The following is a 43,583-nucleotide window of genomic DNA, read 5'->3' on the forward strand; positions in this document are numbered from 1 at the left end:
GGGGAGGAGGGGCCCGGAGACGATCGCTGCGAGCGCGCCGCCGACGAGGGGGCCGACGACCGGGACCCAGGCGTAGGACCAGTCGCTGGTGCCCTTGCCCTTGATCGGCAGCAGGGCGTGCGCGATGCGGGGGCCGAGGTCACGGGCCGGGTTGATGGCGTAGCCGGTGGGGCCACCGAGCGAGACACCGATCGCGATCACGAGGAAGGCGACGGGGACCGCGCCGAGCTCGGCGGGGGCCTTGCCGTTGGTCATCGCGAGGATGACGAACACGAGGACGAAGGTGCCGATGATCTCGGTGACGAGGTTCCAGCCGTACGAGCGGATCGCGGGGCCGGTCGAGAACACGCCGAGCTTCGCTGCTGCGTCGGGCTCCTCGTCGAAGTGCTGCTTGTAGGCGAGCCAGACGATGACCGCACCGATGATCGCGCCGATGAGCTGCGCGAGCCAGTACAGGAACATCTCGCCGATGGTGATGTTGCCGAGGATCGCCTGCGCGAGGCTGACCGCGGGGTTGAGCTGGCCGCCGGACTTGTACGACACGAGCACACCGGCGAAGACCGCGAAGCCCCAGCCGATCGTGACCATGAGGAAGCCCGCGCCGAAGCCCTTGGACTTCGTGAGCGACACGGCGGCGACGACACCGCCACCGAGGATGATGAGCATCGCCGTACCGACGAGCTCGCTGAGGAAATTGACGCCGATGCCGTCCATCGGTGACCTCCAGTGCATGAGGGTCGGGGGTCCGGTGGTGCTGCGTCCGGCACTCCCCGTTGAGTGATTGGGGCCGAGCATAGTGACGCCGTTCCGCGCTGCGCGACGCATCACTGAGCGAAGTCCACCAAAGTGCACGAACGTGCAGGACGCGTGTGCGCCGGGGGATCGCGGGAGGCTCCCGGACCGGGTGCGGAGTGCACGAACGTGCACCTGTGCGGAACGGGTGGTCGCTGTAGGGTGGACGCACTCCGGTCGACGACGGCGGTGTCGCACCTCCGCGGACGGCCCCGCACCCGTGGAGGGCACCAGTGAAGAAGCTCATCAACGACCCGCAGGCCGTCGTCACCGAGACCGTCCGAGGCTTCGCGCAGGCGCACGCCGACCACGTCGTCCTGGTCGAGGACCCGATCCACATCCGCCGCGTTGACGCTCCCGTGGCCGGCAAGGTCGGGATCGTCAGCGGTGGTGGCAGCGGCCACGAACCGCTGCACGCCGGGTTCGTCGGGTACGGCATGCTCGACGCGGCCGTTCCCGGACCGGTGTTCACGAGCCCGACCCCGGACCCGATCGTCGCCGCGACGAAGGCCGTCGACGGGGGAGCGGGCGTGCTCCACATCGTCAAGAACTACACCGGCGACGTCCTGAACTTCGAGACCGCCGCCGAGCTCGCGGCGATGGAGGACGTGCGCGTCGAGGCCGTCGTGGTGGACGACGACGTCGCCGTGCAGGACTCGCTCTACACGGCCGGCCGCCGCGGGGTCGCCGGGACCGTGGTCGTGGAGAAGTGCGCGGGCGCCGCCGCCGAGCGCGGCGACGACCTGGACGCGGTGGCCGCGATCGCCCGCCGGGTGAACGCCGCGACCCGGTCGATGGGGCTCGCCCTGTCCTCGGGGACCGTGCCGCACGCCGGCGAACCGTCGTTCACGCTCGCCGACGACGAGGTCGAGCTCGGCATCGGCATCCACGGCGAGCCCGGTCGGGAGCGCATCCCGATGGCGCCGGCCGACCGACTCGTGGACCGGGTGCTCGAGCCGGTGCTCACCGATCTCGACGCCCCCGCGGGCTCTGACCTGCTGCTCCTGGTGAACGGCATGGGCGGCACGCCGCTCTCCGAGCTGTACATCGTCTACCGACGCGCCGCCGAGGTGCTCGCGGAGCGTGGCCACCGGGTCGCGCGTAGCGTGGTCGGCGACTACGTCACGTCCCTCGAGATGCAGGGGTTCTCGCTCACCGTCACGGTGCTGGACGAGGAACTCACCGCCCTCTGGGACGCCCCGGTGGAGACCCCGGCCATGCGCTGGGGTCGCTGACCCGGCCCGACGCGGCCCGGGACCACCGTTCACCATCCAGGAAGGGACACGAATTGGCGCTCGACACCGCATGGGCCACCGACTGGGTGCACCGCACCCTCGCCACGATCGACGAACACCGGGCCGAGCTCGTCACGCTCGACCGTGAGATCGGCGACGGCGACCACGGCGAGAACCTCGACCGCGGCTTCCGCGCCGTCGTCGAGGCCGTCGACGCCGGGTCCTTCGACACCCCCGGCGCGGTGCTCAAGGTCGTCGCGACGAAGCTCATCTCGACCGTCGGAGGCGCTGCCGGGCCGCTGTTCGGGACGGCGTACCTGAAGGCCGCGCAGGCCGCGGGTGACGCGACCGAGCTCGACGCCGACGCCCTCGTGGCCGTGCTCACGGCGGCCCGCGACGGCGTGGTGTCCCGTGGCAAGGCCGAGGTCGGCGACAAGACGATGGTGGACGCCTGGTCGGCAGCGGTCGACGCCGCAGCGACGGCCGCCGCTGCGGGGGAGTCGCCCGAGCGCGTGCTCGAGGCCGCCGCGGACGCCGCACGCACCGGTGCCGAGTCGACCGAACCGCTGGTCGCCCGCAAGGGTCGTGCGAGCTACCTCGGCGAGCGGGCCGTCGGGCACCGCGACCCGGGCGCACAGTCGACGGCGTACATCCTGCGCGCCGCGGCGGACGCGGCGTGACCGTCGGGATCCTCGTCGTCTCGCACAGCGCGGCGATCGCCGAGGGGACCGTGGCCCTGGCCCGGCAGATGGCCGCGGACGTGCCGCTCGTCGCCGCCGGCGGGACCGACGACGGCGGGATCGGCACCTCGTTCGAGGCGATCACCGAGGGGATCGGGGAACTCGCCGGTGCCGACGCGGTCGTGGTGCTGTGCGACCTCGGCTCGGCCTACCTGACGGTGGACACCGCGCTCGACTTCCTCGACGACGACGCCCGGGGTCGCGTGCACGTGTCCTCGGCACCCGTCGTCGAGGGCACGATCGCCGCGGCCGTGGCCGCGCAGACCGGAGGCGACGCCGACGCCGTGCTCGCCGCGGCGGCGACCGCCGCGACCAGCGGGGCGGACGCGGGCAGCGCCTCCAGTCCGGTGCTCGGCGACCAGACCGCCGAGGCCGCGTCCGACGCGCCGGCGGGTGACCGGCCTGGAGGCGCGGTGCCGGTGGACGGCACAGCCGACGGTGACGACGCGGTCGCGTCCGCGACCGTCGAACTGGTGAACGAGAGCGGGCTGCACGCCCGCCCCGCGGCCGAGTTCGTCAAGGCCGCGGCGAAGCACGAGGCCCGGGTGTCGGTGAACGGCGTGGACGCCAAGAGCCTGCTCGCGATCATGGCGCTCGCCCTGCCGAAGGGCGCGTCCGTGACCATCGACGCGACCGGGCCGGACGCCCGGGACGCCGTGGACACCCTGGTCAGCCTGGTGCGCTCGGGCTTCGGGGAGTGATCCGCCGCCCTGCCCGTGCCGGTCGGTGCGGGCAGGGCGATGGCGCGCTGCGGACGCGTCCGGTGCCGTGCCGGTCGGTGCGGGCAGGGCGATGGCGCGCTGCGGACGCGTCCTGCCGTGCCTCAGCCCGGCGTGAGCTCCTGCAGGCCGGTGACCCGGAGCAGGTCGAGCGTCGCGGCGTCGGGGCTGCCCGGGACCGCGGTGTAGACGACGATGCGCAGGTCGCTGCCGGGCACGCCGAGGACGTCGCAGTCGATCTCGACCGGCCCGACCGGGGTGCGCACGACCTTGCGGCTGGTCCGGTGTGCGGCGATGCGGCCGCTGTCCCACCGACGTTCGAACTCGGGCGACTCCCGTCGGAGGCGTGCGACGAGGTCGGCCAGCCGTGCGTCGGCGGGGTAGCGCCCGACCGCGGCCCGGAGGTCGGCGACGAGGTCGCTCGAGAAGTCCTCCTGGTGGGTTTCGTCCCACTCCACGCCCTCGTGGCCGTGCACGAAGTGCCGCCACACCAGGTTCCGGTCCAGGCCGGTCCAGCGTCCCGGGTCGTCCCCGAGGGCGGCCCAGAGCTCGTTCCAGAGGACGATGTCGTGCGCCGCGGTGAACACGGCGAGGGGGACGTCGCCGAGTCGGTCGACGATGCGCTGCACGCCCGGGGGGACGTGCGTCGGCACCGTGAGGCGGGACGGCGCGGCCGCGCCGGCGACCCGGAACAGGTGGTCGCGTTCCGCGGTGCTCAGTCGCAGCGCGGTCGCGAGTGCGCCGAGCAGCTGCGGCGACGGGTTCGTCGCCCGCCCCTGCTCGAGCCGGACGACGTAGTCCACGCTGACCCCGGCGAGTGCGGCGAGTTCCTCGCGGCGGAGCCCGGCCGTGCGGCGCCCGGGCCCCGCGGGCAGGCCGACCTGCTCGGGTCGGACCCGGTCGCGCCACGCGCGCAGCACCTCGGCGAACTCGCTCATGCGTCCATCCTGGCCCCGGACGACCCGGGCTCCCTGGTACTGCCGGTCCCATGGTCGACCCGTGCCTGGGGGAGTGCAGCCGCGGGGGCCAGGCTGGACCCATGCCCACCACACTCATCACCGGGGCCAACCGCAGCCTCGGACTCGAGACCACCCGCCGCCTCCTCGAGGCCGGCCACACGGTCGTCGCCGGGGTCCGGGACCCTGCCTCGGCCGACGCCGTCCGCGAGCTCGGCGCCGAGGTCGTGCAGCTCGACGTCACCGACCAGACGAGCGTCGACCGCGCGATCGCCGCCCTGCCCGCACTCGACGTGCTCGTGAACAACGCCGGCGTGCTCGGGACGGCCTTCGGCGTCGACGACCTCGACCCGGCCGCGATGGACGCCGTGCTCGCGACGAACGTCACCGGTGTCGTGCGCGTGACGCAGGCCGCGCTGCCGCTGCTCCGGCGCTCGGCGAACCCGGTCGTCGTCAACGTCGCCTCGGGCGTCGGCTTCACCCGGTGGCTGACCACCCCTGGTCACGACGAGTACCCGGTCGCCGCGGTGCCGTACGCCGCGTCGAAGGCCGCCCTCATCGCGATGACCGTGCAGTACGCCAAGAACCTGCCCGGGTTCCGCGTCAACGCGAGCGACCCCGGCTACACGGCGACCGAGTTCAACGGGTTCGGCGGCCACCAGACCGTGACCGAGGGCACCGACGCCACCGTGCGGCTCGCGCTGCTCGACCAGGACGGGCCGACGGGGGAGTTCCACGGCCGGAACGGCCGGATCGCGTACTGAGGCGCGGGTCCCCGCCGGTACGCGCGCGGCTCGGCCGGTACGCGCGGGTCCCGCGCCGGTACGCGCGGGGCCCGGCCGGGAGGCGCGGGGCCCGGCCGGGAGGCGCGGGGCCCGGCCGGAAGGCGCGGGGCCCGGCCGGGAGGCGCGGGGCCCGGTTCCTCCACAGGCGGCGGCGGGTCGGGCGGTCGCCCACAGGGCTCCACCCGGCTCGGTCGGGCGGCGACCGGTCTGCCAGGATGACGGCATGCGCGCAGTCCAGTACGACCGGTTCGGAGCCGCCCCCGCCATCGTCGACCTGCCCGAACCCGTCGCACCGGCCGACGGGGTCGTCGTCCGGGTCGCCGCCACCGGCGTGTGCCGGAGCGACTGGCACGCGTGGAAGGGCCACGACGACTCGGTCGTGCTGCCGCACGTGCCCGGACACGAGTTCGCGGGTGTCGTCAGCGCCGTCGGGGCCGGCGTGTCCGGCTTCGCGGTCGGCGACCGCGTCACCGCACCGTTCGTCTTCGCGTGCGGGACGTGCGAGCAGTGCCAGCAGGGCGCGACGCAGGTCTGCACGCGACAGCAGCAACCCGGCTTCACACTGCCGGGCTCCTACGCCGAGTCGGTCGTGGTGCCGCACGCCGACGTCAACCTGGTGGCACTGCCGGACGCCGTCGGGTTCGCCGAGGCGGCCGGCCTCGGCTGCCGCTTCGGGACGGCGTACCACGCCGTGCACGCCCGGGGTCGCGTGGCCGCGGGTGAGTGGGTCGTCGTGTACGGCTGTGGGGGAGTCGGCCTCTCGACGGTGATCGTCGCGGTCGCGGCCGGTGCCCGGGTCGTGGCGGTCGACGTCTCCGCGGCGGCACTCGACCGGGCGGCGGCGCTCGGCGCAGAGACCCTGTCGATGGACGACGACGTCGTCGACGCTGTGCACGACCTCACCGGCGGGGGAGCGCACGTCTCGGTGGACGCCTTCGGCAGCCGAGCGACCTCGGTCGCCGCGGTGGCCTCGCTCCGCCCGCGCGGACGACACGTGCAGGTCGGCCTGTTGCTCGGCGACGAGGCCGTCCCGGCGATCCCGATGGGTCGCGTCGTCGGTGACGAACTCGAACTGCTCGGCAGTCACGGCATCTCGGTCGGGGAGTACGCCGCGATGCTCGACGACGTCGTCGCCGGGCGGCTGCGTCCGTCGGAGTCGATCGGCCGGACCATCGGGTTCGACGAGCTGCCGGACGCGATCCTCGCGATGGACGGGCCGCCGACCGCTGCGGGCATGACGGTGGCAGTGGTGACGAGGTGACCGAGGCCGTTCGGGACGACCGGTCGGTGCTCGGCGCGGCAGCCTGATCGGACGCTGCTCCGGATGCCGACCTGATCGACGTCGTGATGGTGGAGGGCTCCGGAAATCGAACCAGACAAGGCACCCCGACTGGTGCGCCCCCCGTACGAGACCATCATGGCACCGGGGAACCGACACCGACATCAGTCCTCCGGATGAAGTCCCGCAGCCGATCGGCTGGCCGCCCGGCTGCGGACGCCGCCCGCGTCATCGGCCGCGACATCGGCCCCGACGTCGGACGGCATGTGCCGGACGGCGGTGTCGATCAGCTGTCTGGACGCCGGTCCGGCTGATCGGGTGCGGGTGGCCCGGTCGTCGTCCGCGGTGCGGGGAGGGTCATCCGGAGCGTGTGGGTCCCGTCGTCGCCGAGGTGCCGTTCGAGTGAGCCGCCGAGGAGTTCCGCCCGTTCCCGCAGCCCGACGAGACCGTGGTGCGCGCTCGGCAGGTCGAGCGGGGGACCCTGTGGCGGCTCGGCGACCAGCTCCACGGAGACCCGGGTCCCGGACGTGCTGATCGTCAGGTGCACCGCTGCTCCCGGTGCGTGCTTCCGAGCGTTCGTCAGGCCTTCCTGCACGAGTCGGAAGACGGCACGCTGCACCGCGGAGGGGAGTGGTCGGTCGAGCTCGACGTGCGTGTCGACGGCGATGCCGCTCTGCTCGAGGAGTCCCGGCAGGTCCGCGAGGGTGGGCTGCGGAGCGGGCCCGCGGTCGGCGCCACCGGCGGCACGGAGGACCTCGATCATCGCGCGGAGCTCGTCGAGCGTCGTCACGCTGAGCCCGCGGATCGTGGCGGCGACCCGTCGAGCGGTGGCGTCAGGGGAGGCCACCTGCAGCGCGCCTGCCTGCACCGCGATGAGGCTCACCTGGTTCGAGACGACGTCGTGCATCTCGCGCGCGAGCACCGCACGTTCGCGTTCGAGGGCGTGCTCGGCTGCGAGACGGGCGCGCTGCTGCTGCAGGGCGGCACGCTCGCGGATCTCCTGGCGGAGCTCGGCGCCCACGCGGATCGCCACACCCAGTGCCGTCGGCGCTGCCACGTACAGCGCCGAGAAGAGCGCGGCGGTCACCAGCGACTGCAGGGTCGACAGGTCGAGCCGCATCCCCGTCGTCATCCCGCGCCAGGAGGGGGAGCAGCAGAACGCGACCACCGCGGCGCCCACGATCCAGGCGGTGCGGCGCTCGCTGCGCGCGACGCTGTACAGCGCGAACATGACCGCGAACACCGCGAAGCCCCACTCGAAACCCGGCAGCGCCAGCACCAGGCTGACGTACGGCCAGCGACGACGCAGCAGCAAGCCCGCGGCGGCGATCATCGTCAGCACCCACTTCGACGGCGCGTCTGCGTCGCTGTACACGCTCAGCGCGGAGTACGACGCGGAGACGAGCACGAGCACGACGTCGATCAGGAACGGCGACCACCGGGTACCGCGGTGCGTCCGCCCGGTGTCGCGGCGGTCCTCGTCGGCGGTCACCGGTCGACCAGTCCGGCGCGGGCTGCGGTCAGCGCGGCGAGCACCCGGCTCCGGACGCCGAGCTTGACGAGTACCGTCCCGACGTCGTCCTTGACGGTGCCGAGGCTGACCCCGACGGCGTCGGCGATCTCACCGTTCGTGGCACCTTCCGCGACCAGCCGCAGGACGTCCCGTTCCCGGTCGGGCATCCGGATGTCGAGCAGCACGACGTCGGGTCGGGCGGTCTCGACCGCCTCGAGGGCGTCCGCACCGGAGACGGCGCCGACGACGTCGATCCGAGGGTCGGCGTCGAGGATCATCGACAGGCCGGATCGGACCAGGGTCTCGTCGTCGACGATGAGCACGGAGGACACGGACCCATGATCGTCGCACCTCGCCGCCGCGGCATCCGCCGACACGATCACCGGCGGTGTCCGCCCGGTGGTCAGCGGCAGCCGACCGGCTGCGGGGAGGTGCCGAGGAGCCTGACGGGACCGGCCGGCTGCACCTGAGTTGACATAATATGCATTATCGGCGCTCGGCTCGAACCGGCGCACCGAAGCCTCCGTGGCGATCCGCGAGCAGGACACGCCGACTCCGACGACGGACGCCCGGACCGTCGTGGTCCGGGCGTCCGTGGTGGACACGACGGGCCGCGCCCGCCGGTCACGAGCTCAGTGCTCGGGCGTCTCGTCCCCGGTGGGCACGTCGTCCGCGTCGATCTCGAGCGCGGCCTGCTCCTCGCCGTGCTCCTCGAGGTCGGGGCGGTCCGTGTCGGGCTGCTCGGGTGCCTCTGCCTGCGTGGTCTCTTCTGCCGGGTCCGGCTGGCTGTACGTCATGCCGCGGACGCTACTCCCGACCACCCTGGGTGGTCGGGCGGTGCGCGACCCGGCCACCTGCGGCGCCGGCAGCCACCGCGTTGTCGCGACCCGCGCCTCCAGACCGGCCCGACCACGCGCCCGACGGGAGGCGCGGCGCGGCCCCGGCACGCGTCTCCCGTCGGACGCGGGTGGTGGACGGACGGGAGGCGCGTGGCGATGCCGCCACGCGCCTCCCGTCCGCCCGCGGTCGCGTCAGTTCGTGCCGAGCTGCGTCAGCGCGACGGCAGCCAGGATGTAGCCGATGATGCCGAGCACGATGGCGATCGCCGACAGGATGATGCCGGCGAGCGTCATGCCGCGCGACAGCCCACGGCGACGCGCGATGATGCCGAGCACGAGGCCGACGACGCCGGCGACGATGCCGACGAGCGCGATGATCAACCCGAAGACGACGCCGACGATGCCGAGGACGAGCGAGCCGACGGCGAGCCCGTTGCCGCCGCTCTTCGCGGGTGCGCCGCCCGGAGCGTTCGGTGCCGGCGGGTATCCGTTGGTGGACATGGTCACTCCTCGTGTCGTGGCCCGCCGTGCGGGTGCACGCGACCGTCGGCGCTCACGGTAGGCGCTTCCCGCCGCGCCCGTTCGCCGCGGCGCCGGCCGGTCAGCCGACGTACGCGGCGAGGTGCTCCCCCGTGAGCGTCGACCGTGCGGCGACCAGGTCGGCGGGCGTCCCCGCGAAGACGACCTGGCCACCGTCGTGCCCGGCGCCCGGGCCGAGGTCGATGATCCAGTCGGCGTGCGCCATCACGGCCTGGTGGTGCTCGACCACCACGACCGTGCGCCCGTCGTCGACGAGCCGGTCGAGCAGGCCGAGCAGCTGCGCGACGTCGGCCAGGTGCAGGCCCGCGGTCGGTTCGTCGAGCACGATCACCCCGCCGGGCGTGCCGAGGTGCGTGGCGAGCTTGAGGCGCTGCCGTTCGCCTCCGGACAGGGTGGTCAACGGCTGCCCGATCGTCAGGTAGCCGAGGCCGACGTCGACGAGCCGGGTGGTCACCGCGTGCGCTGCCGGGACACGCGACTCCCCCGCGGCGAAGAAGCGCTCGGCCTCGGCGACCGACATCGCGAGGACCTCGCTGATGTCCTTCCCGCCGAGTCGGTAGGCGAGCACGGACTGGTCGAAGCGCTTGCCCTCGCACTCCGCGCACGGGGTCGACACGCCCGCCATCATGCCGAGGTCGACGTACAGCACCCCGGCGCCGTTGCACGCGGGGCAGGCGCCCTCGGAGTTCGCGCTGAACAGCGCCGGCTTGACACTGTTCGCCTTCGCGAAGGCCTTGCGGACGGGTTCGAGCAGCCCCGTGTACGTCGCCGGGTTGCTGCGCCGCGAGCCGCGGATACCGCTCTGGTCGATCGCGACGACGTCGTCGCGACCGGCGAGGTACCCGTGCACGAGGCTGCTCTTGCCGGACCCGGCGACCCCGGTGACGACCGTGAGCACGCCCGTCGGGACGTCCACGTCGACGCCCCGCAGGTTGTGCCGGTCGGCTCCCCTGACCTCGATCGCACCCGTGGGTGTGCGGACCTCGTCCTTGACCGAGACGCGGTCGTCGAGGTGGCGCCCGGTGACGGTGTCGCTCGCGCGGAGCCCCGCGACGGTGCCCTCGAAGCACAGCGTGCCGCCCTCGACCCCCGCCCCGGGACCGAGGTCCACCACGTGGTCGGCGACGGCGATCACCTCGGGCTTGTGCTCGACGACGAGGACCGTGTTGCCCTTGTCGCGGAGCCGCAGCAGCAGGGCGTTCATGCGCTGCACGTCGTGCGGGTGCAGCCCGGTGCTCGGCTCGTCGAAGACGTACGTGACGTCGCTCAGGCTCGAGCCGAGGTGCTTCACCATCTTCACGCGCTGGCCCTCGCCACCCGAGAGCGTCCCCGTGGGCCGGTCGAGGGACAGGTACCCGAGGCCGATCTCGACGAACGAGTCCACCGCGTCCCGCAGACCGTCGAGCAGCGGGCCCACCGACGGCGCGTCGAGTCCGTGCAGCCACGCCGCGAGGTCGGACACCTGCATCGCGCAGACGTCCGCGATGCTCCTGCCGTCGACGAGGGACGACCGGGCGGTGTCGTTGAGCCGGGTGCCGTCGCACGCCGGACAGGTCGTGAAGGTCACCGCGCGGTCGACGAAGGCACGGACGTGGGGCTGCATCGCCTCGCGGTCCTTCTGCAGGAACGACCGGCGAACGCGGGGCACGAGTCCCTCGTAGGTCATGTTGATGCCGGCGATCTTCAGCTTGGTCGGCTCGCGGTACAGCAGGTCGGCACGCTCCTGCTCGGTGAGGTCGCGCACCGGTTTGTCCTTGTCGACGAAGCCGGACTCGGCGTACATCCGCACCATCCAGCCGTCCGTGCCCCACCCCGGGACGGTGATCGCCCCGTCCGCCAGCGACCGGTCGGTGTCCAGGAGCTGCGTCAGGTCGATGTCCGTGACGGTGCCGCGGCCCTCGCAGTCGGCGCACATGCCGCCGAGCCGCGAGAACGAGACCTTCTCGGCCTTCGCGTCCTTGCCCTTCTGCACCGTGATCGCCCCGCCGGCGGTCACGGTCGCGAGGTTGAACGAGAACGCGTTCGGTCCCCCGATGTGCGGCGTCCCGAGTCGACTGAACAGCAACCGGAGCATCGCGTTCGCGTCGGTGACCGTCCCCACCGTGGACCGGGGGTCGGCACCGATGCGTTCCTGGTCGACGACGATCGCGGTCGTGAGGCCGTCGAGCACGTCGACGTCGGGTCGCGCCGTCGACGGCATGAAGCCCTGCAGGAAGGCGCTGTAGGTCTCGTTGATCATCCGCTGCGACTCGGCCGCGATCGTCGCGAAGACGAGCGAGCTCTTGCCGGACCCGGAGACACCGGTGAAGACCGTCAGCCGGCGCTTCGGCAGGTCGACGTCGAGGTCGCGGAGGTTGTTCTCGCGCGCACCGCGGACGCGGATACGGTCGTGTCGGTCCGCCGCGTGGTCGGTGGCGTGCTGCATGTCAGGACGCTACTGCTCCGCACCCCGCCCCCGCCACCCCCGGTCGGTGCCGGGGTCGGGCTTCAGACCGTGCCCGACCGCGCGGCGTGACGGCGCACGAGCTCCGGGAGCTCGGCGGGTTCGAACGGCTCGTCGGTGGCGTCGAGCTCGTCGGCGGTCCACCAGCGGGACGCGAGGATGTCGACGCGCTCGTCGTCGGTCCAGCCCGCCTCGGACAGCACGAAGCCCGGCGTGCGGACGACGTAGAACTCGCTGTGCCCGCGGTCGTGGTCGGCGAGGTCCCACTCGACGGTGAAGTCCCACGTCCACACCGGCTCGCCCGGGTCGTCGACGACGATGCCGGTCTCCTCGCGGAGCTCGCGCACCGCCGCGACCCGGTGCGACTCCCCCGGGTCGACGCCGCCGCCGGGCGTGATCCAGCGGTGGGACCCGTCGGACGACGGCGACCGCGTGTCCATCAGGAACACACGGTCGTCGGGGTCGAGGAGGATGATCCTGGAGGAACGGCGCAGGCCGGGCTTGGCGGTCACGTCCACGACGCTAGCCGGTCGGACGGTGGTCGCGCTGGCAGATCGACTCGCCGTCTCGTGCGGGTCGCGACCGGCGCTGCCGCGCCGTCGGGCTGCCGCGCCGTCGGGCTGCCGCGCCGTCAGGCGGTGAACCCGCTGACGTCGCCGACGAGCTTGGTGTGGTCGGCCGGGATCGGCTCGACCGCGGCGAGGGCGATCTCGGCCGCGAACTCGGACACGCTGTAGAGCTTGCCGACCTCCTGGCGTCGGCCCTCGATCGCGCCGGGGTTCAGCCGGTTGAGGAGCGTCGCGGTGATCGTGCCCTCGATCATGTCGCCGGAGACGACCACGAACTCGATGCCGACGGCTTCGAGCTGCGGGATGAGCTCGCGCAGGGCGAGCTCGCCCGCGCGCTTGCTCTTCGCGACCGGGACGTACTCGTCCATCGTCTCGGCGGTCTCGACGAAGTGGGCCTGGTGGCTCGTGACGAAGACGACGCGGGAGCCGGCCGGCATGTGCGGCACGGCGGTCTGGAGCATGTCGACCTGGGCGTCGCGGTTCAGGCGGAGGGCGTAGTCCTCGCCGAGGCCGCTCTCCATGCCGCCGGAGGCGTTGAGGACGAGCAGGTCGATGCCGCCCCACTCGGCCACGACCGCGTCGACCATCGCCTGCACCGACTCGTGGTCGGTGAGGTCGGCGCCGATCGCCAGGGCAGCGCCGCCGTCCGCGACGATCTTCTCGGCGATCTGCTCTGCGCGACGCGCCTTGTTGCGGTAGTTGACGACGACCTTCGCGCCGGCCTCGGCCAGGTACCCGACCGTGTCGGCGCCGATCCCGCGCGACGAACCCGTGACGAGTGCGCGCGTGTCGGCGAGGGATCCGGGGGCGAGGGGGTTCGTCACAGTCGTGTTCTCCAGGTCGCGGTACCGGCCGGTCGGCCGCCGACGAGCCTACCGCCCGGACCGACCACCACCGAGTCGACCGGCACCGAGCCGTCCCCTGCCGTGCGGTGCCGTCCGGTCCGGGACCGCGCCGAGCGGTGCCGAACGGTGCCGGGCGGTCCGTAACCGCGCCGTAGGTGGTCAGCCGACCCGGCGGGTGGACCGGTACCGTGGAGGGAAGAACACCGGCCGTCGCGACGCTGCACGCCGGAGCGCGCGACCGAGGGAGGGAGATCGCGTGAACATCGACTGGATCCAGACGGTCGTCTGGATCGGACTGACGCTGCTGCTGGGGGTCGTCGAGGTCTTCACCCTCGACTTCGTCTTCCTCATGCTCGCGGCGGGCGCGGCCGGCGGACTGATCGCCGGCCTGGTCGGCGCACCGTGGTGGCTGTCGGCCATCGTGGCCGCCGGGGTCGCGCTGCTCCTGCTCGCCGTCGTCCGCCCGCGCCTCCTCGTCGCCCTCGGCCGCAACGCCGATCCGCACCGCACCAACGTCGAGGGGCTCATCGGCCTCCCCGGGACCGTGGCCGTGGCCTTCACCACGTCCGCCCCCGGACAGGTCCGGCTCGCGAACGGCGAGACCTGGAGCGCCCGGCTCGCCGCCGACTCCCCCGACCGCACACCGCCGCTCGGCACCCCCGTGGTCGTCGAGTCCATCGAGGGGTCGACAGCCGTCGTCCGCCTCGGAGAAAGGGCCACCAAGTGACCATCTCAGCCGGGACGATCGCACTGCTCGTCCTCGTCCTCGTCGTCGTGATCTTCGTGATCGTCGTCCTGTCCCGCGCCATCCGGATCGTCCCCCAGGCGACCGCGGGCATCGTGGAACGCCTCGGGAAGTACCACAAGACCCTCAACCCCGGGTTGAACCTCCTGGTCCCGTTCATCGACCGTCTGCGCCCGCTGCTCGACATGCGCGAGCAGGTCGTGTCCTTCCCGCCCCAGCCGGTGATCACCGAGGACAACCTCGTCGTGTCGATCGACACCGTCGTCTACTTCCAGGTCACCGACGCGCGCGCCGCGACCTACGAGATCGCGAACTACCTCGGCGCCGTCGAGCAGCTCACGACGACCACGCTCCGCAACGTCGTCGGCGGGCTGAACCTCGAGGAGGCGCTGACGAGCCGCGACAACATCAACGGCCAGCTCCGTGTCGTCCTCGACGAGGCGACCGGCAAGTGGGGCATCCGCGTCGGCCGGGTCGAGCTGAAGGCGATCGAGCCGCCCGTGTCCATCCAGGACGCCATGGAGCAGCAGCTCCGCGCCGAGCGCAGCCGCCGTGCGGCGATCCTGCAGGCCGAGGGCACGAAGCAGTCGCAGATCCTCGAGGCGGAGGGCCAGCGGCAGGCCGCGATCCTCGCCGCCGAGGGTGACGCCAAGGCGCAGGTCCTCCGTGCCGAGGGCGAGGCCCAGGCCATCGCGACCGTCTTCGAGGCGATCCACACGGGCGACCCGGACGAGAAGCTGCTCTCGTACCAGTACCTGCAGACCCTGCCGAAGATCGCCGAGGGCACCGCGAACAAGCTCTGGATGATCCCGAGCGAGTTCACCGAGGCGCTGTCGGGCATCGCGAAGGGCTTCACCGCGGGACGCTCGGGCTCCGGCCCGGTCACCGGTGGTGCCGGCGGGACGGACTTCCTGTCCCGGATCTCCGCACTCGCGAACGAGAGCCTCGCCAACACCGCGGCCGCCGGTGCCGCCGGGTCGGACCCCCGACCGGACGCGACCGCCGCGGACATCGTGCCCGACGCCGCGATCGACGAACGGCTCGCGGAGTCGAACCGCAGTGTCGACGAGAAGATCGCCGCGGCCGACGAGGCCGCACGGGGCGCGGCCGGTTCGACGACCGACCCGAGCACAGGGCAGGGCACGCCCGCCTGAGCACACCCGCACGCACGACGACGCCCGTCCCGGATCGATCCGGGACGGGCGTCGTCGTGTGTGGTGCGGTCAGGCGCCGCGTCGGGCCCGGAGGACCTGCAGGCGTTCCTGCAGGAGTTCCTCGAGCTCTTCGCGGGACCGCCGCTCGAGCAGCATGTCCCAGTGGGTCCTCGGCGCCTTGACTTCCTCGGCCGCGACCTCGACGGGGATCCCGTCGTCGCCGAGGAGCCGACCCTCACGTCCGGAACGGGGCTCGGACCAGTTCGCGGGGACGTCCGCGTCGGCCGAGAACACGATGTCGAACGTCTCGCCCGACTCGGTCTGGTAGACCGCACGCTTGCGGTCCGAGAGCTCGACGCCCTCTTCGCTCTGGAGACTCTGGCTCCCGAGCCGCATGCCGCGGAGACTCCGATCAGCCATGTGTGTGCTCCTCTCGCTCGTCTGCCCTCCCCAACACTGTCCCACGCAGCATCAATCCCGGTGGGGCGCATTCACAGACCGTTCCCAGTGGGTGGTCACGGCGGGCCTCCGGGCCCGCGCAGCGTCGACCCGACGGCGCGTGCGGACGTCGTCAGGGCCGGGCGGCGGTCGAGGTGGTCAGGGCCGGACGGAGGTCGACCGGCGGCGTCGCGACCACGGCGCGCACGCGAGCAGCGCGAGCAGCGCGCCGAGCGAGACCACCAGGGTGACCGAGCCGGACGCGACGGTCGCCGGCGTCGTCCCGGTGCCGAGCGGCACGTCGGTCACCATCGACGTCGCGGTGTACGCGGGGACCCGGTCGATCGTGCGTCCGGTCGGGTCGATCACCTGCGACGCCCCGACCGTGGAGATGTTCACGAGCGAGCGACCGGTCTCGACGGCACGCAACCTGGCGATCTCGAGCTGCTGCAGGTTCTCGTCGGTGCCGGAGAAGTCGGCGTTGTTCGTCTGCGCGAGGATCACCTGCGCTCCCCCGCGCGCCATGTCGTTCGTCAGACCGTCGTCGACGATGTCGAAGCAGACCGCGATGCCGGCCCGCACCCCGGCGACGTCGAGGACGTTCGGCTTCGTGCCCGGCGTGTAGTCGCGTTGGAGCAGCCCGATGAGCGACGGTGCGAGCTTCGAGAAGAACCAGCGGTCCGGGACGTACTCGCCGAACGGCACCGGGCGCTTCTTGTCGTAGGACGACTGCCATCCGTCGGCGGTCCACACGAACGACGTGTTGTGCAGCACGCCCGTCGACGTCCGGGTGATCGCCCCCGCCACGATGGGCGCTCCGACGCTCGACACGACGCTGTCGAGCGCCTGCGCGACGACCGGCTGGACGCGCGGGTCGGCCTCCGCCGCCGCCTCGGGCCAGACGACCAGGTCCACACCCTTCGCGTCGACGTCGGTCGCGGCGACCTGGTCGGCGAGCACCTCGCCCGGCTGCGCCCGGTCGAAGTAGCCCGCGGGTCCGTTGCCCTGCACGGCCTCCACGCGGATGCTCCCGTCGACGCGGGTGGGCCACGCCGGGACCGCCAGGACGACCGCGACGAGCAGTCCGGCGGTGGCGATGCGGACCGGCAACCGCAGCACGGCACCCGGTGCCCGCGGGACGACCAGGGCGAGCGACAGCACGACGGCCACGCAGTAGACGACGACGAACGTCACCCCGAGCACCCCGACGTAGGCGGCTAGGTGCGTGAACGGCCCCTGCGACTGCGACAGCCCGACCCGCCCCCACGCGAAGCCCTCGTACGGCCAACTGCCGGAGAACCACTCACGCCCGGTCCACAGTCCCGCGACGACGGCCGGCAGCCCCCACACCCGCCAGGCGGTCGACGGGAACACGCGCGCGACCCAGCGGTACGCGAGCGCGATCGCGACGCTGCCCAGGGCGAAGTACGCGGCCTCGAACAGCGCCAGCGCGAGCCAGGGCACCGGGCCGAGGTACCGGCCGGCCCACGAGATCGCCGGCAACCAGAACGCGGCCCCGGCGACGTAGCCGAGCCACGCGGCTCGGCGGGCCCGCTGTCCCATCGCCGCGAGCAGCATGCACGCCATCGCCGGGTACGCGAGGAACCACCAGCCGGGCGACGGGAAGGACAGGGCGAAGAGCAGCCCGCCGACGACGGCGAGCGGGAAGGCGGTCCGGAGCGGCAGCGCCGTGAACTCGGACGCACCGGTGCCGACCGGACGCGACGCGGTCCAGCGCGACGACGGCCGTCGGCCCACCCCCGAGCGGACCGACGACGGGATGCCACCACGCGACGGGACGCCGCCGCGCGACGGACGCACCGCGATCTCGGGAGCCGGCACCGTGCCTCCCGTCAGACCGTCGCGTACGCGACGATGCCGCGGCGCACCGCGTCCGTCGCGCGCCGCGCGGTCTGGGCGAGTTCCTCGTCGCCGGCGTTCCGGACCTGGTCGAGGAGGTCGATGACCTGCTTCGACCAGCGGACGAAGTCACCGGCGGGCATGTCGAGCGTGCGCAGGACGTCGTCGAGCGAGGTGCCCGACGCCCAGCGGAACATCCCGACCGACATCGCCGGGGTGGGCGGCTGCGAGCCGGCCAGGCGGGCGTCGCGCTCGACGTCGTCGAGCCGCGCCCAGATCGTCAGGGTCTCGTCGAGCGCCGGGCGGAACGCGCCGCGGGGCAGGGCGTGCTCGGTGCCGGGGGCGTCCTCCCTCCGGGGCTGGTAGACGATCGTCGACGCCATCGCCGCGAGCTGCGCGGGCGTGAGGTCCTTCCAGACCCCGGCCTCGAGGCACTCGGCGACGAGCAGGTCCCGCTCGCCGTAGATCCGCTGCAGGCGTCGCCCGCCCGCGGCGACCGTGGCCTCCCCGTTCCCGGTGTCGACCAGGTAGCCGAGCTGGAGCAGGACGTCGGTGACGCGGTCGAACGTCGTCGCGACGGCACCCGTGCGCGACCGGATCTGCTGCACGAGCTTGTCGTGCGAGCGCTTGAGCTTGTACCAGCGCTCGGCCCAGCGGGCGTGCGCCTCGCGGTCCGGGCAGGCGTGGCAGGGGTGGCGCTGCATCTGGCGACGCACCTCGGTGATCGCGGCCTGGCGCTCCTGCTTCGCGCCGTGCGACGCCTCGCGGCCGCCCGGCACGTTGGTGCGTTCGAGGTCCGACAGGCGTCGGCGCAGGGCGGCGTACTCGGTGAAGTCGCCGAGGTGGCACTGCATGGCCTGCTGGTAGCCGTCGAGCGACTCCTGCTGCGACCGGACCTTGCGCGCGAGGTCGACGACCGAACGGTCGGCCTGGAACTGCGCGAACGACGTCTCGAGGACCTCGCGCGTGCGCTGCCGGCCGAACTGGTCGATGAGGTTGACGGCCATGTTGTACGTCGGCCTGAACGACGAGTTCAGCGGGTAGGTGCGACGGCTCGCGAGCGACGCCACGGCCTGCGGGTCGAGGCCGTCCGACCACTGGATGACCGAGTGCCCCTCGACGTCGATCCCGCGGCGCCCGGCACGACCGGTGAGCTGCGTGTACTCCCCCGGCGTGATCGGCACGCGGGCCTCGCCGTTGAACTTCTCGAGCTTCTCGAGGACGACGGTGCGCGCGGGCATGTTCACGCCGAGCGCCAGGGTCTCGGTCGCGAACACGACCTTGAGGAGCTTGCGGCGGAACAGGTCCTCGACGACCTCCTTGAACGCCGGCAGGAGCCCGGCGTGGTGGGCGGCGACGCCCCGCTCGAGGCCCTCGAGCCACTCCCAGTACCCGAGGACGGCGAGGTCCTCGTCGAGCAGCGTGCGGCAGTGGTACTCCGCGGTCTCGCGGATCTCGTTGCGCTCCTGCGCCGTCGTGAACGACACCCCGGACCGCAGGACCTGGCGGACGCCCTGGTCGCAGCCGTTCCGGCTGAACACGAAGAAGATCGCGGGCAGCAGCATCCGCTCGTCGAGCACGCGGGCGATCTGCTCGCGGAACATCTTCTCGGTGCGTGGACCCCGGCGCTCCGGGTACCCGCCGCGGCCGCGTCGCCCGCGCTGACCGCCTCCGTGCCGCTCGCTGCGCGTCGCTCCCCCGACCATGCGGAGCAGCTCGGGGTTGACGCGGTTCGTCGCCGCCGCACCGCTCGAGTCGAACAGGTCGACCATCTTCGACCCGACGAGCACGTGCTGCTCGAGCGGGACCGGACGCTCCTCGGACACGATGACGTCGGTGTCGCCGCGGACGGTCTGCAGCCAGTCGCCGAACTCCTCGGCGTTCGAGACGGTCGCGCTGAGCGAGACGAGTCGGACCTCGGTCGGCAGGTGCAGGATCACCTCTTCCCACACCGCGCCGCGGAACCTGTCGGCGAGGTAGTGGACCTCGTCGAGCACGACCCACGCGAGGTCGTCGAGGAGGTCGGACCCGGCGTAGATCATGTTCCGGAGCACCTCGGTCGTCATCACGACGACACGCGCCCGCGGGTTCACGTTGGTGTCACCGGTGAGGAGCCCGACCTCGGACTCGCCGTAGGCCTGCACGAGCTCGGCGTACTTCTGGTTGCTCAGCGCCTTCATCGGCGTCGTGTAGAAGACCTTCGCGGTGGGCTGCCGCATCGCCAGCCAGATGGCGAACTCGGCGACGATGGTCTTGCCCGCGCCGGTGGGCGCCGCCACCAGCACGCTCCGGCCCTGGTCGAGGGCGTCGCACGCGGCGGTCTGGAACGGGTCGAGGTCGAACCGCAGGTCGGTGCGGAACAACTCGAGGTTGCGTGAGCGGCTGCGGGACTTCGCGGCGGCGAACCGTTCGGCGGGACTCAGCTGGATGGACATCAGGCTCCGTACTCCGCGTCGAGCTTCGCCTGGCGCTTCGCGACGCGGCGGTCGTGCAGCCAGGTGATCGCACACGCGGCCACGTACAGCACGACCATCGGCACCGCGAGCAGGAACATCGAGACGACGTCGGCCGACGGGGTCACGATCGCGCAGAACACGAGGATGCAGAGGATCGCCACGCGCCAGGACTTGATGATCGACGCGGCGGACAGCACGCCGACGAAGTTGAGCAGGACGAGGAAGACCGGCAGCACGAACGCGATGCCGACCGCGACGATCAGCTTGATGACGAAGTCGTAGTACGCCTTGGCGTCGACGATCGACGTGTCCGACGACGACACGAAGCTGCCGAGGATGCCGACCACGTGCGGCAGGATGTACCACCCGAACCAGCAGCCGGCGAAGAACAGCGGGATCGCGGTGCCGAGGAACCCGAACACGTACTGCTTCTCGCGTCGCACGAGTGCGGGGACGATGAACGCCCACAGCTGGTACAGCCAGACCGGGCTCGAGATCACGATGCCGATCGTGATCGCGATCTGCAGCTTGAGGTCGAACGCACCCGTGATCATCGGGAAGTTCAGCTCGGCGGTGTGGCCGCCGACCTTCGCCAGCTGCGTGACCGGGGCGCGGAGCGCGTCGAGCACGAACGGGGTGAGGAACCAGCCGCCGATCGCGCACACGGCGACCGCGACGACGGCCTTGAACAGGCGGTTGCGCAGCTCGATGAGGTGCTGCCCGAGCGACATGCGACCCTCGGTGTCCTTCTTCGGACGCCCGGGCCGCTTCGCCTGCCCGCTCGCGGTCGTCGAAGCCATGGACCGATCCTACGGGACGGGGACCGACACCACGGCCGCGGCCGGGCGGACGCCCAGGGGGCGTCGAGGCGGACGGGAGGCGCGGTGCGGGGCCGCCACGGRCCTCCCGTCCAGGACGCGCGGACGGGAGGCGCGTGGCGGGCCCGGCACGCGCCTCCCGTCCGGCTGCGGGTCCGGTCCGGAGCGCGGGCCGCGGGCCGTCGCCCCGCGGCGCCGACAGGGTCGGCCGCTACTCGGCGGCGAGGGCCGCCTCGGCGAACGCGCGCACCGCCGCGCGCGCGGCGGGCGGGTGGATGACGACCGCGCGACCCGGCAAACCGGCCACGAGCCGGACCACGCCGTCGAAGCCGTTCGAGGCCGCGAGCCGGATGCGCACCCGGCCGTCGGCGTCCTCGTCGTCCGCGGTGTCGGCGAGGAAGTCGGCGACCAGGGGCAGGGACGAGCAGTCGAGCTCGACCGTGACGATGACGTCCTGGCTCGACTGCTGGAACAGCGTGTCGGGCAGCGTGACGTCGGCGAGCGACTTCTCGGCCGCGCGCTCGTCGACCCGGACGTCGGACATGCGGTCGAAGCGGAACGTGCGGATCGCCTGGCGGTCGAGGTCCCAGGCGCGGAGGTACCAGTCGGTGTCGATCGACTCGACGCGCAGCGGGTCCACGTGGCGGGTGCCGCCGCGGGTGCGCGGGCCGGCGTACTCGAACGTCAGGCCGCGGCAGTCCGACATCGCGCGGCGCACGGTCGCGAGGGTCGCGTCGTGCAGGTCCTGCCCGACGGCGACGTTGGACGCCGCTCCGCCGGCACCGCGGGAGAGCTTGGCCATCAGGGCGTGGATCGCGTCGCGGTCGGCCGCCTCGGGCAGGGCGGACAGGTACTGCAGACCGGCGATGAGCGCCGACGCCTCGCGTGCCGAGAGCCGGGGCGCGTCGTCGATCGCGACGAGGTTCGTCAGGACGATCATGTCGTTCTGCTCGAAGTCGTCCCACGCGATGTCGAACAGGTCGCCGTGCTGGTACTGCATCGTCTCGCCGGGGACGCCCGAGACCGCGATGAGCTCGACCGCGCGGCGGATGCGCTGCTCGGGGACACCGAAGTGCCGCGCGGCCTCGCGCACCGAGACGCGTTCGTGGTCGATGAGGTACGGGACGAGGACGAGCAGGAACGCGAGCTTGTCCTGCGCCTGCAGCGGGTGCTGGTCAGCCACGGTCGTCTCCCCCGGTGGTGTCGGCGGTGCCGGCTGCGTCGGTGTGGTCGGCGACCAGTGCCCGGAGCCGGGCGACCACGCGCTCGCGCAGGGCGGCGGGTTCGAGGACGCGGACCTCGGGGCCGAAGGCGGCGAGTTCCTCGGCGAGGATGTGCGGGTCGACGTGGTGCACGAGCAGGACGCCCTCGCCGTCGACCTCGGTCCCGCGGCGCCGTCGGAGTCGCCGTTCGGCGTCCGAGCCGGGCGCGACGGCGATGCGGGCCGTGCGCTCCGACCAGATGCGGTCGAGTTCCGCGAGGGCGCGCTCCCCCGCCCCGGCCGGCGCGGGGTGCTGACCGGCGTGGTGGGCGGTGACCGGTCCGACGATGCGCGAGAGCAGGTAGTTCTTGACGCTGTCGGTCGCGAACTCGTGGGCCGCGAGCATCCAGCGGCCGCCGTGCTGCACGAGCGCGAGCGGTGCGACGTCGCGCTGCCGGGGCTCGTGCTCGCCCGGGGTGATGTAGTCGAAGCGGACCGCAGCGGCCCGGTCGAGCGCCGATCGCAGCGGCTCGAAGGCCGTGTCACGCGTGCGGAGGCGCGGGGCGTACGCGGCGGTGCCGAGCGGACCGGCCGGGTTCTCGTCGGCGCCGGCGGAGCGGACCTTGAGCAGGGCACGGCGGGAGTCGGCGGACAGCGCGCCCTCACGCCACGCCATCGCGGCCAGGGAGAGCAGCGCGGACTCGTCGGGCGTGAACCGGACGTCGAGCGGCAGATCGTACTCGCCCTTGGGGATCCGGTAGCGCAGCGTCTGGTTGTTGCCGGCTGCACCGGGGGTCTCGATCGTCTCGAGCGGGATGCCGAGTTCGCGGACGTCGTCCTTGTCGCGCTCGAACTGCCGCTCGAGCGAGGCGTTGTCGCCGCCGGGGGTGAACCGCTGCCGGTAGCCCTGGACGTTGGCCAAGATCTCGGCCTTCGTCAGCCCCGACTCGGTCGAGAGCAGTGCCAGCACGAGGCTGAAGAGCCGCTCCTCGGCGGGCACGCGGGGAGCTCGGGTCGCTGGCACGAGCCCGATCCTACGGCAGCGCGGGTGCACCGGAGTGCACCCGCGCTGCCGTCGGTGGAGGGCTGTCGGTCAGCCGGCGATCCGGCCGACGATGTCGATCACGTAGACCGCGGGACCACTCTGCTGGTGCACGACCGCGAGCACCTGGTCGCCCACGTGGTGGTCGACGATGGCATCCCGGACGCCGTCCGCGAGCTGGCCCTTCGCGAGCGGCAGGGTGAGCGGGCCGTCGCCGTCGGACCAGTTGGAGCTGAGGACCGTCGAGGTCCCGCCGCCCTGCGGCCACGACACCGCGGTGTACTTCAGCACCACGGTGTCGCGCTCGGTGAGCTCGGCGCCGGACCCCTTGCGGAGCAGGTGCTGCTGGTCGTTCGCGGGCGCGCTCCAGGACGGGATCGTGATGCCGGGCTGGCCGGACGGCGCGAGCACGACCGCGGGCATCCCGTCGCCCGCGAGCTGCGGGGTCCCGGTGGCACGCGAGTCGAAGGCGCGCTCGACGTCGATCACGAGGACGACGGCGTCGTCGCTGCGACGCGACTCGCTGCCGGTGGCCCCGCCCTGCGTGAGGGAGCTCTTCGGGATCGCGACCGCGAGCCGGTCACCCACGTGCGCGCACTCGACGGCCTTGCCGAGTGGGCCGGACTTCGCGGCGCCGGCGACGATCGGCTCCGAGGGGCCGGTGTAGCCGCTCGACTGCACGGCCTTGCCGGTGGCGCCGTCGACGAGCGTGTAGTCGAGGACGACCGGGGTGCCCGCCTCGACCTGGCGTCCCTCGCCCGAGCGGAGCACCGAGACCTGCGTGCCGGTCGTCGTGAGGCCGGCGGGAACCGAGACCTTCGGCTCCTTGCCGAACGCGCCGGATGCGCTCACGGCGCGCGATGCGGCACCCGGCGTCGCGCAGTCGGAGGCGGCGGTGCCGGCTCCGCTCGCGGCGCAGCCGGTGAGGGAGGCTGCGAGGCCGATGGTGACCAGGAGTGCGGGGATGGTGCGCACGGACCCTCTTTCCGTTCGATGCAGGACGGGCACGGTGCGTAGCCTACCGGTCGCCCTCGTCGGTCCCGGCTCCGTCCGAGGCCTCGGCGGCGGCGACCTTGCGGGCCTGCGCGGCGGCCTGGCGGGCGACCTTGCGCAGCTTCTTGTCGCTCGCGGAGCGCTCCCCCACGGCGCCGGGGGTCCAGGCCTCGACGTCCTCGTCCGAGAACTCCGTCTTGCCTGCGCGACGCTTCAGGTTGGGCAGCACGACGCCGTCGGCGAGTCGTCGGGCGGTGACGAGGAAGCCGGTGTGGCCGACCATCCGGTGGTCGGGGCGGACGGCGAGGCCCTCGACGTGCCAGGTGCGCACGAGGGTCTCGCTCGACTGCGGATCGGTGAAGCGTCCGGTGTCACGGAGCGCCTCGGCCGTGCGGGACAGCTGCGTGACGGTCGCGACGTAGCAGACGATGAGCCCACCGGGAACGAGGGCGTCGGCTGCGGCGTCGACGCACTCCCACGGCGCGAGCATGTCGAGCACGACGCGGTCGATGCTCTGCGGCTCGGTGGCCTCGGGCAGCGCCTCGACGAGGTCGCCGACCGTGACCGACCAGTTGTCCGGGACGGCACCGAGGAACGTGCCGACGTTGCCCTGGGCGATCGCGGCGAACTCGGCGCGGCGCTCGAACGACTGCAGGCGGCCGGTCGGTCCGATCGCGCGCAGCAGGAACAGCGACAGCGCGCCGGAGCCCACGCCGGCCTCGACCACGCGAGCGCCGGGGAACACGTCGGCGAAGGCCACGATCTGGGCGGCGTCCTTCGGGTAGACGATCGCGGCGCCGCGCGGCATCGACATGACGTAGTCGTTGAGCAGCGGTCGGAGCGCGAGGTACTCGTCCCCGGTGCTCGCGCGGATGACGGAGCCGTCCGGCTGCCCGATGACGTCGTCGTGCCGCAGGACGCCGCGGTGGGTGTGGTACTCGCCTGCGGTCTCGAGCGACAGGGTCGTGAGCTTGCCCTTCGGCCCGGTCAGCTGCACGCGGTCGCCCGCGCGGAACGGTCCGCGGGGCGGGGTGTGCGGGGCGCCGCCGGCAGTGTGCGGCAGGTCGGCCGGGACCGGGGCTGCCGGCTGCGCGGCGAACGGCTGCGCGTCGGTCTCCGGCAGCGCGGCGGTCTCGTGCACCGCGTCGACGGCGCCGTCCGTGTCGTCGGTGGTCGGGTGCTGGTCGCTCATGGTCTGCTCGTCCGTCGTCGGGTCGGTGCCGGTGGTGGGCTCGGTGCCCGTGGCGGGCTCGGTGCCGGTGGTGGTCCGGCCGCCCGGTGTCGGGGCCCCGGTCGTCATCGTGCGACCGCCGCGGCGCGCGCGGTGAGCGCCGGGCCGGTCAGCTCGGCGAGCCGGTCGACGTCGACCCCCTGCAGCGTGGTGAGGTGCACGTCGCCGCCGTCGATCTCGGAGAGCGGCACGATGTGCTCGACGGCGACGGTGACCGCACCCGACGCGACGGCCGCGGCGACACCGGTGGCCGAGTCCTCGATCGCGACGCACGCGGTCGGCTCGACGCCGAGCTGCGCGGCGGCGGCCAGGTAGGCGTCCGGGTAGGGCTTCGGCCGGTCCACGTCGTCCCCGGCCACGACGACCCGGAAGCCGCGGGCACCGAAGGCCTCGGCGGCGACGCGGGCCATCTTGCGGCGGGACATCGTCACGAGCGCGGTCGGCACCCCGCGGTCGTGCAGCTCCTCGACGAGCTCGCGTGCGCCGGGACGCCACGGGAGCTCACCGGCGAGCAGGTGCTCCATCACGTAGTCGGTCATCCACTGGACGATCTCCTCGACCTCCATGTCGACGCCCTTGTCGCGGAGGATCTCACCGGAGCGCTCGAGGCCGCTGCCGACGAGCGACAGCCCGTCCTCGTGCGTCCACTCGGCGCCGTACCGGGCGGTCAGCTCGACCTGGGACCGCTGCCAGATCGGCTCGGTGTCGATGATCGTGCCGTCCATGTCCCACAGCACGGCTGCGGGCAGGACTCGGTCGGGGTGCTGGGCGGTCACGGGCGACGAGTCTAGCGGGCGGGGTTCCGCTGCACGCGGACGCCGGGACGGGCCGACCGGCGTCGGGCCTATCCTTGGGTACCCGTACCGCGTCGGTGTCCGCACCGTCGCGGCACGACCACCGCGACGGTCCCGGCACCGCCGCAGCACCCGTACCGTGTCCGGCCGCGCGCGTCCCGCGCGTGCCCGCTCCGACCCAGGAGGCCCCCGTGCCACAGCACTCCCCCTTCAGCGACGGACGACTGCTCGTCGTCGCGTTCGAGGGCTGGAACGACGCCGGAGAGGCGGCCAGCGGCCTCGCGCGACGGATCGTCGACGCGATGGGCCTCGAGGAGCTGCGCGAGTTCGACGGCGAGCGGTACGTGGACTACCAGTTCAACCGCCCTGAGGTCGGCACCGCCGAGGACGGTTCCCGCGAGATCACCTGGCCGCGCATCGTCCTGCACGGCCCGGGCCCGGACGCCGCCGCCCGACGCGTCGTCTCCGCGACCGGCACCGAGATCGACCGCGACGTCTTCGTCCTCGTCGGCCCCGAGCCCTCGCGCACCTGGCGGAGCTTCTGCGCCGAGGTGGTCGACCTGGTCGACGTGCACGCCATCGACGCCGTCGTCTTCGTCGGCGCGATGCTCGCGGACGTCCCGCACACCCGACCGATCTCGGTGTTCGTGTCGAGCGACGACGCCGCGGTCCGGACGGCGCTCGACGTCGACCGCTCGACGTACGAGGGTCCGACCGGCATCCTCGGCGTGCTCGCCGACGCGGTGCACCGGGCCGGGATCACGACGCTGTCCCTCTGGGCGTCGGTGCCGCACTACGTGCACAACTCGCCCTCACCGAAGGCCACGCTCTCGCTGCTCGACAAGATCGAGGAGCTCACCGACGTGACCGTTCCGCGCGGCAGCCTGCTCGACGAGGCCACCGAGTGGGAGGAGGGCATCGACGCCCTCGCCGCCGACGACGAGGACATGGCCAGCTACATCGGCCAGCTCGAGCAGGCGCGCGACACGGTCGACTCCCCCGAGGCCTCGGGCGACGCGATCGCGCAGGAGTTCGAGCAGTACCTCCGCCGACGCGAGCGCAAGGACGGCAAGGACGGCGGCACGGCGGGTGGCGGGTTCCGTCCGCCGCAGCCGCCGCAGTAGACGCACCCACGACACGGACGGGAGGCGCGGTGCCGGCTGGCACCGCGCCTCCCGTCCGTCGTGGGGTCGCGTCCCGCGTGCGTCCGGCCGCGCACCCCGGCGCACGCCGTGCGCACCCGCGCACGGGCGGCCCGGTGCGCTGCGCGCCCGTCCCCGGGTCAGCCCAGGCGGATGCCGAGGAGCGCGTCGACGAGGTCGACGAGCTCGGGCGTCACCGCGGTGCCGCCCGCGATCGCGGTGTCCACGGCGGCGACCGCACCCGGGGTGTCCAGGTCGTCGGCCACGCGCGCGCGGATCCGCGCCACCACGTCGGCGGCGTCGTCCGCGTGCCCGGCCGGCGCACCACCGGCCCACGCGTCCCAGGTCGCGAGGCGTGCCGTGGCGCTCGACAGCTCGCCGTCGAACCACTCCCAGTCGTCCGAGTACCGGTGCGACAGGAGCGCGAGGCGGATCGCGCGCGGGTCGGCGCCGTCGTCGAGCAGCCCGCGCACGGTGACGAGGTTGCCGAGCGACTTCGAGATCTTCTCGCCCTGGTAGGCGATCATCCCGGTGTGCACGAAGGCGTTCGCGAGCGGCTGGTGCGCGAGTGCAGCCGCGTGTCCGGCGCTCATCTCGTGGTGCGGGAAGACCAGGTCACTGCCACCGCCCTGCACGCTGATCGGCAGGCCGAGGCGGTCGCCGGCGATGACACTGCACTCGATGTGCCAGCCGGGGCGGCCGGGACCGACGACGGTGTCCCAGCTCGGCTCCCCCTCGCGGGCTGCGCGCCAGAGCAGCGGGTCGAGCGGGTCGCGCTTGCCGGGGCGGTCGGGGTCGCCGCCGCGCTGGGCCGACAGGGTGGCCATGGTCTCGCGGTCGAGCCGGCTCTCGTCGCCGAGGGACCAAGCCTCGGTCGGGCGGTTCACGTCGAAGTACAGGTCGTCGCCCGCGGCGTCGGCGGTGGGGACCTCGTAGGCGTAGCCGGTCTCCTGCAGGAACGCGACGGCCTCGGCGACGCGGTCGACCTCGTCCGTCACGGCGACGTACTCGTCCGGCGGCAGGACGCGGAGTGCCTCCATGTCGCGGCGGAACAGGTCGATCTGCGAGGCGGCGAGCTCGCGCCAGTCGACGCCGTCGCGTGCGGCGCGTTCGAGCAGCGGGTCGTCGACGTCGGTCGTGTTCTGGGCGTACTCGACCTCGAGCCCGGCGTCGCGCCATGCGCGGCCGAGCGTGTCGAACGTCAGGTAGGTCGCGGCGTGCCCGAGGTGGGTCGCGTCGTACGGCGTGATGCCGCAGACGTACAGCGCCGCGCGGTCGTCACCGTGCGTCGGGTCCACCGGGTGCCCGGACGCCGTGTCGTGCACGACGGGACGAGGGCCCTCCCCGGGGACGTCGGGGACGGACGGGGCCTCCCAGGCCCTCACGGCTGGACCACTCCGAGCGACAGCAACACGATGAGCACGATACCGAGTGCGATCCGGTAGACCACGAAGGGCATGAAGCTGCGCTTGCTGATGTAGTTCATGAACGCCCCGATCACGACGAAGCCGACCACGAAGGCGACGACCGTGGCGATGAGCGTGTCGGCGAGTCCGAACGGCGCGCCGGTGTCGCCCAGGCTCGTGACAGCCTCGTAGAACCCGGAGAGGAAGACCGCCGGGACGGCGAGCAGGAAGGCGAACCGGGCGGCCGCCGGGCGGGTGTACCCGAGGGCGAGACCCATCGACACCGTGGCGCCCGACCGCGAGACGCCGGGGACGAGGGCGAGCATCTGCGCGACGCCGATGAGCAGGCCGTTGCGGAAGGTCATCTGCTCGATCGGCTTGACCTTGCGGCCGACCACGTCGAGGACGCCCAGGACCACACCGAACACGATGAGGACCACCGCGACGATCCAGAGCGACCGGAAGGTGGTCTCGATCGCGTCCTTGAGCACGAGTCCCGCGACGCCGATCGGGATCGTGCCGAGGATCACCAGCCACCCGAGCCGGACGTCCGGGTCGCCCTTCGGCACGTCGCGGCGGAACACCGAGCGGAACCACCGACCGATGATCCGGGTGATGTCCGTCCAGAAGTAGATGAGCACCGCGGTCTCGGTGCCGAGCTGCGTGACGGCGGTGAACGCGGCACCGGGGTCCTCCGCGTCGGGCAGGAACAGGCCCACGATGCGCAGGTGCGCGCTCGAGGACACGGGCAGGAACTCGGTGAGCCCCTGCACGAAGCCGAGGAAGATCGCCTCGAGGATGTGCATCGTGCGGGCCTTTCAGGGGTCGGCAGGCAGGACGGTGCCGCGGTGGCGACCCGGCAATGTATCAGTACGTGGCGAGCAGGTCCCCGAGGACGCGCCGCCCGAAGGCCAGGGCGTCGAGGGGCACGCGCTCGTCGACGCCGTGGAACATCGCCGGGAAGTCGACCCCGGCCGGCAACTGCAGCGGTACGAAGCCGTAGCCGGCGATGCCGAGTGTCGACAGCGCCTTGTTGTCGGTCCCGCCCGAGAGCAGGTACGGCAGCACGGGGGCGCCCGGGTCGTGCCGCTCGAGCACGTCCCGCACGGCGTCGACGAGCGGTCCGCCGAAGTCCTGCTCGAGGCCGACGTCGCGGAACTCGGTGACGACCTCGACGTCGTCGCCGGCGAGCTCCCGCACGCGGGCGAGCACCGTCTCCTCGTCGCCCGGCAGGCAGCGGATGTCGACGAGCGCCTCGGCACGGTCCGGGATCACGTTGTGCTTGTACCCGGCCGTGAGCACCGTCGGGTTCGAGGTGGTGTGCAGGGCCGCGTGGATGAACCGCGACGCCGAGCCGGTGGCGAGCGCGACCTCGTCCGGTCCGGTGACGGCCGGGTCGACCCCGAGGAACCGGGCGATCTCGGCCACCATCGCGTCGGTGGTCGCGGACAGCCGGACGGGCCACTCCTCGCTGCCGATCCGGGCGACCGCCGCGGCGACCTTCGTGACGGCGTTGTCCCGGATCACGTGCGAGCCGTGGGCGGCGGTGCCGGTCGCGACGAGCTTGACCCACATGAGGGCCTTCTCTCCGGTCTGCAGCAGGTAGGCGCGCCGGTCGCCGAGGGTGATCGAGTAGCCGCCGACCTCGCTGATGGCCGCGGTCGCGCCGGCGAAGACCTCGGGGTGGTGCTCGACGACGTGGTGCGAGCCGAGCACGCCGCCGGCCTCCTCGTCGGCGAAGTACGCGATCACGAGGTCGCGCTCGGGAGCACCCTGCCGGGCGACGACGTCCCCGAGGGCGGTGAGCATCATCGCGTCCATGTTCTTCATGTCGACCGCGCCGCGCCCCCACAGCGAGCCGTCACGGACCTCGCCGCCGAAGGGGTCGACCGACCAGTTCGCCGGGTCCGCCGGAACGACGTCGAGGTGCCCGTGGACGACGAGTGCCGGCTTCGAGCGGTCACGGCCCGGGACCCGGGCGACGACGCTCACGCGGTCGGGTTCGGACTCGAACAGCTGCGGCTCGAGCCCGAGGGCGCGCAGTTCGGCCTCGACGTAGTGGGCCGCCTCGGTCTCGCCGCGGGACTTGCCCCCGCCCCAGTTCGTCGTGTCGATGCGGATGAGGTCACGGGCGATCGCCGCGGTGGCCTCGAGGTCCTGCTCGGTCGCCCGGGAGTCGCTCATGCGCCCACGCTACCGGGCGTCGGTCCGGTCCCGGGGCTGTCGTGCACGGGTGTGACGCGGGAGGACGCGCCCGGGATGTACAGCCGTGTTCATCGGGCGTTCAGAGCCGTGCTAGTGTCTTCTCTCGGCAGGAACGCCGGGGAAACAGCCCGGTGAGACGGCCTGCACGACAGCAGTACCACCTGTCCGGGTGGCGGAATTGGTAGACGCGCTAGCTTGAGGTGCTAGTGCCCGTATTAGGGCGTAGGGGTTCAAGTCCCCTCTCGGACACAGCAAGGACGAAGGCCCCGCAGCTCAGGCTGCGGGGCTTTCGTCGTTCTCGGGGTCGTTCCGGTGGGTGAGGCGGGGCGGGCGTGCTGTTCGTGCGACAACTCCGACGTCGAACGACAGCGGCGTTGACGCCTGTCCCACGACGAGCGGCGCGAGTTCGGCGCGCGCGACATCTCCGACGTCGAACGACAGCGGCGATGTCGCATCCGCCGCGCGCTCGCCCTCGCGCGCCGCCCACCGCCCGTGCGCTCGTGCTCAGCGACGCCGGAGCCGCCGGACGAGCAGCACCACGCCGCCGAGCGCCGCGAACCACCCCCAGTTCGCCACCACGGGGTCGAGCAGCCCGTGCCGCCAGTCCCGCCGCGACGACCCGGCACGCGATGCCACCGGGTGGTGGCGCAGCTCCGCCCGCACGCCGGTCTCGTGCACGACCCGGTCCGGCCGTCCACGCAGGGCGTCCGTGACCCGGTGCGTCGCCACGTCGATCCGGTCACCCAGGACGAGCAGCATCCAGTGCGCGAGCCGTCCCTCGCTGAACCGCCGGTAGGCGTAGCGCCGCACCACCCCGGCCGGCCCGGACAGCGGCTGTGCGGTGCCGAAGACCGGCGTGACGTGGGCGTGCTCGATCGAGCGCTCCCGGCCCTCACCGCCGGGCTGCTGGTCGGGCAGGTCCCAGTGCGCGCCCGAGGTGGCCCCGACCTCGCGGGACAGCTTCGGCACCGAGGGACGGTCCTCCAGGTCGAGGTCGCTCCCCCAGCCCGGGATGCGCTCCCGGAGCTCGGCCGCCGACGGCACCCGTCGGGGCGGGTCCGCGACGTACGGCGTGTGGTCGAGCGCTCCGGGCGGCACGGCGTCCACCCCGGCACCCGCCCGCCGGGCCGCGACGGCGTCTCCCGGCGCCGCTCCGCCCGGCACGTCCGCATCGCCGGCACCGCCGGGCACGGCGTCCCCGCCCTCCACGGCGCTCACGGGACGATCACCGTCTTGATGCAGCCGTCGAGCTTCGCCGAGAACAGGTGGTACGCCTCGTCGATGTGCTCGAGCGGGATCCGGTGCGTGATGATCTCGCTCGGCGTGAGGTGGCCCGCCTGGATGTGCTCGAGCAGCCGCGGCCACTGCCGCTTCACGGGTGCCTGGTTCATGTGGATCGTCACGCCCTTGTTCATCGCGTCCCCGAACTTGACCGCGTTCGGGATCGGGCCGTAGGCGCCCATCGCGGACACGGTGCCGCCCTTCCGGACGCCGTCGATCGCCCAGTTGAGGGCGACCGGCGAGCCGCCCTGCAGCTTCAGCTTCGCCGAGGTCACGTGCTGCAGGAAGTTGCCGTCCGCCTCGGCACCGACGGCGTCGATCACGCTGTCGGCACCCAGGTAGTCCGTCTGCTTCTTCATCTCGACCACGACGTCGTCGACCTCGGCGAAGTTGATCGTCTCGGCGTGGGCGAACGTCCGCGCCTTCTCGAGGCGGTACTCGAACTGGTCGACGACGATCACGCGGCCAGCGCCCATGAACCACGCCGACTTCGCCGCGTACAGGCCGACCGGCCCGGCGCCGAGCACGACGACGGTGTCGCCCTGCCGGATCGATGCGAGCTGCGCCCCGAAGTACCCGGTGCCGAGCGCGTCCGTCATCATCAGGGCGTCGTCGGGGTCGAGCCACTCGGGGATCACCTGCGGCCCCACGTCGGCGAACGGCACGCGGACCCGTTCGGCCTGCCCGCCGTCGTACCCACCCGTCGTGTGCGAGTACCCGAAGATGCCGCCGACCGCGGTCGCGTTCGGGTTCACGTTGTGGCAGTTCGTGTACAGACCGCGGGCGCAGAACCAGCAGCTCCCACAGGACACGTGGAACGGGACCATCACCCGGTCGCCGACGTCCAGGCTGCGGACCGACGGCCCGACCTGCTCGACGACCCCGATGAACTCGTGGCCGAACGTGTGACCGACCCTCGTGTCCGGCATCATGCCGTGGTACAGGTGCAGGTCGGACCCGCAGATCGCCGCCCGCTCGACACGGACGATCGCGTCGTTCGGGTGCTCGATCCGCGGGTCGGGCTTCTCCTCGACACGGACCCGGTAGGGCCCGCGGTACGTCATGGCGCGCATGCGCGCTCCTCTCGCTCGTGCGGCCCACGCTCGTGGCCGGCGCGTGGGAGCCGGTCCAGGACCGCGTGCAACGACCAAACGCCGTCCGCGCGGCACGTGCCCGCCAGCGGATCGCGCGGCGACCGGACGACGGACGGGAGGCCCGGTGCGGGCCCGCCCCGTGCCTCCCGTCCGTCCCCGGTCGCCGTCAGCGCTCGGCGATGTGCGCGGCCAGCCACCCGCGGGCGCCGTCGACGTCGTCGAAGACGCCGTCGTCCTGCGCGGCCGTCGCCGCGTCGAGCACCGTCCGGAACGCGGGCCCCGGAGCGAGCCCGGCGTCGAGCAGGTCCCGCCCGGTGAGCAGCGGCGTGCGGCGTCCGAGGACCGCGTCGCTCGTCAGCACCCGGAGCCACCGCGCGACGGGGTCCGGCAGCCTCGTGCTCGACGTGCTCGACGTGCTCGTGCCGACGCCCTGCGGGACGCCGCAGGCGCTCCCACGCCCGTGCACGTCGGCCGCGCAGACCCGCGCCCACGCGTCGACGTCGGCCCGCGTCCCACCGAGGCGACGGAGCAGGCGACGCGCCGCCGGCACCGTCGGGGCGGCCCCGCCGGTCGAGTGCGGCACCATGTGCTCGCGGACGATCCGGGCGATGCGCTCGGTGACGGACCGCGGTGCCCCGACGCGACGGAGCAGCGCGCGGGCCGCCTCGGCACCGGTGACCTCGTGGCCGAGGCTCCGGATCCGCCGTCGCCCGTCCTCGTCGACGACCTGCGTCCCGTCGCCGGCCTTGCCGAGGTCGTGCAGGACCGCGCCGAGCACGGCGACCACGCGGTCCTCGCCGGTGACCCCGTCGGCGGTGCAGGCACGAGCGGCAGCGTCGCCCGCGAGCCCGAGGTGGACGTGCACCGGACCCTCGGGGTGCCAGGACGGGTCCTGCGGGACGTCCCGGACCGCCGCGAGCTCGGGCAGGTGCCGCTCCCAGTCGACCGCGTGCAGGACCTCGAGCGCCGCTGCGACGTGGTCGCCGGACGCGAGCCGGCGGAGCTCCGGCCAGACCCGGTCGGGTGCGATCTCGGTCCAGCGGTCGCTCGTGCGCCGCGCGAGGGCGACCGTGTCGGGGTGCACGACGAAGCCGTACCGCGCGACCAGCTGCACCGCGCGGAGCACCCGGAGCGGGTCCTCGACGAACCGGTTTGACGTGTGCCGGAGGACACCGGACCGGACGTCCTCGAGGCCGCCGTGCGCGTCGAGCAGGACGTCCTCGTGCGGGTCCCACGCGACAGCGTCGACCGTGAAGTCGCGGCGTGCCGAGGCGTCCCGGAAGCCCGTGTCGGGCTCGAGTGCAGCGGGGACGACCGCGACGTCGACCTGGGAACCGTCGAGCGCGACCTTGCACACCTCGAACCGGGCTCCGGCGCGGACGACGGATGCGCCGACCTCCCGGAGCGCCGCGACGACCCGGTCGACGCCGTGCCCCGTGTGGAGCTCCACGTCGAGGTCCCCGGCGGCCGTCCCCGGCACCGGACGTCCGGCCTCGCGGAGCAGGGCGTCGCGGACGGTCCCGCCCACGACGAGCGGGCGGCCGAGCGGGTGCAGGGCGTCGAGCACGGTCCGTGCGCCGGGCATCGACGCGATCGTGCGGTGCAGGTGGTCCGGTGCGGGGCGACGGACGACGGGCGTGGTGGGCGGTTCGGGGTTCACGTGGACACCTCCGGGACCTCGGCCGCGCGCGGCGAGGGAGTCAGTCTGCCGCACGCGCGCGCCGTGCGCGACCCGACGCGCGCCGGGCCCGGACCGGTCCGCGCGTGGCACCGCCCGACCCGGCCCCGGCCCGGCGGGCGAGCACGGACGGACGGGAGGCGCGGTGCCGACCGGCACCGCGCCTCCCGTCCGTCGTCCGGTCGCGTCCACGGGACGCGACCAGCAGGGGGTCCTGCGTCAGCTCTTCGAGGCCTCGACGAAGGTGCGACGCGGGTCGGTCTCCTTGATGAGCGAGGTCGCGTCGCGGCCCGAGACCGCGCCCGTGACCCAGCCGATCACGATGCGGACCTTGCGGTTCAGCGTCGGCATCGCGTACACGTGGTACGCGCGGTGGGCGAGCCACGCGAACAGGTTCGTCATCTTGACGCCCTTGATGTTCGCGGCACCCTTCGCGACACCGTACGAGGCGACGGTGCCGATCGACGGGTGGCGGTACTCCTCGAGCGGCTTGCCGGTGATCGTGGCGACCACGTTGTCGGCGGCGACGACGGCCTGACGGACGGCGTTCTGCGCGTTCGGCGGGTAGTAGGCCGGCTGCTTCTCGGCGGTCAGGTCGGGGACCTGGGCGACGTCACCGAGACCCCAGACGCCCGGGACGACCTCGTGGGTGTCCTCGGCCTCGACCTGGAGCTTGGCGTTCGCGGCGAGGTGGCCCTTCGGACCGCGCGGCAGGTCGGTCGCGTCGAGGAGCGGGTTCGGCTTGACGCCGGCCGTCCAGACGAGCAGGCCGGTCGCGAACTCGTCGCCGTCGGACAGCTTGACGACGCCGCCCTCGCAGCTCGGCATGGTGGTCTTCAGTCGCACGTCGATGCCGCGGGCACGGAGCGACTCGAGCGTCCACTTGGACAGCTCCGGGCCGACCTCGGGCGCGACGCGGTCGAGCGCGTCGATGAGGACCCAGCGCGGCTGCTCGCCGGCGAGCGACGGGTACGTCTTGATGGCGGCCTGGGACACGTCGAAGAGCTCACCGATCGCCTCGACGCCGGTGTAGCCGCCGCCGACGAAGATGCTCGTGAGCAGCCGGCGACGCTCGTCCTCGTCGCGGGTGGCAGCCGCCTTGGCGATGTTGTCGAGGAGCTTGGCGCGCACGTAGGCGGCCTCCTCCACGGTCTTGAAGCCGACGCCGACCTCGTCGAGGCCCGGGGTCGGGAAGGTACGGGTGACCGAGCCGAGCGCGACGACGAGCTGGTCGTAGCCGAGCGTGCGGTCGTCGCCGCCGGCGGTGGCGATCGAGACGGTCTTGTCCTTCGACGAGATCCCGGTGACCTTGCCCTGGATGACGCGGGTCTTCTTCAGCGCGCGACGCAGCTCGAAGGTGACGTCCTTCGGCGCGATGTGGCCGCCGGCGACCTCGGGCAGGAACGGCAGGTACGTGTAGTACGTGTTCTGGTCCACCAGCGTGATGCGCATCGGCACGGTCGCGGCGTGCTTCTGCAGCTGCTTGACCGTGGTGTAGCCGGCGGAGCCGCCGCCGAGGACGAGGACGTGGGGGATGGAGTCTGCCATGGGTCCGGTCTACCGGAAGAACCCTGGTCGCGTCACCCAGCCGCGCCGCACCGTCCGCCGAGCGTCGGCCGATCCGCGCCGCACCGTCCGCCGAGCGTCGGCCGATCCGCGCCGCACCGTCCGCCGAGCGTCGGCGGATCCGGGCGGTGCCCTCCGTCACGCGTCGGCGTGATCGGACCCTGCCGGTGCCGGTCAGCGCCGCAGCGGGCGGTCCTGGAGCCGCCACCACGCCGTCTCGGCGAGCTCGACGCCGGTGTACACGCCGTGCGGGGTGCGCCGGGCCTCGGTGAGCGAGAACCGCCGCAGCCGGTAGCCGCCGCCGAACCGGTCGATGATCGCCTCGGGCGACGACTCCGGCGTGCGACGGACCAGCCAGGTGCGGTCGTCGACGGGGTCGATCACGCGCGGACGCTCACCGTCGGTTGCCGATGCGGGAGCGCAGCACGTCGATGCGCTTCTGGATCTGCTCGATGCTCGCCTGCGCGACGGCCGGTCCCCCGCTGATGCGACGGAGCTCGGCGTGGATCGCGCCGTGCGGCTCGTTCGCGTGCCGGGACCAGATCGACACGAGCCGCGCGAGCTCGGTGCGCTGCTCCTTGAGCGTCTGGTACATGGGGCGGTCGGGGGCGGGCTGCTGCTTCGGCATGCCGTCCTTGGCGGTCCGGCCGCGGGAGCGCTTCGCCTGGGTGGCCTGTCGTGCCCGGAGCAGGTCGCGCACCTGGTCGGGTTCGAGCAGCCCCGGGATCCCGATGAAGTCGAGTTCCTCGAGCGAGCCGACCTCGCCGCCGGTCCCGAACTCGCCGCCGTCGTAGAGGACGCGGTCGAACGACGCCTGCGAGTCGAGCGCCTGGAACGGCTGCACCTCGAGGAGGCTCTCGGAGGCGCGGTCCTCCTTGTTGGCCTCGGCGACCATGGCGTCCTCGGGGTTGTACATCCCGTCGTCGGCGTCCTTGGGACGGTCGAGGGCGTGGTCGCGCTCGAGCTCGAGGGTCGCCGCCAGTGCCATGAGGTTCGGCACGCTCGGCAGGAACACGCTCGCGGTCTCGCCGCGGCGTCGGGCGCGCACGAAGCGGCCGATCACCTGGGCGAAGAACAGCGGGGTGCTCGCGCTCGTGGCGTACACGCCGACGCAGAGCCGCGGGACGTCGACGCCCTCGGACACCATCCGGACCGCGACCATCCACCGCGAGGTGTCCTCGGCGAAGGCCTGGATCCGGCTCGAGCCGGCGGCCTCGTCGGAGAGCACCACGGTCGGCCGCTCCCCCGTGATCTGCTGCAGGATCCGGGCGTAGGCGCGCGCGGTGGTGGTGTCGGTGGCGATGACCAGACCGCCGGCGTCGGGGACCCCGCGGCGGACCTCGGTGAGGCGCTTGTCGGCGGCCGACAGCACCGCGGGCATCCACTCGCCGTCGGGCGACAGCGCCGTGCGCCAGGCCTGCGCGGTGATGTCCTTCGTCACCTGCTCGCCGAGGGACGCCGACATCTCGTCGCCCATCCGGGTCTTCCAGCGCATCTGCCCGGCGTACGCCATGAACAGCACCGGCCGGACCACGCCGTCCTTGAGCGCGCGGCCGTAGCCGTAGTTGTAGTCGGAGACCGAGGTGCGGATGCCCTGCTCGTCGGGCGCGTACTGCACGAACGGGATCGGCGCGGTGTCGGAGCGGAACGGGGTCCCGGACAGCGACAGGCGGCGTGTGGCCTTGGTGAACGCCTCGCGGATGCCGTCGCCCCACGTGAGCGCGTCGCCGCCGTGGTGGACCTCGTCGAGGATCACGAGCGTGCGGCCGCCCTCGGTGATCCGCTGGTGCACCTCGGGGTTCATGCCGACCTGCGCGTAGGTGATCGCGACGCCCTGGTAGTGGCGCCCGTACATGCCGTCGCCGTTCTTGAACATCGGGTCGAGCCGGATGCCCACGCGGTCGGCGGAGTCCGCCCACTGCCGCTTGAGGTGCTCGGTCGGCGCGACGACGATGATCCGGTCGATCGTGCCGCGGGCGAGGAGCTCGGTCGCGAGCCGGAGCGCGAAGGTGGTCTTGCCGGCGCCCGGGGTCGCGGCCGCGAGGAAGTCCCGCGGCTCCTTCTCGAAGTACTTCGTGAGGGCCTCGACCTGCCAGGCGCGGAGCTTCGACGCCGTTCCCCACGCAGCACGCTCGGGGAAGGCCGGGGACAGGTGCTCGGCCGCCGCGTTGCCCGCGTTCTCGGCCTGCACGACGGCTTCCTCGTGCGGCCGGACGACCGTGTCGGCGGTGCCGTCGGCCTGCTCGGTGGGACCGTTCGCCGGACGGCCCTCGGCGCTCTCGGGGGTGTCGCCCCACAGCGTCGCGGGCTGCTGCTGGTGCTGGTGTTCCGCTGCGCTCACTCCGGGAGATCCTACCGTCACGCCGGGTCCTGTCGGGCGTGCGGCGGCCGCTGCTCGGGCGTGCCGCGGACGAGCGACGCGGGCCGCAGCACGCCGGCGCCGAACCGCGCGGCGACCGCGTCGACGGTCGTCTCGGTGTCCCGCCACGGCGCGTCGTCGTCCCACAGTGCGTTGCTCGCGGCCGCCGGCACGAGGTTCTCGCCGCGGACCCCGATGAGCCGGATCCGGTTGCCCGGACGGTGCAGGACGTCGTACAGCTCGACCGCCTCGTGGTGCAGGCGCTTCGCCACGTCGGTGGGCTCGGCGAGCGTGCGCGACCGGGTCAGCGTGCTGAAGTCGGTGTAGCGGACCTTGAGGGCGACGGTGCGGGCCTGGACCTCGGCTCGGCGCAGGCGCACGGCCACCTTGTCGGCCAGGCGGAGCAGTTCGCGTGCGACGTCGTCGCGCTCGGTGAGGTCGCGGCCGAACGTGACCTCGTGCCCGATCGACTTCTCGCTCACGCCCGTGTCGACCACGCGCGGGTCCCGGCCCCAGGACAGGTCGTGCAGGCGCTGCCCGCCGGCCGGACCGAGGGCGGCGACGAGCGACGCCAGTGGGGTGTGTGCGAGGTCGCCGACGGTGCGGATGCCGCGGCGCTCGAGCTTCTCCTGGGTGGTGCCGCCGACGCCCCACAGCGCCGACACCGGTTGCGGGTGCAGGAACGCGACCGTGTGCTCGGCCGGCACGACGAGGAGCCCGTCCGGCTTCGCCCGGCTCGACGCGAGCTTGGCGACGAACTTCGTGGACGCGGCGCCGACCGAGCAGTGCAGTCCGGTCTCGCGGAGGACGGCGGCGCGGATCGCGGTGCCGATCTGCCACGGCGTGCCGTACAGGCGCATGGCCCCGGCGACGTCGAGGAACGCCTCGTCGATGCCGAGCTTCTCGACCCGGGGCGTGAACTCGCCGAACACGCGCATCACCGCGGCGGACTTGGCCGTGTACTTCTCGAAGTGGGGTTCGACGATGACCGCGTTCGGGCAACGACGCTTGGCGACGGCCATCGGCATCGCGGAGTTCACGCCGTACTTCCGGGCCTCGTACGTCGCGGCGGTGACGACGGACCGGTCGGAGTCGTGGCCGACGATGACGGGCAGACCGCGGAGGTCGGGGCGGTCGAGCAGCTCGACGGAGGCGAAGAACGCGTCCATGTCGACGTGCAGCACCGTCGCCGTCACGTCGTCGACCGGTCGGTCCGAGACCAACCGGTTGCGTCCGTCCTGCTTGCTCACCCGCCGATGATGCCACGGGCCGCCGACACCGCCCGTCCGCCGACGAGCGACACGGGCGCGACGCCGGGTCCGCCGCCGGTCAGCACGCCCGCGCCGCCTGCCGGTCGCCGGCGCGTCGCCGGACGGCGGGCCCGCTACGGCAGCGGCCCCAGCTCGGCCGCCGCGATCGTCCGGGCTGCCGAGTCGCGCGTCGACGGGTGGTACTGGCCGGCGCGGACGTCACGGGCGAGCCGCGACAACTCCGACGTCGCCGCGTACGCGGAGCCGCCGACCACGCGCATCGCCTCGTCCACGACGTGCCGCGCCGCGTCGACCGTCCGCGCCTTCGTCCCGACGAGCAGCGGGAACCACCGCGCGCCGAGGTCGTCGCCGTCGTCCACCGACCGTGCGAGCGACCCGACCTGCAGCGCGACCGCGTCGACGGCACCGCGCATGTCGGCGACCGCCCGACGGACGTCCGGGTCCTGCGACCGCGCGACGCCGTCCCGGCCACGTCGACCGGACACCGCCGCGACCGCCAGCTCGACCGCCCGGGACGCGACGCCGACGTACACCGCGGCGACGAGCAGCTCGAACGCGGCGAAGATCCCGAAGACGAGCGGGTCGCGTGTCGGACCCACGGGCAGCGACCGCACGATGCGCTCGGCCGGGACGTGCACGCCGAGCAGTCGGGTCGTGCGGCTCTGCGTCGCGCGCATGCCGAGCGTGTCCCAGTCGTCCACGTGCTCGACGTCGCCGTCCGAGCGGAGCACGAACCCGTGCACGAGCCGCGGCTCGGGACCGGTGGTGTCCTTGCCGAAGACGCTCAGCACGTCCCAGGCCGGTGCGAGGGACGTGGACACCTTCGTGCCGGTGAAGCGGTACCCGCCGTCGCCGTCCGGCTCCGCCGTCGTCGACGAGTCGAACAGGACGGCGTCGTTGCCGGGTTCGCTCACCCCGAACGCGAGCAGGTGGTCGTCCGCCGCGTGGTCGGTGACGGTCTGGAGGAACGTCCCGCCCCGCGCGGACACGCTGCGGGCCGCCTGCACCCACACCTGGTGCATCCCGAGCCCGAGCGCGGTCGCCGGCGCCGCCTGCGCGAGGCGCTGCTGGAGCGCGACGGTCGCGGCGAGGCCGAGGCCCGAGCCGCCCTGCTCGACGGGCACACCGATCCGGAGCCACCCGGCGGCGCGGAGCTCGTCGAGGTCCTCGGTGCAGAACGTGTTCTCGGCGTCGTACCGCGGGGCCCGCTCGGCGATCCGCGCGAGCAGGTCGTCCGGCAGGGTCCAGCCCGGCGAGGTGGCCTTCGTCATGGCACGAGACTACGGTCGCACCTGTGTCAGATCGTCATCCGTGGTCCAGGTACGTCGCGATCGGTGACTCGTTCACCGAGGGGATCGGCGACCCCGACCCCACCGCCCGGGGCGGCCACCGCGGGTGGGCGGACCGCGTCGCCGAGGTGCTCGCCGCCCGGACCGACGACTTCGCCTACGCGAACCTCGCGGTCCGCGGGCGGCTCCTCGGACAGATCGTCGACGAGCAGGTGGAGCCGGCCCTCGCGCTCCGCCCGGACCTCGTCACGGTGTCGGCGGGGGGCAACGACATCATCCGCCCCGGTTCGGACCCGGACGAGCTCGCCGAGCGGTTCGACCGCATGGTCGAGCGGCTCCGGAGCGGCGGGGCGACCGTGGTGCTCTTCACCGGCCCGGACGTCGGCATGACGCCGGTCCTCGGCATGGTCCGGGGCAAGACGGCGGTCTACAACGAGAACCTGCACGCGATCGCGCTGAAGCACGGCGCACACGTGGCCGACATGTGGGCGCTCCGGGTGCTCCGGGACCCGCGGATGTGGGCGCCGGACCGACTGCACCACTCCCCGACCGGCCACGCGACGGTCGCGGCCGCCGTGCTCGACACCCTCGGCGTCGAGCACGGGCTGGCACCGTCCACGCCGGAGCCGCTCGAGGCCCGGCCGTGGCGCGAGGCCCGCGTCGAGGACCTCGGCTGGGCACGCGAGTACCTCGTGCCGTGGGTCGTGCGCCGGATCCGGCACACGTCCTCCGGCGACGGGATCAGCGCCAAGCGTCCCGAGCTGCAGCCCGTCGACCGGCGCTCCACGACCCCGTAGGCACGATCCGGCACGCGCTGCCGTGAGCGCGGCCGCGCGGGCGCCGTCGGCGCGGCCGGGTGGCAACCGACGCCGCTCCGGCCCCCGTCAGTCGGCGGGGCGGCGGAGCGTCAGCGGTCCGTCGTGCAGCGGCTGCGTCGCCCACACCGAGGTGGCGGTCCCGGCCGCGACGTCGAGGCGCACGTGCAGCAGGTGCGGCGTCTCGACGAACCGCACGTCCAGCTGCACCGCCCCGTCGGCGTCGACCGCGGCACTCGCGGCGAGCGGGCCCTCGACCCGCCACTCCCCCACGCCGACCGGTGCGGACAGGATGCCGCCGTCGACGTCGAGCGTGACCCGCCAGCCGTCGGCGTCCGCCGCGAGGCGGACCCCGTCCACCACGCCGGTCGCGTCGCACGAGCCGGCCGCGTCGTCGGTCGGCGCCGACCCCGCGACGGGAGGCAGCCCCAGGGCGGCGAGCCGCGCCTCCAGGCCGTCGTCCGCCGTCGTGTCGCGCGCCGCGTCGTCAGCCGCCGCGTCGTCCACCGGGGCGATCGCCGGCAGGAGGTGTGCCCACGCCGCGTCGAGGACGGCCTGCATGTCCAGGCTCTGCCCGGTGAGTGCGAGGACGACGTCCTGCTCCGGTAGGACCACGCAGAACTGCCCGTACGCGCCGTCGCCGCGGAAGCCGTGGCGCGCCATCCAGAACTGGAAGCCGTAGCCCTGGCTCCAGTCGGGGTTCGCCTCGTCCGGGTTCGCGACCTGCGCGCTCGTCGCGGCGTCGACCCAGTCCTCGTCGAGGATGCGCTGCCCGTCCCACACGCCGCGCTGCAGGTACAGCTGTCCGAGCGCCGCGACGGCCGAGGTCGGCGCGTGGCAGCCGCTGAAGCCGAGCTCGGCGCCGGTCTCGTCGCGCTTCCACGCCAGGTCGTCGATCCCGAGCGGGTCGAGGAGCCGCGGGCGGAGCCAGTCCACGAGGGACCCGCCGGTGACCCGCCGGACGATCGCTGCGAGCGTGTAGGTGCAGGGCTGGTTGTAGGCGAAGACGGTGCCGGGCTCCTCGTCCGGCGGGGTGAGCAGGAAGCCCCGGACCAGGTCGTGCGGGTCGGCGGCGCGGGCCCGGTCGAGGGTCTCCTCGCGGTGCCCGGACGCCATCGCGAGGAGGTGCCGCACGCGGATCCGTCGACTGCGGTCGTCGGTGACGTCGGCGTCGAGCTCCGGGAAGTACGACAGGACCGTGGCGTCGAGGTCGACCAGGCCCTCGCGGACGGCGATCCCGACGCCGGCGGCGGTGAAGCTCTTGCTGAGCGAGTAGAGCAGGTGCACGCGCTCCGGGGCGTACGGGGCCCACCAGCCCTGCGCGGCGAGCTGCCCGTGGCGGAGCAGCACGATGCTGTGCGGCTCCACGTCGGGCGTCGACTCGAGGGCGTCGAGGAACGCGGACACCCCGCGCGCGTCGATGCCGAGGGCGGACGGGGTGGACCGGGGGAACGTCGTCGTCACGCTGCCGACCCTACGCGAGCACGGGG

39 protein-coding genes and 1 tRNA gene are annotated in these 43,583 nt (G+C 73.3%); 10 read left to right on the forward strand and 30 right to left on the reverse strand.

Annotation, left to right across the window (positions count from 1 at the left end; translation table 11 throughout):
• Positions 1-714: MIP/aquaporin family protein (locus tag BEP24_RS06615; RefSeq protein WP_065961616.1), on the reverse strand; the 714-nt coding region annotated here is incomplete at its 3' end.
• A 311-nt stretch (positions 715-1,025) separates the two neighbouring features.
• Here BEP24_RS06615 and dhaK point away from each other — a divergent pair.
• From dhaK to dhaM, 3 genes are read left to right on the forward strand one after another with little or no spacing between them, the layout of a single operon-like run.
• Complete coding sequence (gene dhaK / locus BEP24_RS06620; protein WP_065961618.1) at positions 1,026-2,027, forward strand: dihydroxyacetone kinase subunit DhaK; 1,002 nt, start codon at positions 1,026-1,028, stop codon at positions 2,025-2,027.
• A gap of 53 nt (positions 2,028-2,080) precedes the next feature.
• On the forward strand, positions 2,081-2,707 hold the full coding sequence (gene dhaL, locus BEP24_RS06625; protein WP_065961619.1) for a dihydroxyacetone kinase subunit DhaL: 627 nt from the start codon (positions 2,081-2,083) through the stop codon (positions 2,705-2,707).
• A complete protein-coding gene (gene dhaM / locus BEP24_RS06630; RefSeq protein WP_065961620.1) occupies positions 2,704-3,468 on the forward strand; it encodes a dihydroxyacetone kinase phosphoryl donor subunit DhaM in 765 nt (254 codons plus the stop codon). The genes dhaL and dhaM overlap by 4 nt, the downstream gene beginning before the upstream one ends.
• A 122-nt stretch (positions 3,469-3,590) precedes the next feature.
• On the opposite strand, the gene BEP24_RS06635 is transcribed toward dhaM, so the two are convergent.
• On the reverse strand, positions 3,591-4,424 hold the full coding sequence (locus tag BEP24_RS06635) for a helix-turn-helix transcriptional regulator (RefSeq protein WP_065961622.1): 834 nt from the start codon (positions 4,422-4,424) through the stop codon (positions 3,591-3,593).
• Between the two features lie 101 nt (positions 4,425-4,525).
• Between BEP24_RS06635 and BEP24_RS06640 the strand changes: the two genes are divergently transcribed.
• Together BEP24_RS06640 and BEP24_RS06645 are read left to right on the forward strand one after the other, a co-directional pair.
• The gene (locus BEP24_RS06640) at positions 4,526-5,206 is read left to right on the forward strand and encodes an SDR family NAD(P)-dependent oxidoreductase (protein ID WP_065961623.1); all 681 of its coding nucleotides are present in this window, start codon (positions 4,526-4,528) and stop codon (positions 5,204-5,206) included.
• Between the two features lie 244 nt (positions 5,207-5,450).
• Positions 5,451-6,488: an alcohol dehydrogenase catalytic domain-containing protein gene (locus tag BEP24_RS06645; RefSeq protein ID WP_065961624.1), complete on the forward strand. Its 1,038-nt coding sequence runs from the start codon at positions 5,451-5,453 to the stop codon at positions 6,486-6,488.
• 304 nt (positions 6,489-6,792) lie between these two features.
• Here the strand turns inward: BEP24_RS06645 and BEP24_RS06650 are convergent, their stop codons facing one another.
• The 7 genes from BEP24_RS06650 to BEP24_RS06675 form a co-directional block, all read right to left on the reverse strand.
• Positions 6,793-7,998 (reverse strand): histidine kinase, encoded by a 1,206-nt coding sequence (locus tag BEP24_RS06650; RefSeq protein WP_065961626.1) that lies wholly within the window; start codon positions 7,996-7,998, stop codon positions 6,793-6,795.
• On the reverse strand, positions 7,995-8,351 hold the full coding sequence (locus tag BEP24_RS06655; protein ID WP_065961627.1) for a LuxR C-terminal-related transcriptional regulator: 357 nt from the start codon (positions 8,349-8,351) through the stop codon (positions 7,995-7,997). The genes BEP24_RS06650 and BEP24_RS06655 overlap by 4 nt, the downstream gene beginning before the upstream one ends.
• Before the next feature lie 300 nt (positions 8,352-8,651).
• Complete coding sequence (locus BEP24_RS17490; protein ID WP_171898746.1) at positions 8,652-8,816, reverse strand: hypothetical protein; 165 nt, start codon at positions 8,814-8,816, stop codon at positions 8,652-8,654.
• 234 nt (positions 8,817-9,050) lie between these two features.
• Entirely contained in the window at positions 9,051-9,359 is a 309-nt protein-coding gene (locus BEP24_RS06660; protein ID WP_139197465.1) for a DUF4190 domain-containing protein, read from the reverse strand.
• 100 nt (positions 9,360-9,459) lie between these two features.
• Positions 9,460-11,823, reverse strand: coding sequence for an excinuclease ABC subunit UvrA (locus BEP24_RS06665; RefSeq protein ID WP_065961629.1), 2,364 nt, complete (start codon positions 11,821-11,823; stop codon positions 9,460-9,462).
• A 62-nt stretch (positions 11,824-11,885) separates the two neighbouring features.
• Positions 11,886-12,353, reverse strand: coding sequence for an NUDIX domain-containing protein (locus BEP24_RS06670; RefSeq protein WP_065961667.1), 468 nt, complete (start codon positions 12,351-12,353; stop codon positions 11,886-11,888).
• Positions 12,354-12,472: 119 nt separating this feature from the next.
• Positions 12,473-13,234, reverse strand: a complete 762-nt coding sequence (locus BEP24_RS06675) for an SDR family oxidoreductase (RefSeq protein ID WP_065961630.1) — start codon at positions 13,232-13,234, stop codon at positions 12,473-12,475.
• A gap of 277 nt (positions 13,235-13,511) precedes the next feature.
• On the opposite strand from BEP24_RS06675, the gene BEP24_RS06680 reads away from it, so the two are divergent.
• Both BEP24_RS06680 and BEP24_RS06685 read left to right on the forward strand, forming a co-directional pair.
• Positions 13,512-13,982 (forward strand): NfeD family protein, encoded by a 471-nt coding sequence (locus BEP24_RS06680; protein WP_065961631.1) that lies wholly within the window; start codon positions 13,512-13,514, stop codon positions 13,980-13,982.
• Positions 13,979-15,154 carry an SPFH domain-containing protein gene (locus tag BEP24_RS06685; RefSeq protein WP_065961633.1) on the forward strand — a complete coding sequence of 392 codons (1,176 nt, stop codon included), beginning with the start codon at positions 13,979-13,981 and terminating at the stop codon, positions 15,152-15,154. The genes BEP24_RS06680 and BEP24_RS06685 overlap by 4 nt, the downstream gene beginning before the upstream one ends.
• 69 nt (positions 15,155-15,223) lie before the next feature.
• Here the strand turns inward: BEP24_RS06685 and BEP24_RS06690 are convergent, their stop codons facing one another.
• The 9 genes from BEP24_RS06690 to BEP24_RS06730 all read right to left on the reverse strand — a co-directional run bounded on the left by BEP24_RS06690 (position 15,224) and on the right by BEP24_RS06730 (position 25,969).
• Positions 15,224-15,574 (reverse strand): RNA polymerase-binding protein RbpA, encoded by a 351-nt coding sequence (locus BEP24_RS06690; RefSeq protein WP_065961635.1) that lies wholly within the window; start codon positions 15,572-15,574, stop codon positions 15,224-15,226.
• 177 nt (positions 15,575-15,751) lie between these two features.
• Positions 15,752-17,434 carry an apolipoprotein N-acyltransferase gene (lnt, locus tag BEP24_RS06695; RefSeq protein ID WP_253181614.1) on the reverse strand — a complete coding sequence of 561 codons (1,683 nt, stop codon included), beginning with the start codon at positions 17,432-17,434 and terminating at the stop codon, positions 15,752-15,754.
• A gap of 11 nt (positions 17,435-17,445) precedes the next feature.
• Positions 17,446-19,887, reverse strand: coding sequence for a DEAD/DEAH box helicase (locus BEP24_RS06700; protein ID WP_065961637.1), 2,442 nt, complete (start codon positions 19,885-19,887; stop codon positions 17,446-17,448).
• Positions 19,887-20,639, reverse strand: coding sequence for a twin-arginine translocase subunit TatC (gene tatC, locus BEP24_RS06705; protein ID WP_065961672.1), 753 nt, complete (start codon positions 20,637-20,639; stop codon positions 19,887-19,889). Before tatC ends, BEP24_RS06700 begins: the two co-directional genes overlap by 1 nt.
• Before the next feature lie 298 nt (positions 20,640-20,937).
• Positions 20,938-21,909 carry a WYL domain-containing protein gene (locus BEP24_RS06710; protein WP_065961639.1) on the reverse strand — a complete coding sequence of 324 codons (972 nt, stop codon included), beginning with the start codon at positions 21,907-21,909 and terminating at the stop codon, positions 20,938-20,940.
• Entirely contained in the window at positions 21,902-22,951 is a 1,050-nt protein-coding gene (locus BEP24_RS06715; RefSeq protein ID WP_065961640.1) for a WYL domain-containing protein, read from the reverse strand. Before BEP24_RS06715 ends, BEP24_RS06710 begins: the two co-directional genes overlap by 8 nt.
• Before the next feature lie 69 nt (positions 22,952-23,020).
• The gene (locus BEP24_RS06720) at positions 23,021-23,944 is read right to left on the reverse strand and encodes an FKBP-type peptidyl-prolyl cis-trans isomerase (RefSeq protein WP_065961642.1); all 924 of its coding nucleotides are present in this window, start codon (positions 23,942-23,944) and stop codon (positions 23,021-23,023) included.
• Between the two features lie 43 nt (positions 23,945-23,987).
• Positions 23,988-25,262 carry a tRNA (adenine-N1)-methyltransferase gene (locus BEP24_RS06725; protein ID WP_253181615.1) on the reverse strand — a complete coding sequence of 425 codons (1,275 nt, stop codon included), beginning with the start codon at positions 25,260-25,262 and terminating at the stop codon, positions 23,988-23,990.
• Positions 25,259-25,969, reverse strand: coding sequence for an HAD family phosphatase (locus tag BEP24_RS06730; protein WP_253181616.1), 711 nt, complete (start codon positions 25,967-25,969; stop codon positions 25,259-25,261). The genes BEP24_RS06725 and BEP24_RS06730 overlap by 4 nt, the downstream gene beginning before the upstream one ends.
• Before the next feature lie 209 nt (positions 25,970-26,178).
• On the opposite strand from BEP24_RS06730, the gene BEP24_RS06735 reads away from it, so the two are divergent.
• Positions 26,179-27,111 (forward strand): PAC2 family protein, encoded by a 933-nt coding sequence (locus BEP24_RS06735; RefSeq protein WP_065961678.1) that lies wholly within the window; start codon positions 26,179-26,181, stop codon positions 27,109-27,111.
• Positions 27,112-27,269: 158 nt separating this feature from the next.
• On the opposite strand, the gene mshC is transcribed toward BEP24_RS06735, so the two are convergent.
• The 3 genes from mshC to BEP24_RS06750 all read right to left on the reverse strand — a co-directional run bounded on the left by mshC (position 27,270) and on the right by BEP24_RS06750 (position 30,719).
• The gene (gene mshC / locus BEP24_RS06740) at positions 27,270-28,514 is read right to left on the reverse strand and encodes a cysteine--1-D-myo-inosityl 2-amino-2-deoxy-alpha-D-glucopyranoside ligase (RefSeq protein ID WP_065961645.1); all 1,245 of its coding nucleotides are present in this window, start codon (positions 28,512-28,514) and stop codon (positions 27,270-27,272) included.
• Positions 28,511-29,341, reverse strand: coding sequence for an undecaprenyl-diphosphate phosphatase (locus BEP24_RS06745; RefSeq protein ID WP_065961646.1), 831 nt, complete (start codon positions 29,339-29,341; stop codon positions 28,511-28,513). Before BEP24_RS06745 ends, mshC begins: the two co-directional genes overlap by 4 nt.
• Before the next feature lie 61 nt (positions 29,342-29,402).
• A complete protein-coding gene (locus BEP24_RS06750; protein WP_065961647.1) occupies positions 29,403-30,719 on the reverse strand; it encodes a M20/M25/M40 family metallo-hydrolase in 1,317 nt (438 codons plus the stop codon).
• 184 nt (positions 30,720-30,903) lie between these two features.
• Between BEP24_RS06750 and BEP24_RS06755 the strand changes: the two genes are divergently transcribed.
• Positions 30,904-30,989: transfer RNA gene (locus BEP24_RS06755), tRNA-Leu, on the forward strand.
• Positions 30,990-31,244: 255 nt separating this feature from the next.
• On the opposite strand, the gene BEP24_RS06760 is transcribed toward BEP24_RS06755, so the two are convergent.
• The 8 genes from BEP24_RS06760 to BEP24_RS06795 form a co-directional block, all read right to left on the reverse strand.
• Complete coding sequence (locus BEP24_RS06760; protein ID WP_253181617.1) at positions 31,245-31,958, reverse strand: hypothetical protein; 714 nt, start codon at positions 31,956-31,958, stop codon at positions 31,245-31,247.
• Positions 31,955-33,094, reverse strand: a complete 1,140-nt coding sequence (locus tag BEP24_RS06765) for a zinc-dependent alcohol dehydrogenase (protein WP_065961650.1) — start codon at positions 33,092-33,094, stop codon at positions 31,955-31,957. Before BEP24_RS06765 ends, BEP24_RS06760 begins: the two co-directional genes overlap by 4 nt.
• A 187-nt stretch (positions 33,095-33,281) precedes the next feature.
• Positions 33,282-34,775, reverse strand: coding sequence for an HD domain-containing protein (locus BEP24_RS06770; protein ID WP_065961652.1), 1,494 nt, complete (start codon positions 34,773-34,775; stop codon positions 33,282-33,284).
• 237 nt (positions 34,776-35,012) lie between these two features.
• A complete protein-coding gene (locus tag BEP24_RS06775) occupies positions 35,013-36,341 on the reverse strand; it encodes an FAD-dependent oxidoreductase (RefSeq protein WP_065961656.1) in 1,329 nt (442 codons plus the stop codon).
• Positions 36,342-36,533: 192 nt separating this feature from the next.
• Positions 36,534-36,743 (reverse strand): hypothetical protein, encoded by a 210-nt coding sequence (locus tag BEP24_RS06780; protein ID WP_065961658.1) that lies wholly within the window; start codon positions 36,741-36,743, stop codon positions 36,534-36,536.
• Positions 36,744-36,753: 10 nt separating this feature from the next.
• Entirely contained in the window at positions 36,754-38,550 is a 1,797-nt protein-coding gene (locus BEP24_RS06785) for a DEAD/DEAH box helicase (protein ID WP_065961680.1), read from the reverse strand.
• A 167-nt stretch (positions 38,551-38,717) separates the two neighbouring features.
• Complete coding sequence (dinB, locus tag BEP24_RS06790) at positions 38,718-39,968, reverse strand: DNA polymerase IV (protein ID WP_065961660.1); 1,251 nt, start codon at positions 39,966-39,968, stop codon at positions 38,718-38,720.
• Positions 39,969-40,102: 134 nt separating this feature from the next.
• Positions 40,103-41,260, reverse strand: a complete 1,158-nt coding sequence (locus BEP24_RS06795; RefSeq protein WP_065961662.1) for an acyl-CoA dehydrogenase family protein — start codon at positions 41,258-41,260, stop codon at positions 40,103-40,105.
• 23 nt (positions 41,261-41,283) lie between these two features.
• On the opposite strand from BEP24_RS06795, the gene BEP24_RS06800 reads away from it, so the two are divergent.
• Complete coding sequence (locus BEP24_RS06800) at positions 41,284-42,075, forward strand: SGNH/GDSL hydrolase family protein (RefSeq protein WP_065961664.1); 792 nt, start codon at positions 41,284-41,286, stop codon at positions 42,073-42,075.
• A gap of 87 nt (positions 42,076-42,162) precedes the next feature.
• On the opposite strand, the gene BEP24_RS06805 is transcribed toward BEP24_RS06800, so the two are convergent.
• The coding region (locus BEP24_RS06805) for a serine hydrolase (protein ID WP_366556881.1) at positions 42,163-43,583 on the reverse strand (1,421 nt) is incomplete at its 5' end.

It is taken from the genome of Curtobacterium sp. UCD-KPL2560 (genome assembly GCF_001705035.1).
Taxonomy (GTDB): domain Bacteria; phylum Actinomycetota; class Actinomycetes; order Actinomycetales; family Microbacteriaceae; genus Curtobacterium.

Excerpts from the sequence above, each read along its gene's own strand:
- BEP24_RS06635 (WP_065961622.1), bottom strand. The coding sequence starts at position 4,424 with ATGAGCGAGTTCGCCGAGGTGCTGCGCGCGTGGCGCGACCGGGTCCGA.
- BEP24_RS06640 (WP_065961623.1), top strand. The coding sequence starts at position 4,526 with ATGCCCACCACACTCATCACCGGGGCCAACCGCAGCCTCGGACTCGAG.
- BEP24_RS06645 (WP_065961624.1), top strand. The coding sequence starts at position 5,451 with ATGCGCGCAGTCCAGTACGACCGGTTCGGAGCCGCCCCCGCCATCGTC.
- BEP24_RS17490 (WP_171898746.1), bottom strand. The coding sequence starts at position 8,816 with ATGACGTACAGCCAGCCGGACCCGGCAGAAGAGACCACGCAGGCAGAG.
- BEP24_RS06660 (WP_139197465.1), bottom strand. The coding sequence starts at position 9,359 with ATGTCCACCAACGGATACCCGCCGGCACCGAACGCTCCGGGCGGCGCA.
- BEP24_RS06665 (WP_065961629.1), bottom strand. The coding sequence starts at position 11,823 with ATGCAGCACGCCACCGACCACGCGGCGGACCGACACGACCGTATCCGC.
- BEP24_RS06690 (WP_065961635.1), bottom strand. The coding sequence starts at position 15,574 with ATGGCTGATCGGAGTCTCCGCGGCATGCGGCTCGGGAGCCAGAGTCTC.
- BEP24_RS06700 (WP_065961637.1), bottom strand. The coding sequence starts at position 19,887 with ATGTCCATCCAGCTGAGTCCCGCCGAACGGTTCGCCGCCGCGAAGTCC.
- tatC (WP_065961672.1), bottom strand. The coding sequence starts at position 20,639 with ATGTCGCTCGGGCAGCACCTCATCGAGCTGCGCAACCGCCTGTTCAAG.
- BEP24_RS06725 (WP_253181615.1), bottom strand. The coding sequence starts at position 25,262 with ATGACGACCGGGGCCCCGACACCGGGCGGCCGGACCACCACCGGCACC.
- BEP24_RS06745 (WP_065961646.1), bottom strand. The coding sequence starts at position 29,341 with ATGCACATCCTCGAGGCGATCTTCCTCGGCTTCGTGCAGGGGCTCACC.
- BEP24_RS06750 (WP_065961647.1), bottom strand. The coding sequence starts at position 30,719 with ATGAGCGACTCCCGGGCGACCGAGCAGGACCTCGAGGCCACCGCGGCG.
- BEP24_RS06765 (WP_065961650.1), bottom strand. The coding sequence starts at position 33,094 with ATGCGCGCCATGACGTACCGCGGGCCCTACCGGGTCCGTGTCGAGGAG.
- BEP24_RS06775 (WP_065961656.1), bottom strand. The coding sequence starts at position 36,341 with ATGGCAGACTCCATCCCCCACGTCCTCGTCCTCGGCGGCGGCTCCGCC.
- BEP24_RS06795 (WP_065961662.1), bottom strand. The coding sequence starts at position 41,260 with ATGACGAAGGCCACCTCGCCGGGCTGGACCCTGCCGGACGACCTGCTC.